49 protein-coding genes and 1 tRNA gene (1 of these 50 running past the window's edge) are annotated in these 57,671 nt (G+C 45.6%); 10 read left to right on the top strand and 40 right to left on the bottom strand.

All coding sequences use genetic code 11. The features are described 5' to 3' along the window. The 5 genes in view from DWX00_RS17505 to DWX00_RS17485 are tightly spaced (at most 2 nt apart) and all read left to right on the top strand, a layout consistent with a single transcriptional unit that may run on beyond the window. On the top strand, window positions 1-1,738 hold the 3' portion of the coding sequence (locus DWX00_RS17505) for a recombinase family protein (protein WP_117942813.1). 116 nt of this gene lie to the left of the window's left edge; the window shows 1,738 of its 1,854 coding nt (coding positions 117-1,854); its start codon lies off the left edge, out of view; the stop codon is at window positions 1,736-1,738. Continuing rightward, the gene (locus tag DWX00_RS17500) at window positions 1,735-2,523 is read left to right on the top strand and encodes an integrase (RefSeq protein ID WP_117942812.1); all 789 of its coding nucleotides are present in this window, start codon (window positions 1,735-1,737) and stop codon (window positions 2,521-2,523) included. The genes DWX00_RS17505 and DWX00_RS17500 overlap by 4 nt, the downstream gene beginning before the upstream one ends. Further along, on the top strand, window positions 2,483-2,899 hold the full coding sequence (locus tag DWX00_RS17495; protein WP_044999283.1) for a hypothetical protein: 417 nt from the start codon (window positions 2,483-2,485) through the stop codon (window positions 2,897-2,899). The genes DWX00_RS17500 and DWX00_RS17495 overlap by 41 nt, the downstream gene beginning before the upstream one ends. Further along, window positions 2,886-3,806 (top strand): hypothetical protein, encoded by a 921-nt coding sequence (locus DWX00_RS17490; RefSeq protein WP_117942811.1) that lies wholly within the window; start codon window positions 2,886-2,888, stop codon window positions 3,804-3,806. Before DWX00_RS17495 ends, DWX00_RS17490 begins: the two co-directional genes overlap by 14 nt. Before the next feature lie 2 nt (window positions 3,807-3,808). Continuing rightward, window positions 3,809-4,723, top strand: a complete 915-nt coding sequence (locus DWX00_RS17485) for a DUF6551 family protein (protein WP_117592861.1) — start codon at window positions 3,809-3,811, stop codon at window positions 4,721-4,723. A 459-nt stretch (window positions 4,724-5,182) separates the two neighbouring features. On the opposite strand, the gene DWX00_RS17475 is transcribed toward DWX00_RS17485, so the two are convergent. The 7 genes from DWX00_RS17475 to DWX00_RS17445 form a co-directional block, all read right to left on the bottom strand. Further along, entirely contained in the window at window positions 5,183-6,052 is an 870-nt protein-coding gene (locus DWX00_RS17475) for a CpaF family protein (protein WP_055265529.1), read from the bottom strand. Continuing rightward, window positions 6,049-7,086: a hypothetical protein gene (locus DWX00_RS17470; RefSeq protein WP_226906364.1), complete on the bottom strand. Its 1,038-nt coding sequence runs from the start codon at window positions 7,084-7,086 to the stop codon at window positions 6,049-6,051. Before DWX00_RS17470 ends, DWX00_RS17475 begins: the two co-directional genes overlap by 4 nt. Beyond that, entirely contained in the window at window positions 7,083-7,610 is a 528-nt protein-coding gene (locus DWX00_RS17465) for an A24 family peptidase (RefSeq protein WP_022461951.1), read from the bottom strand. The genes DWX00_RS17470 and DWX00_RS17465 overlap by 4 nt, the downstream gene beginning before the upstream one ends. Before the next feature lie 339 nt (window positions 7,611-7,949). Beyond that, entirely contained in the window at window positions 7,950-8,432 is a 483-nt protein-coding gene (gene ybaK, locus DWX00_RS17460; protein WP_022461952.1) for a Cys-tRNA(Pro) deacylase, read from the bottom strand. Beyond that, a complete protein-coding gene (locus DWX00_RS17455; RefSeq protein ID WP_118595892.1) occupies window positions 8,432-9,304 on the bottom strand; it encodes an alanyl-tRNA editing protein in 873 nt (290 codons plus the stop codon). The genes ybaK and DWX00_RS17455 overlap by 1 nt, the downstream gene beginning before the upstream one ends. Window positions 9,305-9,323: 19 nt before the next feature. After that, a complete protein-coding gene (locus DWX00_RS17450) occupies window positions 9,324-9,851 on the bottom strand; it encodes a cysteine hydrolase family protein (RefSeq protein WP_117813468.1) in 528 nt (175 codons plus the stop codon). A gap of 27 nt (window positions 9,852-9,878) precedes the next feature. Beyond that, window positions 9,879-10,700: an alpha/beta hydrolase gene (locus DWX00_RS17445; RefSeq protein WP_022461955.1), complete on the bottom strand. Its 822-nt coding sequence runs from the start codon at window positions 10,698-10,700 to the stop codon at window positions 9,879-9,881. Between the two features lie 207 nt (window positions 10,701-10,907). Between DWX00_RS17445 and DWX00_RS17440 the strand changes: the two genes are divergently transcribed. Further along, a complete protein-coding gene (locus tag DWX00_RS17440; RefSeq protein WP_022461956.1) occupies window positions 10,908-11,168 on the top strand; it encodes a DUF1292 domain-containing protein in 261 nt (86 codons plus the stop codon). Window positions 11,169-11,310: 142 nt separating this feature from the next. Here the strand turns inward: DWX00_RS17440 and DWX00_RS17435 are convergent, their stop codons facing one another. Next, a complete protein-coding gene (locus tag DWX00_RS17435; protein WP_117509966.1) occupies window positions 11,311-11,763 on the bottom strand; it encodes a GNAT family N-acetyltransferase in 453 nt (150 codons plus the stop codon). Window positions 11,764-11,779: 16 nt separating this feature from the next. After that, window positions 11,780-13,114 carry a carboxylesterase/lipase family protein gene (locus DWX00_RS17430; RefSeq protein WP_118595891.1) on the bottom strand — a complete coding sequence of 445 codons (1,335 nt, stop codon included), beginning with the start codon at window positions 13,112-13,114 and terminating at the stop codon, window positions 11,780-11,782. 262 nt (window positions 13,115-13,376) lie between these two features. On the opposite strand from DWX00_RS17430, the gene DWX00_RS17425 reads away from it, so the two are divergent. Together DWX00_RS17425 and DWX00_RS17420 are read left to right on the top strand one after the other, a co-directional pair. Next, the gene (locus DWX00_RS17425) at window positions 13,377-13,928 is read left to right on the top strand and encodes an AzlC family ABC transporter permease (RefSeq protein WP_243038049.1); all 552 of its coding nucleotides are present in this window, start codon (window positions 13,377-13,379) and stop codon (window positions 13,926-13,928) included. After that, entirely contained in the window at window positions 13,925-14,248 is a 324-nt protein-coding gene (locus tag DWX00_RS17420; RefSeq protein ID WP_118595889.1) for a branched-chain amino acid transporter permease, read from the top strand. Before DWX00_RS17425 ends, DWX00_RS17420 begins: the two co-directional genes overlap by 4 nt. A 76-nt stretch (window positions 14,249-14,324) precedes the next feature. Here DWX00_RS17420 and DWX00_RS17415 read toward each other — a convergent pair whose 3' ends face one another. The 8 genes from DWX00_RS17415 to DWX00_RS17380 all read right to left on the bottom strand — a co-directional run bounded on the left by DWX00_RS17415 (window position 14,325) and on the right by DWX00_RS17380 (window position 25,668). Next, window positions 14,325-16,016 carry an AAA family ATPase gene (locus tag DWX00_RS17415; protein ID WP_118595888.1) on the bottom strand — a complete coding sequence of 564 codons (1,692 nt, stop codon included), beginning with the start codon at window positions 16,014-16,016 and terminating at the stop codon, window positions 14,325-14,327. 67 nt (window positions 16,017-16,083) lie between these two features. Then, window positions 16,084-16,602, bottom strand: coding sequence for a VanZ family protein (locus DWX00_RS17410; protein WP_118595887.1), 519 nt, complete (start codon window positions 16,600-16,602; stop codon window positions 16,084-16,086). A gap of 393 nt (window positions 16,603-16,995) precedes the next feature. Beyond that, window positions 16,996-18,285 (bottom strand): glycoside hydrolase family 125 protein, encoded by a 1,290-nt coding sequence (locus DWX00_RS17405; RefSeq protein ID WP_118595886.1) that lies wholly within the window; start codon window positions 18,283-18,285, stop codon window positions 16,996-16,998. 105 nt (window positions 18,286-18,390) lie between these two features. Further along, window positions 18,391-19,842, bottom strand: coding sequence for an ABC transporter substrate-binding protein (locus tag DWX00_RS17400; protein WP_117509974.1), 1,452 nt, complete (start codon window positions 19,840-19,842; stop codon window positions 18,391-18,393). A 95-nt stretch (window positions 19,843-19,937) separates the two neighbouring features. Continuing rightward, window positions 19,938-20,870, bottom strand: coding sequence for a carbohydrate ABC transporter permease (locus tag DWX00_RS17395; protein ID WP_055219078.1), 933 nt, complete (start codon window positions 20,868-20,870; stop codon window positions 19,938-19,940). Window positions 20,871-20,882: 12 nt separating this feature from the next. Further along, window positions 20,883-21,770, bottom strand: a complete 888-nt coding sequence (locus DWX00_RS17390) for an ABC transporter permease (protein ID WP_055265684.1) — start codon at window positions 21,768-21,770, stop codon at window positions 20,883-20,885. Window positions 21,771-21,873: 103 nt separating this feature from the next. Beyond that, window positions 21,874-22,881 carry a LacI family DNA-binding transcriptional regulator gene (locus DWX00_RS17385; RefSeq protein ID WP_118595885.1) on the bottom strand — a complete coding sequence of 336 codons (1,008 nt, stop codon included), beginning with the start codon at window positions 22,879-22,881 and terminating at the stop codon, window positions 21,874-21,876. Window positions 22,882-23,271: 390 nt separating this feature from the next. Continuing rightward, on the bottom strand, window positions 23,272-25,668 hold the full coding sequence (locus DWX00_RS17380; RefSeq protein ID WP_118595884.1) for a hypothetical protein: 2,397 nt from the start codon (window positions 25,666-25,668) through the stop codon (window positions 23,272-23,274). Window positions 25,669-25,798: 130 nt separating this feature from the next. On the opposite strand from DWX00_RS17380, the gene DWX00_RS17375 reads away from it, so the two are divergent. Further along, the gene (locus DWX00_RS17375; protein ID WP_158578901.1) at window positions 25,799-26,641 is read left to right on the top strand and encodes an AraC family transcriptional regulator; all 843 of its coding nucleotides are present in this window, start codon (window positions 25,799-25,801) and stop codon (window positions 26,639-26,641) included. 137 nt (window positions 26,642-26,778) lie between these two features. On the opposite strand, the gene DWX00_RS17370 is transcribed toward DWX00_RS17375, so the two are convergent. The 19 genes from DWX00_RS17370 to DWX00_RS17285 all read right to left on the bottom strand — a co-directional run bounded on the left by DWX00_RS17370 (window position 26,779) and on the right by DWX00_RS17285 (window position 52,753). Continuing rightward, entirely contained in the window at window positions 26,779-28,560 is a 1,782-nt protein-coding gene (locus DWX00_RS17370; protein WP_118595900.1) for a class I mannose-6-phosphate isomerase, read from the bottom strand. Between the two features lie 145 nt (window positions 28,561-28,705). After that, window positions 28,706-29,422 (bottom strand): GntR family transcriptional regulator, encoded by a 717-nt coding sequence (locus DWX00_RS17365; protein ID WP_118595899.1) that lies wholly within the window; start codon window positions 29,420-29,422, stop codon window positions 28,706-28,708. 68 nt (window positions 29,423-29,490) lie between these two features. Next, on the bottom strand, window positions 29,491-30,378 hold the full coding sequence (locus DWX00_RS17360) for an ROK family protein (protein ID WP_118595898.1): 888 nt from the start codon (window positions 30,376-30,378) through the stop codon (window positions 29,491-29,493). 275 nt (window positions 30,379-30,653) lie between these two features. Further along, window positions 30,654-31,220 carry a hypothetical protein gene (locus tag DWX00_RS17355; RefSeq protein WP_118595882.1) on the bottom strand — a complete coding sequence of 189 codons (567 nt, stop codon included), beginning with the start codon at window positions 31,218-31,220 and terminating at the stop codon, window positions 30,654-30,656. A 118-nt stretch (window positions 31,221-31,338) separates the two neighbouring features. Then, window positions 31,339-32,040 (bottom strand): ATP-binding protein, encoded by a 702-nt coding sequence (locus DWX00_RS17350; protein ID WP_118595881.1) that lies wholly within the window; start codon window positions 32,038-32,040, stop codon window positions 31,339-31,341. Window positions 32,041-32,147: 107 nt separating this feature from the next. Continuing rightward, complete coding sequence (gene addA, locus DWX00_RS17345) at window positions 32,148-35,834, bottom strand: helicase-exonuclease AddAB subunit AddA (protein WP_118595880.1); 3,687 nt, start codon at window positions 35,832-35,834, stop codon at window positions 32,148-32,150. Between the two features lie 79 nt (window positions 35,835-35,913). Beyond that, window positions 35,914-39,417, bottom strand: a complete 3,504-nt coding sequence (locus tag DWX00_RS17340; protein WP_118595879.1) for a PD-(D/E)XK nuclease family protein — start codon at window positions 39,415-39,417, stop codon at window positions 35,914-35,916. A gap of 274 nt (window positions 39,418-39,691) precedes the next feature. After that, on the bottom strand, window positions 39,692-41,074 hold the full coding sequence (gene citG / locus DWX00_RS17335; RefSeq protein ID WP_118595878.1) for a triphosphoribosyl-dephospho-CoA synthase CitG: 1,383 nt from the start codon (window positions 41,072-41,074) through the stop codon (window positions 39,692-39,694). Next, window positions 41,058-42,095 carry a [citrate (pro-3S)-lyase] ligase gene (gene citC, locus DWX00_RS17330; protein ID WP_117804855.1) on the bottom strand — a complete coding sequence of 346 codons (1,038 nt, stop codon included), beginning with the start codon at window positions 42,093-42,095 and terminating at the stop codon, window positions 41,058-41,060. Before citC ends, citG begins: the two co-directional genes overlap by 17 nt. 18 nt (window positions 42,096-42,113) lie before the next feature. Then, on the bottom strand, window positions 42,114-43,706 hold the full coding sequence (gene citF, locus DWX00_RS17325) for a citrate lyase subunit alpha (RefSeq protein WP_117804856.1): 1,593 nt from the start codon (window positions 43,704-43,706) through the stop codon (window positions 42,114-42,116). Window position 43,707: 1 nt separating this feature from the next. Then, complete coding sequence (locus DWX00_RS17320) at window positions 43,708-44,607, bottom strand: aldolase/citrate lyase family protein (RefSeq protein ID WP_117804857.1); 900 nt, start codon at window positions 44,605-44,607, stop codon at window positions 43,708-43,710. Beyond that, window positions 44,604-44,903 carry a citrate lyase acyl carrier protein gene (gene citD / locus DWX00_RS17315; protein ID WP_118595877.1) on the bottom strand — a complete coding sequence of 100 codons (300 nt, stop codon included), beginning with the start codon at window positions 44,901-44,903 and terminating at the stop codon, window positions 44,604-44,606. The genes DWX00_RS17320 and citD overlap by 4 nt, the downstream gene beginning before the upstream one ends. Window positions 44,904-44,988: 85 nt before the next feature. Continuing rightward, entirely contained in the window at window positions 44,989-45,048 is a 60-nt protein-coding gene (locus tag DWX00_RS20755; protein WP_431834939.1) for a hypothetical protein, read from the bottom strand. A gap of 20 nt (window positions 45,049-45,068) precedes the next feature. Continuing rightward, window positions 45,069-45,884 (bottom strand): alpha/beta hydrolase, encoded by an 816-nt coding sequence (locus DWX00_RS17310; RefSeq protein WP_117804859.1) that lies wholly within the window; start codon window positions 45,882-45,884, stop codon window positions 45,069-45,071. A 16-nt stretch (window positions 45,885-45,900) separates the two neighbouring features. Further along, window positions 45,901-46,797: a carbohydrate ABC transporter permease gene (locus tag DWX00_RS17305; protein ID WP_022462680.1), complete on the bottom strand. Its 897-nt coding sequence runs from the start codon at window positions 46,795-46,797 to the stop codon at window positions 45,901-45,903. A gap of 10 nt (window positions 46,798-46,807) precedes the next feature. After that, a complete protein-coding gene (locus DWX00_RS17300) occupies window positions 46,808-47,731 on the bottom strand; it encodes an ABC transporter permease (RefSeq protein ID WP_118595876.1) in 924 nt (307 codons plus the stop codon). Window positions 47,732-47,805: 74 nt separating this feature from the next. Continuing rightward, the gene (locus DWX00_RS17295; RefSeq protein ID WP_118595875.1) at window positions 47,806-49,350 is read right to left on the bottom strand and encodes an ABC transporter substrate-binding protein; all 1,545 of its coding nucleotides are present in this window, start codon (window positions 49,348-49,350) and stop codon (window positions 47,806-47,808) included. Window positions 49,351-49,457: 107 nt separating this feature from the next. Then, on the bottom strand, window positions 49,458-51,041 hold the full coding sequence (locus DWX00_RS17290; RefSeq protein ID WP_118595874.1) for a response regulator transcription factor: 1,584 nt from the start codon (window positions 51,039-51,041) through the stop codon (window positions 49,458-49,460). Further along, a complete protein-coding gene (locus tag DWX00_RS17285; RefSeq protein ID WP_118595873.1) occupies window positions 51,038-52,753 on the bottom strand; it encodes a sensor histidine kinase in 1,716 nt (571 codons plus the stop codon). The genes DWX00_RS17290 and DWX00_RS17285 overlap by 4 nt, the downstream gene beginning before the upstream one ends. 227 nt (window positions 52,754-52,980) lie before the next feature. Here DWX00_RS17285 and DWX00_RS17280 point away from each other — a divergent pair, with 227 nt between their 5' ends. Beyond that, window positions 52,981-53,454 carry a hypothetical protein gene (locus tag DWX00_RS17280; RefSeq protein WP_118595872.1) on the top strand — a complete coding sequence of 158 codons (474 nt, stop codon included), beginning with the start codon at window positions 52,981-52,983 and terminating at the stop codon, window positions 53,452-53,454. 131 nt (window positions 53,455-53,585) lie between these two features. On the opposite strand, the gene DWX00_RS17275 is transcribed toward DWX00_RS17280, so the two are convergent. The 4 genes from DWX00_RS17275 to DWX00_RS17260 form a co-directional block, all read right to left on the bottom strand. Then, window positions 53,586-55,496: an NAD(+) synthase gene (locus DWX00_RS17275; protein WP_118595871.1), complete on the bottom strand. Its 1,911-nt coding sequence runs from the start codon at window positions 55,494-55,496 to the stop codon at window positions 53,586-53,588. A gap of 89 nt (window positions 55,497-55,585) precedes the next feature. Then, on the bottom strand, window positions 55,586-56,461 hold the full coding sequence (gene hslO / locus DWX00_RS17270) for an Hsp33 family molecular chaperone HslO (protein ID WP_118595870.1): 876 nt from the start codon (window positions 56,459-56,461) through the stop codon (window positions 55,586-55,588). Between the two features lie 55 nt (window positions 56,462-56,516). After that, window positions 56,517-57,305 (bottom strand): class I SAM-dependent DNA methyltransferase, encoded by a 789-nt coding sequence (locus DWX00_RS17265; RefSeq protein WP_118595869.1) that lies wholly within the window; start codon window positions 57,303-57,305, stop codon window positions 56,517-56,519. A 158-nt stretch (window positions 57,306-57,463) separates the two neighbouring features. Further along, window positions 57,464-57,535 (bottom strand) — tRNA-Asn (locus DWX00_RS17260). Window positions 57,536-57,671 lie beyond the last annotated feature (136 nt).

The following is a 57,671-nucleotide window of genomic DNA, read 5'->3' as shown; positions in this document are numbered from 1 at the left end:
GGATATTTTTAAAACAGAAAAAAAACTACGAGTAGCTGTATATGCAAGGGTATCTACGGATGATCCACGCCAAACATCCTCATATGAATTACAGAAAAATCATTATCAGGATGTAGTAAATAAAAATCCGAATTGGATGCTTGTAGAAATATATGCCGACGAAGGCATTTCCGGCACTTCGCTTCAACATAGAGATGCATTCAAAAAAATGATTAAAGATTGTGAAGGCGGAAAAATTGATTTAATCATAACAAAAAGTGTATCCCGATTTGCAAGAAACGTTGTTGACTGTATCCGATATGTACGAGAGCTTTCTTCACTCCGTCCACCCGTCGGTGTATTTTTTGAAACAGAGCATTTAAATACTCTTGATCCCAAAAGCGAAATGATTCTGTCATTCATGTCAACACTTGCGCAGGAAGAAAGTCATACCAAAAGTGAAATTATGAATTCTTCCATTGAAATGCGTTTTCGTCGGGGAATATTCCTTACACCTCCTCTGCTCGGATATGACCAAGACGAAAATGGAGATCTTGTAATCAATCCACATGAAGCTAAAATTGTGCAGCTTATTTTTTATATGTATCTTAATGGAAGCAGTACTCAACAAATTGCTGATTCTTTGACAGAACTCGGTTGTAAAACAAAAAAGAATAATGATGTCTGGTCATCCAGTACCATACTACAAATCCTTCAAAATGAACGCCATTGTGGGGATGTTCTGGCGAGAAAAACATGGACTCCGAATTATCTTGACCATAAATCAAGGAAAAACAATCAAGACCGTAATCAATACAGAAAAGTCGGACATCATGAAGCTATTATCTCCCGAGATGATTTCATAGCTGTTCAAAAATTAATTACAAATGCGAAATATGGAAATAAAGAGATTTTACCAGAATTACATGTGATACAAGAAGGCTCTCTAAGTGGATTTATAAGCATTAATCCAAGATGGTCTGGATTTAAATCCAGAGACTACTTTGAAGCATCTCAAAGCGTCCTTAAACCGGCAAATATGAATGCACCTGATACAATTACTGCTTCCGCCGGTTCCTTCGATTTAAGAGACTATGAAGTTGCTAGAGGACAATTTTTCTCCTCGGTTGGTCGGATTTCTGTTTCTTTTTCATATAAACAGATCTCTTTTAACAAAGATGCTATACGGAAATTTCCAAACATAAAATTTGTCGAAATGCTAATACACCCGAGCTCAAAACTACTTGCTATTCGACCATGTTCCTCTGAAACAAAAAATAAAGTGCAGTGGTCACGTCTCAAAGATGGTCAACTTATTCCAAAACCAATTTCCGGTGCTGCATTTTTGCCAACATTATACGAGATATTTAAGTGGGACAAAAAATGCAAATATAGAATATTAGGAGTTGCTCACCAAAAAGACAATGAAAATGTCCTTATTTTCAACATGGACGATACAGAAATACGAATCCCGACAAGTACCAACGACGTATCCGCCCCCAATAACAACACGCCTGATACAATATCTGATTCTAAGAGTGTGTTAGCTTATCCTGCCGACTGGATGAATAGCTTCGGTAATAATTACTATACTCAGTCTCAAGCGCCAGAATTAACAGAATTTACAGTGGACAAAAACTGGCAAACTGCTTCAGAAAGTAAACCTTATAAAGAACCCGAGCTACAAACCACTCCTAAAGAAACCATTATACAAAATATAAAGAATATTATTACAGAAATTAAAGGAGACACCCAATGAGCGAGCAACCTATAAATCAATGGAATATGACTACAGAACCTTCTGATATGATGAAAATCAACACACCTATGCCAATAACAGTCGCACCCAGCCCCTCAAATCAAATGGAAGTCATTGACGATGATTCTTTCAGCTATGACGGTTATCAAGTTGTACGTGGCGAATTCTTCGCTCATATTTACGAACCTTCGTTTACGTTTAATAACTACAAGGTATCTGTAAATACCGCCTGCATAAAAAAGCTACCCGATGTCGAATATGTGCAAATATTAGTCAATCCCATTGAAAAAAAACTGGCTGTCCGTCCCTGTCGAGAAGAAGAAAAAGACTCTTTTCGTTGGTGTTCCTCTGGAAAAAAGCGTTCGCCAAAACAAATCACCTGTCGAATTTTCTTTGCTAAAGTGATATCTCTCATGGATTGGAATCCTAATTATCGGTACAAGATTCTCGGCAAATTAATTCGTTCTGGCAATGAAATACTGTTCATTTTCGATTTAACTTCACCTGAAATATTTCCTCGTACACTAAAAGACAATGGAACTGTAACCACTGCTAGGACACCTTCTTATCCTGAAGAATGGAAGAATCAATTCGGTATTCCAGTGGAAGAACATCAGAAATCAATGCAAGTCAATATATTTGAAGGCTACGCAGTATTTGACATACAAAAAAAGAAGAAGGCAACTGATAAATCCATAGAAAAAGCAAAAGAACCATCAACAGCAGAAAGTGAGGAAAAATCCTATGAACAACAAACACTCTTCCCATCCACTAATATGTATTGACTTTAAAAAGAATCGTATACGAATCCACCGCAATACACTCCGTCAAATTGGTAACCCAGAATATATTCAACTTCTTGTTAATCCTGATCAAAAAATGATAGGTATAAAGGCTAGTTGTGCAGAGGATAAATTGGCACATAAAGTTAAGGATTATTTTGTCATCAATGGTAACAGTTATGAATTGTACAGCCGAGAATTACTATATTCACTTTCCCAGCTTAACCTTTCTTGGGAGAAATTTAACATTTTTCGTTTAGAAGGCAATATTTACCCAGATAAGAAAATAGCTCTATTTTCCATGGATAACATCATCACAAAACTGCCACAAACAGAATTCAAATCAGAAATAATGGGAGATGAGTATGCGCAATTATAGTATATATACATTAAAAACAAAACTAGAATTCACCAATTTGTATCAATATCTCAGTGAAAAAGATTATAAACAACTTGAGCAACAGATATTATGTCATTCCTATCACACCCCCATCTGCACATGGAATGGTATTGTCATTAATGGTATAGAAGCATATGAATTATTTCGTAAACACAGTATTCCTTTCCGAATAAAAAGACTCCATTTTTCCAGTAAAGAAGATGTAATTTCATGGATATGTGCTGACCAACTTAAACGAGAGGATTTAACCAATATCAATAAAAAATACCTGATTGGGAAAAAATATGATGCTGAAAAAATTTTAGTTTCAAGACAACTTTCATCTACGAATATATCTCATATTTCCGGTGCAAGCATCGCAGCAAAAAAAATATCCGAAGAATGTAATGTAGCAATGGCTACCGTTTACAAATATTCTGCTTACAGTAGTGCACTAGATATAATTGATGAAAAAGTTCCGGATCTTGTCAAACGAGTTCGTTCTGGTCAGCTTTGGATTTCCCAAGCTAATATTATTGAACTTTCAGGATTATCAAAAGAGCAGCTTTTAAGTCTAAATAACTACCTTCTTGCCGAAAAGATAGAACATCTCAGTTATCATGATATGAAAAGGGAATTACTGTGGAATAATTACGCCAAACCAATATTAAAGAAAGAATCTTCCGTTTCTATTCCATCTATACGCAATCTGCCACAATTTGATCCAGATGCGGAAATTGCAAGTCTTACGTTGACGATTCCCTCATGGAACAGTTCTATCGAAAGAGTATTAAAAGTTTCAGATTTTAAAATTGCATCTGATACAGCAAAATATAAGCTTAAATATCAGCTTATGTGCCTAATATCAACCACAAATAATATTTTGAAAAAATTGGAGGAAATATAATTATGGATGGAAATACCGAAGATTTACAAAAGTTTGTTCCCCAAGTGCATTTTGAGCAAATACCTATTAAAAATTTATGTTCAAATCAAGATTACCAACGTAATCTTTCTATCAAACACGTTCAGCGTGCTGCAGCTAATTTTGACCTTTATCAGATAAACCCTGTAAAAGTAAGTAGACGTGATGGGATAAATTATGTGTTCAACGGACAACACACTATAGAAATTGTCGCTCTCGTCTCTGGATCAAGAGAAACTCCTGTCTGGTGCATGGTTTATGATGATCTTGTTTACACTCAAGAAGCAGATATTTTTGCAAATCAGATGAAATATGTCAAATCGTTACTACCTTATGAAATATTCATGGCTAATATTGAAGCTGGTAATGATAGAGAACTTATTATTCGTGACCTTGTTGAATCATATGATCTCTCTATTACTTCTTCCTCTCGCCCCGGAGGTATATGTGCTGTATCCACTTTAATTAATATCTATGAAAAATATGGTTTTCACACTCTTGATCGTGTTTTACGCCTTTGCGTTGCCACATGGGAAGGCGCGCCTATGTCCTTTAGCTCCAATATGCTTAATGCTATTGCCCGTCTGGATAATGCTTATGGAGAAACAATGAAAGATGACACATTTAAAGAAAAAGTAGGACGTGTCTCTGTCAGAGAAATCAGTCGTACTGCCAGAGAACGTCGTGCCGGTTCATTAGGGTTTGCAGAAGCTCTTTTACTAGAATACAATAAAAAATCCAAGTATTCACTTCCTTTTGAGAAATTATACACTCATAAAACACCCAAAAAAAGAGAACAATCAACTGAAGATGAATCCGGTCAAAGTTCCACTCCAGAAGGTCAGTTAGATTTATTTTCTACGGATCAGGACAACACTCAGGCTCTGCCAAACGAATAGCGCAGAGCCTTCAGCCTTCGTTCTATCCATACTTTCAAAAGAATACCCTACTCTAAGACTCCCTTTCATGCAAGCACTATTTTATCTTATTCCAAATTCATCATCCGCTCCATCCGCCACCTTATATATGAATATCCATTCCAAATATTTGCTTTTACCGGATACTCTTTCCTGTAAACAAATACAGTGTGATATTTAACAAAATGCATTCTACACCAGTTATGTATATCCTTCATACATATGTTATTTATACCGTTCACCCACTGTTCTAAAAACCATATGTCTTTATCTGACAATAACTCCATTATGAACAGTACATTATAATATTGAATGACACCTACTCTCTTCCTTTCCTCTATTAACCTTTTACACAATAACCTATACTTAATGTTCATATCGTTCCTATGCCTTCCCTCTAATCTATATTTTCCATCCTTATATACGTTATATATATAATTGTTATATAGTACATATAAGTGCGGATAATAATTCAAACGTTTCCGCTCCGCGCACTTCGCCGATAATTACGCGGTTCGGCCGCATACGCAAAGCTGCGCGGATCAGATCGCGGATCGTAATTTCTGTTCCTGATTCCAGATTTGCCTCTTTTGCTTCCAGCCGCACCAGATTCTCCACACCCTGGATCTGCAGCTCTGCATTGTCTTCGATGGTTATGATGCGCTCGCCCTTTGGAATGTAAGCGGAAAGCGCATTCAGAAATGTCGTTTTGCCAGATCCGGTCGCGCCGCCGATCATCATGCTGTAGCGGGTCCGGACGAGGGCCTGCAGAAACTCTGCCGCCTCTTTTGTAATACTCCCGATGGAGACCAGAAATTCCATCGTCACCGCCTGCTCCGGAAAGCGGCGGATGGTCAGAATCGGTCCGTTTAATGCGACCGGTTTCATGACAACGTTGACGCGGTCTCCATTTTCCAGCCGTGCATCCACAATCGGATTCTGTTCATTCACCACGCGGTTGCACCGGCCTACAATCTGCTGAATCACATCCTCCAGCTTTTCCGCGGAGGTAAAGCTTTTGCCGTATCTCTCGATTCTGCCGTTCCGTTCCACGAAGATATGCTGATAACCGTTTACCATAATTTCGGTAATTCCCGCATCTTCCAGCAGCTCCTGCAGGACATCGAGCCTCCGCACACTGTAGAACAGCTGTCTGCGCAGCTCCGCCTTCTGTGCCACCGGAAGATACCGTGTTTCTTCTTCCCCTAAAATCAGACGGTCAATCTCTTCGAGAACCTCTCCGTCATCCGGTTCGGATGCGATATCGATCCGCTCCATCAGTTTTCTCCGCAGAATTTCCGGCATTGTCATGTTTCTTCTCCTCTTCTGCCGTCCCGCAGAATCTGACGCACATAGTCGCCCAGCTCGCTCCAGACAAGCTCCTCAAAGTAGGCTTTTCCCGTCCGGTTTGCCGTGTGGAACGGAACGTGGATTTTCCGCATCTTGTCCAGCACTGACTGGCAGTCCCACCGGCGCAGCAAATTTTCAAACTGCTCCATTTTTGCCGCAGAAATCACATCATTCCTTATCGGAACGTAAATTTCATTGCAAAAATCCAGGATCTGATACAGGTCCGCCACGCCATCCCCGAGGTCGAGAATCAGCACTTCATAACTGCTGTTCTTCTCAATCTCCTGAAACAGCCATTTCCATTCTTCATATTTTGCAGTCTGAATGTCCATCGGCGATGCGGCGGGCGGCAGATAATCCAGGTTCTGCATCGACTGGACCATTCCGCCCAGTTTGTAGATGATGCCCTGATTTTCCTGTCTCGCATAATACAGAATATCGCTCATCCCCCTGTCGTAACTGCATTCCAGCAGCCGTTCAAATCCGGAATAGCTTTCCATATTGAGATACAGAACTGCCCGCTCCTTCGCCAGAATCTGCCCCATCGTCAGGGCAAACGAGGTCTTCTGCGTCCGTCCGACCGGCGAATAAATGCCGATAATACGCATTTCCTTTTTCGGCAGCAGTGCAGGCGATGTATCGACACCATTTTCTACGCCGTAGCACGCCATGACCTCGCGGATCACCTTTTCCGACGACTGGTATTTGTAGACCGCCGGATACTGATCCAGCACCGGACTGTGTACGCCCTCAGACAGAATGATAATCTGACGGATCGGATACCGGCGGATCTCTTCTTTCATCGCTTTATCCGAAATCAGAAGAATCTCTGTTTCGTTATTCTTTGCGAACTCCAGGAACATCTCCGCACTGGAAAACGCATGCACTTCGAACGGAATATTTCTCTTCTGGTTCAGATATTCCATAAAATTGCGTGCATATTCCATTTCCGTGTCACAGACTGCAAAAACACTCTTTTTCTTTGCAGTATTCAATAAAATCCCCCAATCCAGAGCAGCACTCCCATCAGCACGGGAACGGAAAAATGGATGCACTCCATGCCCCACTTCCCATCGTAATAGGGAACCGGCTCTGTTTTTTTCTGGTATTTTCTTTTGGTAAAATAAGTTTGGAAATAATTGAAAAATTTGGTAAGACGCTGCGGTAAATTTCCGCAGACGAGAATAATTCCGATAGATAAGACCGCTCCAGACAGGAACGACACAATCATACATTTCAGGATCGCTGGCACACCGAGAAAGCCTCCAACAGCGGATAGGAGTTTGATATCTCCCGCGCCCAGCATATGAAAATAGAACAGAATGTAAAGTGCGAGTATCGGGAAAAGCATCCCAAAAAGAAAAATACCCGCTCCCGCGGCGCCATAGCGGATGAGCTGTGTAACCAGCCCGGCGATCCATGCGGTGATAATCCATTCATTTGCAATTCTGCGTGTTCTTAAATCCATCCATACCGCCCCTGTCGCAACTGTCAGTACCAGACAGTGCTGCAAAGACATTTTGTCTCTCACCTCCCGTTTCGTTTGGGTCAACTTGATTGTGAGGTCATTATAGTTGCCTCTTTTCGATTTGTCCAGCGGTTTTCAGCAACTTTTTCCGGTTTGTGAATTGCCTCCAAAAACGGGATGAAAATTTCTCACACCAAAAAGAAAAATCGTGTGAAAGGTTTTCCGTTTTTCGCGGATTCGTAGAATCGTATCGCAATTTCACCGCTGCTTTTTGGCTATTATTTTATGATCCTTTTTTGAAAGAAATTTTCCAGCCGCATCACAGCAAAAAGAAACAGACCAGAACTTTTTTCTTCGTTCTGGTCTGCTTCCATACAGTTTTTTCTGTTTTTACTGAATAAAATCCGCATACTCCGCTCTGCTGACCTTCTTCAGATCCTCCGGCGCCATGCACAGCGTGGTTCCGATTCTTCCCCCGCTCACGTAAACCTTGTCAAAATTCGCCGCACATTCCTGAATCACGGTCGGATACTGTTTTTTCATTCCGATCGGGCTGCATCCGCCGCGGACGTATCCGCTGACTGCAGTGATATCTTTGACATGGATCATCTCGATGGATTTCTCCCCCACCGCTTTTGCGGCTTTTTTCAGGTCTACTTCCTCTGCAATCGGAAGCACCAGCACATAATACTGCTTGCTTTTTCCCTGTGCCACAAGCGTTTTAAACGACTGCTCGACCGGCGCGCCGGTTTTCTCTGCTGTGTGAAGCCCGTCGATAAATTCATCGCATTCATATTGAAGAACTTCGTATTTGATTTTCTGGCGGTCCAGAATCCGCATTGCATTTGTTTTGATTTCTTTTTCTTTTGCCATTATTTTCTCTCCGGTGCTCCCTGCAGTGCATACAGTTCTTTTTTGAGCTGTTTGATTTCTTTTTTCATCTCAATATTTTTCTGTTTCAGCCGTACGACAGCATCCCCGGCTTCTTCCGGTTTTACAGAAAGTAAACGTGCAATGCCGAGGGTATTGATGTGTTTTAAGCAGTAATCCGCATACGCTTTTTCACCGGAAAGCATGGTCACGCGGACGCCGCCTTTGTATTTCTGGGCACTTAAGATTTTGATCAGACGGATTTCCCCTGTTTTTGCAACGTGGGTTCCGCAGCACGCACAGCTGTCGCAGCCTTCGATCGTCACAATCCGCACCTGGCCCTCAATCTCTTTTTTGCTCCGGTAATCCATGGTTTCCAGCTCTTCCTTTGACGGATAACTGATCGTAACCGGAACATTTCGAAGCACGGCTTCGTTTGCCTCCTGCTCCACATCGTAGAGCTGCTCCTCGGTCAGAACGCCGTCAAAATCAACGGTAATGACATCACTTCCCATATGGAATCCAACGTTGTTGAAACCGTAAATCCGATGCACGATACCTGACACGATATGCTCTCCGCAGTGATTCTGCATATTGGAAAAACGTTTTTCAAAGTCAAGTTTTCCAACTACCGTTTTGCCCGGCTCGAGCGGTGCTTCCACGGTATGCCAAATTTCGCCGTCGATTTCCTGTACATCCGTTACAAAAATTCCATCCAGCGTTCCCTCATCTGATGGCTGACCGCCGCCCTCCGGGAAAAATGCGGTCTGATCCAGCAGCACGCGGTACATGCCGCCCTCGCAGACGCTCCGTCCTACGGTTGCCTCAAATTCACCCAGGTACGCATCCTGATCAAATAATCTTGTTGTGCTCATAATTTTTCCTCTTTTCCGTCTATTCGTTTACAATGTCAATCTGGCACATTTTCATAGCTTCCAATGCATTTTTATGACTCTGCGGCGTTACGCCCGCGCACGCGGATGCATCGACAGAAATCGGCACTTCCGGATAAAATGCTTTCAGCAGCATGGCATTGGAAATCACGCAGATGTCGGTGCAGAGTCCCACGAGTTCAATGAATTCCAGCACGCCGCCTGCCAGTTTTTCGATCTCCTCCGGCAGATTTTTTGCACCGAAGGTGATTTTATTCATCACCACGGCCTGTTTTTTCTCCGCCATTTTCTGAATTGTATCCTGCAGTGCATGACCCTTCGTTCCTTCGATACAATGCTCTACCGGAAGTTTTCTGCCCTCGGACGTTTCCAGATAATCCGCAAAATGGGTATCTCTGGTGCAGATAACAGCTCCGTCAAACGAATCCATCACCTCTGCAACGCGGTCAACAATCCCGACCGCCTCTTTCGTGCCGAGACTTCCGTCGATAAAATCATTCTGCATATCTACTACAATTAATACTTTCATCTTTGTTCTCCCTTCTGGGACATTTTTTTATAAATGCTGCATCCAGCTCAGTGCCAGTGAAATCCAGCTCTGGCACTCTTCGCGTACTGCGTTCTGGTATTCATAGCTCTGTGTCTCCTCGCTTGCAAGGCCAAGGCCGTGGCCGCCGACCGGATAAATATGCATTTCTACCGGAATCTCCAGTGCATGCAGTGCTGTAAAGAACAGAATGGAGTTTTCTACCGGCACGCAGTCGTCCGGCGCGGTATGCCACAGGAAGGTCTTCGGCGTATCGAGGCTGACCTGATTCTCGAGAGACATCTCGTCTACCAGCTCATCGTACCGGTCTCCCAGCAGATTGGTGAAGGATCCGCGGTGCGCTTTCGGACCGGATGTGATAACCGGGTAGGATAACAGCAGACCGTTCGGACGAAGCTGCTCTGCGTCTACGCCAAGTTCTTCTGCAAGGAATGTTTTCTTTTTCCAGAACACACCGTACGATGCTGCCAGATGGCCGCCTGCGGAAAATCCCGCTACTACTACTTTGTTCGGATCAATATGATATTCTGCCGCATGCTCCCGCAGATGTGCAACGGTCCAGGCAAGCTGGCGGAGTGCCGTCGGATAGTGAGCTGCCGGAGCAACACTGTAATGCAGAACAACAGCGTGGTAACCGGCTCCGACAAACTTCAGCGCAATCGGCTCTGCCTCACGCTCGGACACCCATTCATAACCGCCGCCCGGGCAGATCACGATGACCGGACGCACGCGTTCCGGAGCAATCTCACGCGAGTTGTCCAGAAAATACGTATATAATTTTGCAGTTTCTTCTGTATCTTTTACTTTGACATCTAATACCTGATAATTCATAAGTTCTTCCTTTCACCCAATTTTTCCGGGTACGGCCACAGCCGCCAGTTTTTACTCTGTTGTCATTATACCGTATCGGCGCAAAATATCAAGCGTATCGCACCAGACACTTTTTTCTTTTCAAATCCAATTGCTCATAGTATAATAAATTTATATTTGCATGTTTTTGAGCGGCAAAAATAACACATAAAGGAGTATATTGCAATTATGGATTCCAATCTTATTGTCCTTACCGATCAGGACGGAAATTCTGTCCGTTTTGAGCTTCTGGATATCGTAGAATACAAGGAGGATGAGTACGCAGTTCTCTATCCGGCCGACGGCGGCGATGACGAACCGGTACACATTCTGCGCATCATTTCCGAGAATCTCGATGTCAACGAAGCCGAGTTCGAAGGCCTCGATGACGATGAACTGATCGACACCATTTATCAGATCTTCCGCGAGCGCAACGATCTGGACGACTGATTCTGCCACGCAAAAAGAGCAGCATTTTTACCTTTCACACGCCGGTAAAATGCTGCTCTTTCTTTATTCTAATTTTCCCTCTTTCTTTGAATATTTTTCCAGTATCACAGCCAGTGGAGAGAATATCTCTTTCTGAGGGACATTACAATTTATACTGCATAAAATTCCCATTGTGCACAAATCCAAAATCTGTATACAACTTAACGCCCATATCCGATGCCGTAATCTGTATTGTTCCGCATCCATATTCTTTTGCATCTTCTATCACACGGGACAGCAATTCTTTTGCAATACCTCTTCTTCGATACGCCGGATCTGTAAACATACTGGACAGTAATCCAATTCTGCCGCTCGGGCATCCAAAGTATGGAGGTTTTTCTACGAATGACATTCCACTTGTTGCGATGATGCTCTCTCCGTCAACAGCAATCCAAGATACAAAAGTACCATCCGCCATATGACGTTCATAGTAATCTTTTAACGCAGGTGCTAAATCAATTTCTTCTTTTGCCCCCTCTTCGCGAAGCTGATGGATTCTCATCTGAATGAAAAGATCCAGTTCCTTTTGGGTAAGTCTTTTATATTCGATTGCCATTTTTATTTCCTTCTGCTTATTCTCTCACATCCAGCACCTGCACATACGGATCATCCTTTGTGCATGGTTTCCAGTCGTCTTTTCCCTCTGCATTCGGGTTTCCGGTTTTCATGAAATTAGTCCAGTCGTCCATCATTTCTTTGCTGAGGGCATAGTCGCCTTCAGTTTTCGGGCGCCAGCTTCGGCCCAGGGTTCCGAACATGTACCAGAGTTCGGAGGAATGGAACGCTCCGGCGTCGTCACCTAACAGGGCACGGGTGAAGTAGTAAACGTAAGCCGGTTTTCTTCCGAGTTTTTCCAGCGCAAGGCTCCAGTTGATGCATCCCTTATAGATGCCGCCGTGCTCGCCTTTTTCTTTCATCTCCGGGAACACGCCGATGTCGTCTGCGGTTGATCCGAGCATGTATGGGATGTCCTTGATTTTTCCTTCGGTTACTGCCTCGTTATAGCCGCAGGTCAGCAGGTGATTGTCGATGTTCGGCACGAAACTCAGCATTCTCGATGGATTTACGCGGCCAAACTCCTCCTGCAGCTCCACAATTTTCTCAGCCGGAATCGCACGCAGTTCTTCCAGCGATTTTGCTCCGCTAAGCTCTACAAATTCCTGGCCGATGGTTTCTGCCTCGGAAAGCGGCATATCGCGGTTCAGTCCGGTGTCGTAGCCGCCGGCGCTCTGGAAAATGGCTTTGCTGATCCAGTTTTCAGTCAGCGGAGAACTGACGAGTGTCTGTACGCTCATGCATCCCGCGGACTGGCCGAATACGGTGATATTTTCCGGGTCGCCGCCGAATGCTGCGATATTTTCTTTTACCCATTTCAGTGCTGCGATCTGGTCGAGAATCGCGTAGTTTCCGCTTCTTCCGACACCGCTCTCCTCGGACAGCCACGGATGTGCCAAAAATCCGAAAGCACCGAGACGGTAATTGATCGTAACGAGAATCACTCCGCGTTCGCAGTAAGCAGCTCCATCAAATTCGGATTCGTGGCTGAATCCATGCATGAATGCACCACCGTGAATCCAGAAGGCAACCGGCAGTTTTTCATCCGCTGCATTTGCCGGTGTCCAGATGTTTAAGTACAGACAATCCTCACTCTGGTTCATACCAAATTCCGGATCGAGATAAAATTCTTTTCCATAGAAGGAGTCCGGCTCATGCTCGGTCTGCGGGCAGACACATCCGAAATGATCCGCCTTATAAACGCCCTCCCAGCACGCCGGCTCTTCCGGCGGGCAGAATCGTTTTTCGCCTACCGGCGGCTTTGCGTACGGAACGCCGCGGAATACCGTGTAGCCGTCTTTTTGCACACCATGAACCTGTCCATATTTTGTTTTTGTCTCTGTAATTGCCATAATTAAAAATCCCCTTTCCATTTCTTATAACTGTGCTAAAAACCCTCATACAGATTTAGTATAGCAAATCTTTTTCTCCCCTTCCATATGCACAATTCCGAAGAATACCGCCTGATTTTGTGACTATTGTTTACCCTTCACCCCTCAAGAAAACATCTGCTGCTTCGCCACGCTGGAAAACGATTTTTCTTCGGAAGTTTAGATTTTATTTTTCTATATTCCTATTGACTCACTATGTTTTGAATAGTATAATTCGCTGCTGGTGAGTCTGACAGTCTACACGGGTGCATTCCAGTTCGTCCTGATTACATTTCTTTCCAGCGGCGCATCTCTCATCACGATTGCCCTCACCGCACTTCTGATGAACAGCCGCCAGAGCTTTTACAGCCTTACCTTCCTGAAAGAATTTAAACAGATGGGACGGCGGAAACTGTACATGATTCACACCATGACCGACGAAACATACGCCGTAAACTGTACCTTAGATCTCCCCCAAAAAGAAAAGGAGGACACCATGTTCCTCGTTGCACTGTTCAGCCGCTGTTATTGGATGGTTGGTTCGATTCTTGGCGGCATCCTCGGTCAGATCATTCCGTTCGACCTGACGGGCATTGATTTCTGTATGACAGCACTTTTTCTCATCATCTTCATTGACCAGTGGGAAAAAGCAAAGAAGCACACACCAGCACTCACCGGTCTTGGCATCGGCGTCATCTGCCTGCTGATCTTCGGTGAAAACCACTTCATGCTTCCGGCACTGCTGATCGTATCTGCCATTTTACTTCTGTTCCAGCGAAAGGAGAACCTCGCATGACAACTTCCTATTTTCTGACCGCCGTCGCCATTTCCGCTGTAATCACATTCGGACTCCGCGCACTTCCGTTTCTTGCATTTTCCGGCAGCCGAAAAATGCCCGCTTCACTGGAGCGCCTCGGTCAGGCACTGCCGTCAGCCATCATGGCAGTTCTGATTGTCTACTGTATGAAAGATATCCCATCCGGCGGTATCTCTGCCGCAGTGCCAAAATTACTCGCCGCAACAGTCGTCTTCATCACCTACAAATGGAAACACCAGACACTGATCTTCATCCTGCTCGGAACGATTTCTTATATGATGCTTCTGCATCTCTTTTAACCATACTTCTGTTCGCCAAAAAGGAACGCAGTCACAAACTCCTATCAAAATTCGTGACTGCGTTTTTCTTTTCCTGCTATGCTCCAATCAACACATTCTTCCCCGCAAATGCAAACCCATAATGCCGGATCCTTTCCTGCGGCACGCCGAGGGCCACCAGTTCTGCGTCGTATTTTTTATCCACGATCTGTTTTAAAGCCTCCTGCACCGCATCTTCCAGTGTCTCCTTTTTTACCCGGCTGCAGACTTTAAATTCAATAATAATCGCCGGATCTTTTTCTCTATTCTTCGGAATCATCATCACATCATACCGTCCAAATCCACTTTCCCGATTCGACCGGATCTGATAACACTCTGCGCGTTCTGCCATCAGTCCCAGGACGAAGCCATGATAGAATCGTTCCGGCTCCAGACTTTCACTGTTCTCTCCGCCAACGTCAAAATGGCTGAATGTTGCAAGTGACACTTTATTCATATAATAATTCATCGCTTCCAGATCGCCCTGCATCAGTGCTTTCACAAAGCTGCTGTACCCAGCTTCCGATGCTTCAAACCATCCGCGGAACATATCATCAAACATGCTCACCGTTTCCAGATTGGTGATACGGAGCTGATACCACGGCTTCAAAGTAATTCCGCGATACTCCACCTCTTCCGCTTTCAGATAACCGCTCGCGAGCAGCAGACTCCAGATTGCATTTTCATTGTAATCCGGCTGTTCAAACACCATCTGCTCATCAAAGTTCACCGTGACTGCCTGTCCGTTCAGTAGATCTTCCATATACTCTTTGATTTCCGGCGAGGCGGTGCGGATCAGCTTTCCCACCAGACCGTTCGAACTCGTATCTGCCCAGTACGGGCGCAATTTCTTTTCTTTTAAATAATTGGTAATCGACCATGGATTGTAGATATCGCGGTGTCCGCCAAAGATAAATCCATCATACCACTGCTTCACAACGTCCTTTTTGTCTCCCATTCCGAACTCGTCCAGAGATGCAAAAACTTCCTTTTCGGTAAATCCAAAACAGTCCGCATACAGATCCGATGTCGTCGTCACCACACGCAGATTATTTAAGTCAGAAAAAATACTTTCTTTCGAAACCCTCGTGATTCCGGTCATCATCGCACGTTCCAGATAAGGATTCGTTTTAAACGTCGCATTAAACAGACTCCGCACAAACGTTGTAAATTCCGCCCAGTAGCCATGGACATACGCTTCCTGCATCGGCGTGTCGTACTCATCCAGCAGAATAATCACTCTTCTGCCGTAATACCGCGCCAGATACATACTCATATTATTGAGTGCCGCTGCGGCCTCCGCATCACCCATATGCAGATTGACCTCGTTGTATGCTTTCTTCTCATTTCCGCTCAGCAGATCCCCATCCAGAAGATAACGGTTTTCTTCATACACTCTCGCAATCTGCTGTTTGATCTGGATTTTTGCTTCCGAAAGCTGATCTGCTTTCACGGCTGCAAAACTCAAAAAGATCACCGGATACTTTCCCTGCAGTTCCCGATATTTTTCTTCTTTCCAAACGCCAAGTCCTTCAAACAGATCGCCCCGGGCGGCATATTTATTAGAGAAAAAGCAGTCCAGCATGCTCATATTCAGTGTCTTGCCAAAGCGGCGGGGGCGGGTGATCAAGGTGATTTCATCCCCGTTTTCCCACCAGTCCTTGATGAAGTGAGATTTATCCACAAAGAAATAATGGTTTTCCCTTAAGGATGCAAAATTCTGTTTTCCTATACTGATTACTTTTTCCATCCATCACACCTGCTTTCGGAATTTGTCCTTTTCTCGATTATACACTATCCTTTCCTGAATTCCAATCTTAAAACATCCTATTCGCCGCAAACGTAAAAAACAATAACGCCAGAAACAGCACTTCCAGCACCGCTCCCAGAATGGTAATGATCTTTCCCGTCTTCTCTTTCCAGATTTTTTTCATCCCCAGATACAATAGAATTCCGATCACCGCGCCAAGCGTATTATCGATCACATCCGTAATATCACTCGCGCCGATCGCAAAAATATACTGTGTCACCTCAAAAAACAGGCTTAGTCCCGATGCAAGGAGAATGCGGTTCTGAATTTCGCTGTCCGGGTAGATGGCTGAGATGCAGAGGCCGAACGGCAGAAAGACCAGCATATTTTCGATAATTTCACTAATCTGCACTTTCCCGTTCACCACAACCGACGCCGCATACGGAACCAGATTAATCCCCCGCAGGTGCGGAATTTCTTCCGGGCGCAGAGCGAATTTGAATAAAATGCACCAGACAAGCAGCGCCAGGTAAATGCCGAATACCACAAGTAATGCTTTTGATTTTTTCTCGTTTTTCCAGGTCATGTTCTTTCCTCTCTCATCTTCACTTGATAAGAGGATTCTACCAAAACATTCTTAGGATTCCGCTTCTTCTTTTCCAAAGAAATCCCAATAAATTTCCTAAGATTTTCTGATGCTCAGATTCTTTTACATTTCTTCGTCATGCCAATTTATTATATCTTTCATATCAATTATATCTTTTACATATCACAAAAAAACTGTGTATAATACCCCGTGTGCAGAGAAATGAATCAAAATGAAAATCCCATGTTCCCCTGGGACAGCAGTATTCTCCCCACTGCTGTCCCTCCTTTCAGGGAAACTGTTACTGACAGTTTTCTTTGGTGTAGACGAAAAGAGGAGGCTGTGCAGCGACCACAGCCTCCTCTTTTCTATCTTTTTCGTTTTTCTTTTTGTTTATTTCTTAATCTCATATCCGCAATACTGCATGACCAGCTCACAGAACATTGCGTTTGCCCAGGAGAACCACTCTCTGGTGTAAACGGTCGGATCATCTACGAAAACACCCTCGTGCATCAGTCCTGTACCGCCGTCGGTTGCCATCAGTTCGTGGATCATCTGATGTTTCTCCTCTTTTGTCGGTGCGGTCAGTCCCTCGATGGCTTTGGAGATGTGCCATACGTAGCGGACCGGTGTGTGCGGACTTCCGATTCCGGAAAGCTTTGTTCCGGAATAGTAGAACGGGTTTGCCTCGCTTAAGATCAGCTTTCTTGTGTTGTCAGCCACTTCCTGGCTTTCCGGCTCGTAGCCGAGATAGCTCATAGCCAGAAGACTCGGTACATTGGCATCGTCCATCAGATTATACTGGCCAAAGCCGTCTACCTCGTAAGCATAAACATCGCCAAGTCCCCAGATATGGGTGGTACCGTAAGTCTCAATGGCCTGTTTTACGGTCTTTGCCATCTCTTCTGCTTTCTTCGCAATCTCCTCTTTTCCGCCGACGAAATCTGCGATCTCCTTCAGATAATTCAGAACGACAACCGCAAACATGTTGGACGGAATCAGATAACCGTAACGGCAGGAATCATCGCTTGGACGGAAGCCGGACCAGATCAGGCCGATGCCGGATTTTACCTGCGCACCTTTTCCGTCGCGGGAAAGCGTATCGGTGTAGGAGCAGTTTTTACGGATGAAGCTGTACGGGGATTTCTCCTCGTGATTCATTTCGGTCTCAAATACAGTCAGGATTTTGTCAACACCCTCCCAGAAAACCTCGTCAAACTGATCCGTTCTTCCTGTATTCTTCCAGAACAGATAGGAGAACTGCAGTGGATAGCAGAGAGAATCGATCTCATACTTTCTCTCCCAGATCCACGGTCCCATATCGGTCTCGTCCTTCTCCCAGCAGTTGCCGTTCGGTCCTTCGTTAAATGCGTTTGCGTATGGATCGATGTTGATGCACATAAACTGGCGGCGGATCAGGCCCGCGATCAGGTCAGCCAGCTCCGGGTCGTTCTGCGCCGGAACAAGGTACGGGCGCAGCTGTGCTACCGAGTCACGCAGCCACATGGCCGGGATATCTCCGGTGATGACGTAGGTGCTGCCGTCCTCCATTTTCTTTACGGTTGTGTCGAGGGTATTGGAGTAGCATCGCTCAAACATATCAACGATTTCCGGCTCGTCTTTCAGTTTTTCTCTCAGGCTTAAAATCAGCTCCTGAACGGACTTTGGTAAGGTCTCTTTCATTCGTTTTACATCCTTTCTTTGATCAAGTACGGTATATCCTGCAACAGGGCATCTCCGTAATCGAAAATGCCCTGTTGTAGTTCTTATAAAGTTAATGTATCAAACTTATTTCTGTGCGTCAATCTGTTTCTGAGCTTCCTCGCGGATGGTCTCCCAGCCTGCTGTCTCAAGCTCAGCATCGATGGTTTTTACAAGCTCTCTTGGATCCTGTGCGCCGGTGAATAACTCAGAATAGTATTTTTCATATACGGCACGGCAGTTTGCAAGCTCTGTTTCGATGTTGGAGGTATCCAGGTTGAATCCAAGCATCTCAGACGGAGTTGCTTTCTCGTTCAGCTCTTCTACTTCATCCCACTGGTTGAAGTCAACATCGTCTGTCTGAGTTACGTTGAAGAAAGTACCCTGGGTATATCCGGCCATACCCCAGTCAGTGGTCAGGCGGTGTACCTTATTGTCATCGGTGTACTCGAAGTCTTTTCCTTCTGCTCCATAGTAGAACCAGTCACGTACTTTGGAATCCGTATTTACCAGGTTCAGAAGCTGAAGTGCTTTGTCCGGGTGCTTGCATCCGGAGTAAATACCATTGATGGAACCACGTACAGTTGTGTTGGAAACGACTGTGTTGCCATACTGTACTGCTGAACAATTGGCGATACCATTGTTCGGACCCCATGTTGTTTTTGCAGCGCCGCTCCATCCCTGTGCAACAAAGAACATTGCGTATTTGCTGGAATCATCTGCTGTCGGAGCGTCGCCGTTGATGATGCCCTCCTGATACATTTTACGAACGATATCCAGGTTGGAAAGGATTTCTTCGTCATCCAGCGGATTGACAACGGTCTTGCTGTCATCGCCGTATTTAACGCCGATTGCCGGAAGTCCGGAGCTTAAATCATCGTAGTTCAGGTTCAGCAGGAAGTTTGCACCATTTTTGGACATGAAGTACGGAGATCCGCCTTCGCCCTCTTTTACTGTCTTCAGAGCATCGTACAGAGTATTGAAATCTGTTACAGAATTTACATCAATGTTATATTTGTCTGCAATATCCTGATCCCATACAAAGTACTCGGAAAGGGAGCTGTCTTTGTAGGTCGGTACGCCGTAGATTTTTCCATTTACTTCTACTGCTTTCCAGTAATCTTCCGGAATCATGTCATACAGCTCGGAAGCGTTGTCTTTGAGCAGATCTGTAATGTCCATCAGTGCGCCGGTGTTCACCTCAGAAGAGTAACGGTTCTGGTCGGTGAACAGGATATCGAAATACTCGCCGGAGTTTGTGATAACGCTTCTTCTGTTATCCCAGTCACCCCACGGAACGATTTCCATGTCTACATTAACGCCGATTTTCTCCTCCAGATATGGGTTGATCTGTGCAAGCCACTCATCATAATCCTTCGGCATTCCGTTACCAACCTGAATCCATTTCAGTGTAACAACTTCATCTTTTGCATCACTCTTTGAAGAGCTGCTGCTTCCGTTGCTGCTTCCGCAGCCTGCCAGCATGCCACCGGCCATAACAGCAGAAAGTGCAAGAGCTAAAAACTGTTTCTTTTTCATTGTAGCATCCTCCTGATATAAAATATAGAATGTTGAAATTATCCTTAACCGAAGCCTTTTGCTTCAGTATGAGATCCATAAAGGTAAATGGTCGATCAGCCTTTTACCGCACCGACCGTCAGACCGGAAATGAAGTATTTCTGGAAGAACGGATAGCAGCATGCGATCGGGATGATGATGATGATTGCCATCGCCATACGGGCGCCCTCTTTTGGCATCGAGTTCATGTACTGTGCCGTGGTAACGCCAAGAGACGGGTTGTTTGCCATCATCTCAATATTTCTCTGTACGTGATCCAGCAGAGCCTGCAGGGAATACAGCTTGGTATCGCTGATGTACAGGGAAGACTGGAACCAGTCGTTCCAGTAACCGAAGGTGAGGAACAGGGCGATCGTTGCCATCAGCGGTTTCGACAGCGGCAGGGCGATCTTTCCGAAAATCTGGAACTGGGTTGCTCCGTCGATCTGTGCCGACTCAATGATGGATTCCGGAATGTTGGTCTTGAAGAACGTTTTACAGATAACAACGTTGAACGAAGAAACACAAAGCGGAAGGATCAGCGCCCAGATACTGTTTTTCAGATTCAGAAACTGTGTGTTGACTACATAAGAAGAAATCATACCACCGTTAAAGATCATTGGAATGAAAACGACCATGGTAAAGAATCCGTTCAGTTTGTAGGTGCTTCTGGAAAGAACGTAACCCATCAGCATCGTAAGGGCAACTCCGATTACCGTACCGATAACCGTTACCGCAACGGAAACGCCAAGTGCTGTCAGGATCATCTGTCCTTCCCGAAGAAGGAATTTGTAAGAATCCAGCGAGTATGCACTCGGAATAAACTGGTAGCCGTTCATCTTGATCGAATGCTCGGAAGAAATCGAGATCATAAAGATGAATACTACCGGGATAATACAGGCCAGGGCGAGGATCACAAAAATAACATTGAAAATTGCATTTGTAGATCCCTGGATCTGATTTAAATGTGAAGAGGAAGCCAGATCAAGATCTTTTTTCTTTTTTGCCATTTTCGTACCTCCTTAAATAATCGCGCTGTCTTCATCAATCTTCTTCACAATGGCATTGGCAAGAAGGATGGTGATGCAGCATGCAACAGACTGGAAGAATGTTGCCGCAGAAGTCATTCCGATCGGAGTGGAAGACTGCAGTGCGTTGTATACATATGTGTCGATAGTTGCTGTCGTTTTGAAGATCGAACCGCTTGCTCCCTGAGAAAGCTGGAAGAACAGTCCGAAGTCGGAGTAGAAGACCTTTCCGACATTCAGGATGAACATCATGATGATGACACTCTTTAAGCAAGGCAGGGTAATGTGCCATACCTGCTGTCTCTTGTTGGCGCCGTCCATAACGGCTGCCTCGTACAGTGTGGTATCAATACCGGAAATGCTGGACAGGTAGATAACCATGTTGTATCCGGTAGATTTCCACAGATACATGAAGATCAGGATAAATGGCCATACACCGGCACTCATGTACCACTGAATCGGTTCCTTGCCTGCATTTCTCATTATACTGTTGATCAGACCGTTGTCCTGGTTCAGGAATGCATCCAGGAAGTAGGAAGCTACAACCCATGACATGAAATATGGGAAGAACATCATCGTCTGATATACCTTCGACGCTCTTTTGTTGTGCAGCAGGCTGATCATGATAGCCAGTCCTACGGAAAATACCATACCAAGAACGATAAATGCAAGGTTATACAGGATTGTGTTTCTCAGGATGACGAACAGGTCGTTGGATCTGATCAGGAACGAAAAGTTTTTGAAGCCGGCCCAGTCACTGTGGAGCAGGTTATAAATGAAACTCTTTCCGCCGGTGATTTTGTAATTCTTGAACGCAATGATCAGACCGAACATAGGCAGGAAGCAGAACAGAATATACCAGATGGTGGTCGGCAGCGCCATGACGGTCAGCTCCGTGTCATTCTTGGTCCAGCGTCCTTTTTTCTTTTTGCTTGGTTTACTCAAGATTTTTTCCTCCTTCTCCCGATTGCTCGGGCTTATCACTTTATCCGTTTATCTTACAAACGGAATCCCGGTAAATAATCTTTCCGGGAATGCGGTATACCTCGCCGCTCTTTTTCTGCGGTTCATTCATATGTTTGATCATACGTTTTGCCGCAAGACGTGCAATCGCGTCGGTGTCAACCGCAACCGTGGTGAGCGACGGACTGCACAGTTGTGCATAAATGGAATCATCAAAACCGGTCACGGAAACATCCTCCGGTACGCAGATTCCACGCTCTTTTAATGCCTGCACTAATTTGAATGCGGTGGCATCGCAGTTACAGACAAATGCGGTGGGCAGCTTCTCCGGTAGCAAAAGCGGAATGGCAATGCCTTCCTCGCTTCGGTCCGGGATTCTCCACTCATTTTTCGGGGAAATTCCCTCCTCCAGCATTCTCCGCAGATATCCGAGATATCGGTCGGAAATACTGGTTGTACTTCCTACGGTTCCGACAAATCCGATGTCTGTGTGGCCCTGCTGGATCAGGTAATTGGTCAGCTCATAGGAGCTGTAAATATTCTCGGTGATGACGGAATCGGATTTGTGGGTTCGATCGTAGATGTCCACATACACCTTCGGGAGATCAATCTGTGCAATCTGCTCCCGGACACCCTTATCGAGAATACCAAGAAAGATCAGGCCGTCGAACAGCCCTCTGGTCTGTATCGTGTTCATGTCCGACGGGAGTGTTGCTGTTGTCGGAGAAATCATGATACTCGAACAGGATGCTCTCTGCAGCTCGTAGATGATCCGCTCGTACATTGCCATATAAAATTTTCCTTCGTCTCCGGAGCTGAACCGCGGACTCATGATGATACCGACTTTTTTGCTCTTCCGTTTTCCGTAGTCCGGAAGGACATAACCGGATTCTCTCGCAAGCGCAAAAATCTTTTCTTTCAGTTCTTCTCCCACGCCGTCTTTTCCGTTCAGCGCCTTGGAAACTGTTACTTTACTGATGCCCAGCTTATCTGCCAGGTCCTGCATGGATACTGATTTTCTCTCTGCCATGTTACCAACAGCCCCTCTATTTGTTTCTTAACTTGTGTTTAGATGTTAACATCTTTTAGAAAGATTGTCAATAGCCTTTTCGTTATTTTGTATATTAAAATTCTTATTTTCCAGTCCTAATTTGTATAGATCGAGGAGTATTCTTCTGTTTCTTTTGATTTTTTAGACAGAAAATCTGTGTTCTTGTGTTAAGTCACATAACATCTTAATATTAACGCAGTACTTTTTCGCCTGTTTTCATTTTTAACGAAAAAGCAGCGGAAAGTCTGACTTTTTCGTCTAATTGTCATACTCCCCGCTGTCTTTTTTCATCTTCTGCTGTTTTTCATACTACCGCCAGACAGCCATGGCCTCATTGCCTGACACCGCCGTAAAACCGCGGAACAATGATTACCCGCAAATAAAGGTAACCACACCCTTGTCATTATCTGACAGGCTTTCCATATCTTTCTCTGCGGTTCCCTGCTCCACAATCTCCACTCCATAACGGAACTCACTGAATCCGGACAGGTCCATCTTGAAGTTTGTTTCCCATGTGTTATTCATAATCCAGCTGTAAACCGGCCGTTTATTATTCTCCTCTTTGTTATCGCACAGAAGGATTGGGTGGGATTCCATCTCCCCCATGTAAAGTAACGGTGTGTCAAAAGTATTAACCAGAATCGTCTGATCTTTTGTCCGGTAAACGAGCCCTTCATCCGCAATATAGTATTCCATATTGGTGCCAGGAAGCTGATCAATACCAGGGCGCATGGTAACACCTCCGTTCTGGATCATCACTTCCGCATCCGGAAGATTTAACGATAACGGAAGGTACAGGCTTTCGATATCCTCGCTTAATGTTTTGGCTACCCGGTAAGAAAACTCAATTTTCGGAAGATGACGGTACATTTTGATCACAACACTGCTGTGATACGTTCCCTCCAGGGTAAAGATCAGTTCTACTTTGGTAAACACCGGTCCGTGATCCAGAATTTTCACATCCGTAAGGTCACCCTGATACTGCTCTGCGTGAAGTCCGCGGATATTTCTTCCGATCAGACTGCGTTCCGCATAAACACCCTTCCGTATTTCGGTGCGTTCATAAACCGGCGTGAAGAACGTTTCCAGACCGGATTTGCACATTTCAACCTCTGCTTTTTTATTGTAGAAGGAGGTAATGCCCTCTCCGACTTTCCATTTGATCTGAAAGAAATCGTTTTCCAGACCGTAAGGCAGTTTGTAACTTTCCGGATCGTACGTGTTCACAATATCGCGCACCCGCTCTGCGCCTACCCAGGCAGTTCTGGTGAACAGGGTCTGGGACAGAGCCGGCTGCTCTTCGTACGTGAACGTTTTCTCTTCCATCGGCTCAAATTCTGCCAGAAAACTTATCAGGACTCCGCGCGGATGAGCAGACAGCTGCACCTCCATCTCCTGTTTTGTTTTGTCATCGGTTACTTTAACTGCAAAAAGACTTAAAGTTTCTACGTAAAATTCTACCGGAAATACTCTCTTTTGATGGCTTGTGGAGACCGCTTTCACTTTGCCGGACAGATTGTAATACCGCAGGATATCACCCAGTTTATGGCACTGTTCATTTTTACGCATTGCCGCGGCCTCATGTGCCTTGGAAGCATAGCTGCTTTTTCGCATATCCAGATTTGTTACCATGGTATCATACGGATTGGTTACCGTAGCAGAATGACCCCAGGTGTGCTCTGCATACAAAAGAGAATTGTCGCCATATGCCTGAATCATTTCTTTGTTATGTACCCCTGTTTTTTCTTCCAGTCGGTCGCAGATATGGTTCAGTCGTACGGCTTCTTTGTAATGTTTTACCGCATATGGTGTACTTCCAACGCCATTGCCCCACCAGTCATTGAGGGCACCCCGATACACTGGTGCATCCTGCACTTTATCCCGGATCTTGTCATACAATTCCTGAAGCGTCACCATATGCATGGTGACTTCTTCGCCATATTTTTCATTAAACAGCGCAACCGTATCTGCAATGGCCGGGTTGATCGGCGCATTATCCGAAAAAACGCCGGAAACACTGGTGATATAGAAATCGTACGGATAACCGTTTTCTTCATATTCCTTTATGCTCGCAGCCAGATTCGTGTGCAGATTTTCCAGAAGTCCTGCCACATCGCCATTCTTTTTGCCGAAGTAATTTTCTGTCATAAAGTTAACATTTTTATTCAGGACGATGCCGAGGGCATTTCCCAGGTTATAATGCTCACCATTCCATACCAGCAGACGCTGTCCGTTCTCATTTTCCCAGAAATACGGTTTCTGGTTCTGATACAGCGGATACATGCCGTGATGGGTATGGATATTGGTATACAAAAATTCTACTCCGTTTTCGATCAGGGCATCGCGCTGTCCCATGGAGATACCATTAATATCTGCAATCATGGCTGTTTTGATCTGGATTCCTTTTTCGCCGCAGATTTCCTGCATCGTATGGATTTTTTCTTTCAGATATTTGCAGTCGGCAAGATCATTAAAGTTCAGATAATTGGCAGACAGACCGATGTTTCCTTTTTTTACCAGATCGAAAAACTTTTCTTTTTCTTCCTCCGTTGCCATTTTGAAAAACTGCTCCACGCAGTACCATGTCTCACAGTTCCATTTCAGATCTTTCTGGGTTGTGTTGTTTTTGATTCCATTTTCAATCAGTTCGACCGCCCTGCGGATGTTGTTTGCCTGATTGTAGATAACCTGCTCCTGCAGATCGGTGTAACCCACGTCAGTGTGGGAATGATGTACGATGTAGACTTCTCTGATTTTGTGTGTCATTTGCTATTTTCTCCTTTTTATGCTAGAATGCTAACAATTGTTCTTGCAGTAATGCCATATCATTCATTTATCAATGATTTATTTTTAAAATTATTATATTCACAGAAGAATGTATAGGTGGAAACGACTTATGAATGAAAACGAATTACTTATTAAAAATCGCCTCCGGGAGGCAACTGTCATTCTCGAACGTGCTAATCTGATTATTTGCGATGAATCCTGGAAATGCGATTCCTCTCGTCCTCCTTTTTCCAGCTTTCAGCTGGTAATACAGGGGGAAGGCACAGTTCAGGTCGACCAGACAGTATTGCATCCTCACGCAGGTCAGTTATATCTGCTCCCAGCCTGTACGCATCAATCTTTTTTTACAGATGTTCAAAATCCCTATCGCACCTATTTTTGCCATTTTCAGATTACCTGTCAGCAAACGGACCTCTTTCAGCTGGTTCAGTTTCCTCTTTGTGTTGATGCTAAAGACCCGCAAAAAGCACAGCGAATTTTTCAGGACATTATTCAATCCTGTAAACAGACGGATATTTCTTCCGCTTTGAAGGCCAAACAGGCTGTCTTTCATCTGCTCTGCTATTATTTTGAATGCTGCCCGCCTGGAAGTGTCTCTTTCATTCCACAATCCTTTGATTCTCCACTTTCCAGTGCAATTGCCTATGTTGAAACACATCTGCATGAGCAGATTACCGTACAACAGATGGCAGAAGTGGCCGGCTACCATTCCAGTTACTTTACAAAACTATTTCAGACCCACATGGGAATTTCTCCTGGACAGTTTATTCTGCAGAAAAAAGTGGAAACTGCAACGCTGCTTTTAACTTCTACAGATCTGCCCATTTCCAAGATTGCAGATACACTCGGTTTTGATAACCAGTTTTATTTTTCAAATTTTTTCAAAAAGCAAACCGGCATGGCGCCATCTTCCTACCGCCGTTTATATCTGTGCTCTTGTTTGGATTCTTAAAATATTCTTCTGTTCTCCTGTGCAAAAAGAGTTTAGCACAGGAGAATCTCCAATAACATACATTATTCTTCCTGAAATATATAAAATTCTACGTTCTTTTTTCCATGCAGCTACCATAAGTTTTTATCACTTTTCCCTTATCGCACTGATGCTACCAGCATTTTAATCGTCTCGCCTTTTTTCGGTACAATCCGATACGTTCCGACCGCTGCCGGAACAATGGCGGTTTCTGCGTAATGTACCGTAAACGGTGCAAAGCTTCCATCCACGCTCTCAATCGTAGCACTGCGTCCATCCACCAGGTTCATGACGTGAACGGTGTCATCCATGGAAACGGTGTACACTTCCGAAAGTGTGTAGCGCATCGTGTCGATAAATTCGCGGCTGTGCAGTCCGGTGCGCTCCACTTCACAGTTTTCTGTTTTTTCCAGTGTTTTCTGCTGGCCGACGATATTGTCGTACACCCATTTGGTATCGCGGTTCCACTGGATATTTTTCATACCGTGGTCGAGGTGGATCGGACGCGGCAGTCCATCCATGCCAAGGCGGCCCCAGTCCCAGAGTTTGAAGGTAAAGATATACGGTGTCGCACTGATCTCCAGCACCATCGTGTTTTTTCCTGAGCAGTGCACCGTTCCTGCCGGAATCAGCACATGATCGTGTTTTTTGACCGGGATTTTGTTGACATATTTTTCTGCAGGGAAAAGTTCTTCTCCTTTTTCTGCTGCACGGAGTTCCCGCTCCATCTCTTTTTTATCCACGCCTTCTTTGAGGCCGAGGTATACATACGTTTCCTCGTCTTCATCGGCATCCAGAAGATAGTAGCTCTCATCCTGCGTATATGGCATGCCAAATTTTTCATAGATATATTCGGTCAGCGGATGTACCTGCAGGGAAAGATTCTGACCGCCCATCGTATCCAGCAGGTCAAAACGGATCGGGAATTCTGCGCCGAACCGGCCGTGGACTCTTTCACCCAGCAGTTCATGCGGCGCATAGAAGACAAGATCCTGTGCCGGTACTTTTAAGACTTTTCCGCCGATTTCCAGATTCAGGCTGTTTTCCTCCGGAACTCCGTCAAAGCTCCACGCGAAATTTTCCTTCAATGCATCCAGACCAAAGTTTTCCTTCATCCACTGACCGCCCCATACGCCAGGGTCGAAATACGGCTCCATACGAAATGGCTGTCTGGCAAGCTGCTGCAGTGCGCCTCGGAAGGCATTTCCCGTTGTAAGAACCGGTGCATTTTCTTTCTCCGTATCCAGAAGATACGTGAATTTTTCATACCGCTCTTTTTTATAGCGGTCCGCCAGACGCCATTCAATGAAAAATCCCCGTTTATATTTCGTCAGGATCGGATCATTATAATTGGTACTGTGCCAGTTTGGCATTCCGCTCCGGTAGCGGAGCTGAACTTCCCAGCGGGTCAGATCACAGTAAACAAGAACATCTGCTTCGGCCAGAAGCTCTGTCGCTGTACCAACGATCACGATCAGACCACCGTTTGTATCTTTTTCTTCCGCACATTCTGTCTCAATTGCTTTTTTCATGGTTTCCAGCTTTTCGCTCTCAAACCAGGTGTCTATGGTTTTATGACACATAATGCCGAAAACACGGTCATCGGTGATGTAATCGTTAAATTCTCTTAACAGCGTTTCTTCGTCTTTGGCACAGTCTTCGATATCAAAAATCCGGTCCGGCTGCAGTGCATTGGCCAGTTCCATTATTTCTTCTTTTCGTACACCCGGGTACAGATCAAAGGAAAGAATACAGGTTTTCTTTTCTTTCTGTTTTTCCTGAACCGCCCGTTTTAATTCTTCGATGATCTTCTTTTTTTCATCCCAGATTTCATTTTCGTATCCTGTGATCTTCATTTGCGGATGTAATTCGTAGTTTCCATATTTCTTTTTTAAATTCATTTGGATTCTTTTCCTTTTCTTAATTTTTCTTCCATCCATTGGGTTGTTTCCTGCGCCGATCAGACCTATCATCTTTGTTTCAACGCTTTTGCATCTGGCGGATTTCGCACTTCTATCCGGTTTCGTTTTTTTACATGTCATATGTTTACAGTTCCACCGTGTACTTATAACGATTTCCCGGATAATAGCAGATCGAATATTCAAAAACCTCGCCGCCCTTCCGAAATGTCTGCCGTGTCCGGATAAAAATAGGCATCTGCGCATCAATTTTCAGTGCTTTCTGCACCTCTTCCGATGGAAGTGCCGCCTCAAGCGTATCCCGGCCGGATTCAATATAGATTCCATGCTCCTCCCACAGATACTGATACAGCGATTCCATGTATGGCTCCGGCTCTGTTGGCAGTTCGCAGATTTTTTTCAGATACGTAATGGTATAGACCATGGGTTTTCCCACAGCATTCCTCACACGTTTCAGGCAATAACATGGCTCCGTCAATGGAATCTGCAGACTTCTTGCTACCGTTTCCCCGGGACTGATCAGTTCCATCTTGCAGTATATTGTCTGCATTTCGATATGATGCTTTTTCATTTCTTCCGTGAAGCTGATGACACCTTCCATCTGCTCTTCGACTTTCTCGTAGACAACATCTGTTCCGATGCCGCGCCGTGCACGGGCGTAACCGCTCTGTATCAGATTCGTCATCGCCTGGCGTACTGTCACACGCGAAAGCTCGTACTTTTCCATCAGCTCTTTTTCTGTTGGCAGAAAATCTCCTTTTTTGTACGTGCCGCATTCGATCTGCTGTTTCAGAATCTGTTCCAGCTGCGCATACAGCGGCGGTGCTCCCGGATTTCTATCCATTTTTGCAGTTTCTCCTTCTTCTTTTCTCTCCATAGCATTGTATTTTTGTTTCTGAAAATATTTTTGCTCTATTGTGTTTTTTCAGGAAACTGTGACAACAGGCCTTCCATGGCACGGCCGGATGTTTCCGTTTCTATCTGAATCCGAATCTTTCTTTTCTCGCACTCTCTTTCCAGTTCTTTTCCAAACCAGGAAAAACTTTTTGCAATCTGTCCGCCCAGAAGCAGCAGATCCGGCTGATATTCCTCCAGCACAGGAAGAAGGCCAGCCGCCACATCTGCTCCAAATCTTCTCCAGACTTCTTCTGCCTCCATGTTTCCCGCTTTTACCAGACCATACAATTCTTTTCCACTCCACACTTTTCCTGTCACAGCCAGGCTAATCTGCTCCAGCCCGCGCACAGAAAGATAATCGTCCAAAATGGAATCTCCAAACGGCTGTTGATAAATCCATCCATTTTCCGGCACACCTTTTCCCGTTTTCACTGTTTTGCCGTTTTCTACAAAAGCAGATCCGGCGCCGGTTCCGATGCAGACGCACAGAATTTTATCTACATCACGACAGTTTCCGTACCAGCTTTCTCCCAGTGCAAATGCTTCAATGTCATGTAAAAACAAAAATCGTGCTGATCCAAGTTCCGGCACGCGCGCCTTGATTTCGCTTTCCAGTGGAATCCCGTAAATGGCATCGTACTTATTCAGTCCCTGCATCCGGCTGATTCCATTTTCATAATCAAACGGACCCGGAATCGCCATCCCAACTCCGACAACACTTCCGTCTGCTTCTATCATCAGTTCCCGGCAGATCTTTGCAAAATTGTCCAGAATCTTCTCTGTGCTCTTCTGCGCCCGTGCTGGAAATTTCCGGATTTTCGTTCTTACTCCATTTCTGTCCGACACACTTCCTTTGATTTCCGTTCCGCCAACATCCAGAAGGATATACTTTTTCTTCTCCATCCCGCTTCCGTCCCTTTTCATCTTTTCCCTGTATTCTTTCTGTTTATATGCCACTAGAATCTCATTTCTTTGTATTGGTTCTCCTGCCGCCTTGTTATAATGTTATAACCTATTCATTTTTCTGTTGCAAGCGCCTGTCTGCAATTTTGTCTGCTTTTGCAAAACTTTGTGAAAACGCGATAATACGTTTTATGCACTTGGCGCAGAACGCAAAAAATCCCCTGTTTCCGGGGTTTTTTATACACTCCGGACAGAGGATTTTTCTTATTTTCTACTTATTTTAATACATTTTCCAATTTAACAAAAAGGTTATTCATCTCCTGCACCACACTCTGCAGACTCTTTTCCCCGACATAGTTTCCAATCGCAAACAATGCCTTATACAAAAAATTAACCGCCCCCTGCAATTCTTCGTTTTGCTCTTTTGTTTCTTTCCGAAGCTGCTGCAGTTTTTCTGCCATCGGAAACAATTCCGCAAGAATCTGCTCTTTTCGTGCCCGGTCCGACGGTTCATCTGTCTCCATTTCTTCGAGATCATAGTTATCTGTTCTGCCGCATTTTCCCTTGCACACTGCGCAATCCGGATTCAGACGGTTCTTTTCTGCCTCCACGCGTACAATCCAGGATTTCCCCTCTTCTTCCCTCAGCTCTTTTTCCGGATTTGCCGCACAAATTCCGCCAAGCAGAATCTCATGCGTGGCTTTGTCCGGGCGGTGACCATTGCTGTCACCGCTGGAAAACTCCTGCGATTCACCTTTTGCTGCTTCTCCTCTTCCATCTACCGACCGGGCCAGACCGATCAGCGCACCAAGAAGCTCCTCTTGTATCTTCGTCATACTCATTTTTCTAATACCTCTTACCGAGCTTTTCATTTTTTTCGTCTTACATATTCCACAAAGCAGAATGTACCAATTGTAAAATAACTTTTAAGGGCACACGCTAATTACTATATCTGATTTTCTACAAAATTTCCCCCTCCGTAGAAATCACCACGGTTTTCACCGGAATCTTCTTTCCACTCTCTTTCAGCGCCATCTTCACGGCACGCTCCATTCCTGCGCAGCACGGAACCTCCATGCGTGCAACCGTGATACTCTTAATATCATTGCACATAAAAATCCGCGCAAGTTTCTCGGAATAATCGATATCGTCAAGTTTTGTACAGCCTACGAGAACGACATGATCCCGAATAAAATCCTGGTGGAAGTTTCCATACGTATACGCTGTACAATCCGCCGCAACGAGAAGGTCTGCTCCTGCAAACATCGAAGCCCGCTCCTGCACCAGCTTGATCTGCACCGGCCACTGGCGGAGCCGGGACGGAACTGCTGCAGAATTTTCCTGCGCATCTGCACGGTCAATCGCCCAGCTGTTTTCACCTGCTTTTCCTGCTCCGGTATTCTCCTGTCCGGCCGCCTCTTTTGCCTTCCGCTGGTTCTCTTTTACCGCCTCCTCATCGTACGGCAGCGCCTCCCGCTCCACAAACGAAATCGCATCTGCCGGACAGACCGGCAGGCAGTCACCGAATCCGTCGCAGTAGTCATCCCGGATCAGCTTTGCCTTCCCGTCAACCATCGCAATCGCACTTTCATGACAGGCATGCGCACAAAGCCCGCATCCTGTACATCTGTCTTCCTCTATCTGAACAATTTTTCGAATCATCACTGAATCTCCTTTTTTCTCTTTGTTTCTCAATACCTATTTGTTTCTCAACTATGATATCATACTTTATCCCTGTTTTGACAGTTGTTTTTTCTAGTAGTTTTTTCCTACAATACCAACTCTTCATCCAGTGCCAGCGAATAAATAATTTTCTCTTTCACTTTCTTCCCTGTCGTCCGCTCCAGTGCCTGCTGGTAATAGGCGAGCTGTTTTTCATACCTCTTTTTCAGCTCCCCGGCTTCTTTCACACGATCCGTTTTGTAGTCCACAAGAACAATCTCGTCCCCCTCCGGGAACCATGCGTCAATGATTCCCTGCACGAGAATGGTTTCGTCTTCCGGATAGGACGGATCTGCCTCGCTTGCCGGAACGGACATTACAAACGGCTGCTCTCGTCTCAGCGTTCCCTTCAGAAATGCATTCCGCATCCGCATTCCCACCGGACTTTTTGCAAAGGTGAGAATGGATTTGAAATAAATGCACTCCGCCTCCTCTTTCGTCATTTTTCCGTCCGCAATCAGTTCTTCCGTCTGTGTCATCAGTTCTTTGATGCTGTACGATCTGCGATAATCGAGACATTCCAGCAGGCGATGATATGCAGTTCCGCGATCGGCTCCGGCCAGAACTTTCGCGTGATCCTTTTTTAGAAAGCCCGGTACAATCGGCACAGGTTCTTCCGGAACGAACAGCTCTTTTCCGATCTCGGATTCCTCCATCCCGGCCTTCTTCAGCTGCGAAACGGTAACTTTTACCGGAATCTGTTTTTCCTTCTCGTACGGATACTGGTAGGCAAACCGCTCCTCCACAAGTTCCTTCAGCGCTGCTTCTCTCGGCGGCTGCTTCGGAATTTCCATGATTTTCTGCTCATTCACCGCGCGCTCCATCTGATGCAGCACTTCTCCCTCAACAAGTCCTGCCGGTGATACAAGGCGGATCGTTACCGGAATTTTCTCTGCATACAGCGGATTGTCCGCATTCCCTGCCAGACCGAATTGTTCATACAGCCCATCGAAACACCGGTTTCTCGAAAATGCCGGCAAAATCCAGTCGAGATACCCGGATGCACTGCTCAATGTCTGATACGACAGCAGCTCCTCCTGCCGCCCCGCATGCGCCGCGCACTGCTTCACGCGGCTCTCCAGCTTCGACGCCATGCCCGTCATAATCAGCTTCTCCTTCGGTCGCGTCATGGCAACGTAAAGCACCCGCAGCTCCTCCGCCAGATTTTCCAGCTTCATGCTCTGCCGGATGATCTGCCGCGGAAGTGTCGCCTGACGGACGCGGTGCTCCGGATCGATCGCATCCGCGCCGATGCCCATGCGGGAATGGAGTACAAGCGCCGCACGGCTGTCCATCTGGTTAAACGATTTGCCCATGCCCGAGAGGAACACAACCGGGAATTCCAGTCCTTTACTCTTGTGAATACTCATGATACGCACCGTGTCTGCGCTCTCCCCGTAAATATTCACCTCGCCGAAATCGACTTCATACTTCTGAAGCTGCTCGATATAACGGATAAAGTTGAACAGTCCACGGTAACTCGTCGCCTCAAATTCCACCGCCTTTTCCACCAGCATCTCCAGATTTGCCCGCCGCTGCACACCACCCGGCATTGCAGATGCATAGCCGCCGTAGCCCGTCTCCTCGAGAATCTGTGTGATCAGCTCATGGATCGGCGTATACGGCACGCGGCTTCGCAGCATTTCCAGCTGCTCCAGAAAACTTCCAAGCTTCTTCCGAAGCGCCTCATCTTCCCCTTCTGCCGCATATTTTCCACACGCCTCATAAATTTTTACGTCTTTATCCACACAACGCACCGCAGCAAGCTCTGCATCAGTGCATCCGCAGATCGGCGAGCGTAAGATTGCCGTAAATGGAATCTCCTGGCATGGATTGTCACACAGATGCAGGTAATTCAGCACCGTCACGATTTCCTGCGTGGAAAAGTATCCCGTTTTTGATGTGCTGTACGCCGGAATTCCCGCCGCCTGCAGTACGCGCGAAAACGTCTCCGCCCATCCGCTGACCGCACGGAGTAAAATGACGATATCCCGGTACTGGATTTTCCGGTATTCCCCGGTCTCCTTATCCACAACTTCCTCATTTCCAACCATTTCCCGGATGCGCGCCGCAACGGCAGCCGCCTCCGTTTCCATCTTCGTCTCGCGGGATTTATCATCTTCCAGCTCCGGCGCCTGGTCGTCCAGCAGCAGAAGCTCCGTTTCGTATGCCCTCTGCCACGGATCCGTATTTCCCTCTTCTTTCTTCGGGAACGCCGCACCCGCATGGAGGCTCGCCGCCTCATCATACGCAATGCCGCCAAGCTCCGGACTCATGAGCTTACGGAACACATAGTTCGCCCCTGCAAGCACCTCCGGCCGGCTTCGAAAGTTTTTATCGAGATCAATCCTCTGCTGGCTTTCTCCGTCTTTTTGATACGTGCGATATTTTTCCAGAAACAGCTCCGGCCGCGCCAGACGAAATCCGTAGATACTCTGCTTGATATCGCCGACCATAAACCGGTTCCACCTGCCGTCCTCCTCACCGGACACCGCAGAGAGCAGTGCCTCCTGGATAAAGTTGCTGTCCTGGTACTCATCGATCATAATTTCCCGGAATTGCTCCGACAGCTCCCGCGCCGCATCGGTCCGCACCAGGCAGCCGTCTTTTTGCTGCACGAGAATTTCAAGCGCAAAGTGTTCCAGATCGGCATAATCGAGAATATTTTTGCTCCGTTTTTTCTCCGCAAACGCTTTTGCAAACTGCTCCGTCAGATCAATCAGCACCCCGATGGGCTCCCGGCAGTCGGCAATCTCCTCCGCAATCGCAGCGCTGTCCTTCTCAAAGAACTGCTCTTTTAACTTCTGCAGCTCCTTTTTGCATGCATCGCGCTCCGCCTTTACCTGATCTTTCAGCGTTTCACTCACATCGTCTGCCTTTTTCCGCGAAAGTGCTTTAAACTTCATTCCGGCCATCGCGCGCACCAGTTCATCAAACGATTCTGTTTCCAGCAGTTCTTCCACCATCTGCTGGTCAGAAGCCAGCGCCTCATCATATAAATACGGTCCTCCAGAGCTTACTGCTGTTTTCCGGTTTTCCTGAATCCCTTCCAGAATACTCGAGAGCCGCTTTTTCGCCTCGCTCATCAGCTCCTGTACCCAGATACTCTCCTGCACTGCTTCCGGTGAATCCATCTGGTACGCCGCCCGGCACTCTTCGAGCCACTGCTCCGGCCACGGATAGCTCATGGAAAACTCATACAGTTTCAGCACAAGTGCATCGAGCCCGTCATCCTGCTTTCCCGCCGCGTAGCTCTCCACAAACCGTGTAAATGCAGACTCCTTTTCCGTAAAGCGTTCTTCCATGACCTTCTGGATCACATCGCTTTTCATCAGACGGATCTCCCCTTCATCCGCCATGCGGTACACCGGATCAAGATCGATCATCTGAAAATAATTTTTGATAACGTACGAACAGAATCCGTGAATCGTGCTGATCTGCGCATGGTGAAGCAGGGTCTGCTGCCTCTGCAGATGCTCATCCTCAGGATCTTCCTCGAGACTCTGCTGCAGCGCACGGCCGATTCGCTCTTTCATCTCACCTGCCGCTGCCCGCGTAAAAGTCACAACGAGCAGCTGGTCAACATCGATCGGACGCACAGGATCCTTTACCATCGCAAGGATCCGCTCTACCAGAACCGCCGTCTTTCCGGAACCTGCCGCCGCGCTGACCAGAAGATTCCGGTCTCTCGTATCAATGACTTTCTGCTGTTCCGCTGTCCATTTTACTGCCATTTATCTCTCCCTCTTCTTTCTGGCTGATTACTTTCTCATACATGGAAAACTGCATTTCTCTTTCCTTTCCGGAAGGCAGTCACTCCTTTTGATCACTTTGTGTTATCTCCTGCATCGCCTTCATCAGCAGTTCCGTGTCCATGCCCTTCAGTTTGCGGTACTCGTATCCCTGAATTTTCTGGTCAAAACCGCAGATTCCCTGATATTCACAGTACGCACACGCCGTCGCACCGTCCCGCTGATACGGGGAAATTTTTACATTGCCCGAAAAAATGCCCTCGCCGATCTCACGCACCTTCTTTCTGGTGTACGTACGGATCACATCAAACTGCTCCGGCGATGCTACTTTCGAATAGCTCGTATAACTTCCATCCTTCTTCTTTCCAACCGGAATCACATCGGATGTCGTTCCGTCCTCAAGCACGCGGTCGAGAAGCTCCACAACTTTCCGGTCCGCATTCACAAGACCGTCCATCCGCAGCGCTTTCAGCATCCGCCGGCCCCACGCCTCGTCGGTCTCATCCTCCTCCTGATCGAGCATCGGATCATCAATATGATAATAGAACACGCCCGCCGGCTCCACCTGCTTGCCGGGATGCTTTTTCTGCTCCAGTTCCACCGCCGCATCGAGATAAACAGCAAGCTGCAGCTGCAGTCCATAATAGAGCGCCACCAGGTCGAGCGACGTATTTCCCGTCTTGTAATCGATAATTTTCACATAGACCTTATCGTCCGTCTCGCAGAGATCCACGCGGTCAATCCGTCCGCGCAGACGCATTTTCTCATGCTCCGACAGATCGATGTTGATCGCCGACAGCGAGTCCTCCATCGAGAACGAAACCTCGAATTCCCCTGGCTCAAATTCTCCCTGCCGGATCTGCTGCTGCAGTGCCCAGACAGTTCGTTTCAGGATCCGCTTCACGCGGATAATGCGGTACTGATTCCGGCTTGAACTCTGAAAAATTGTGTTTCCATAGTCCGCCATCGTCTCCTCGACACACTCCTCAATCAGACGGTCACGCGTGTCATCGGTCACCGTCTTCCAGGTCTCACCGTTCTCCTGCAGTTTTTTCGAAAACTTCTCAAGCGCCTCATGCATGACCGTTCCCATATCCGCCGCTTTCAGCTCATACTGATCCCGCTCGCGGATCTGAAGGCCGAACTCCATAAAGTGGGCAAACGCACACGCCGCATACTTTTCCAGCCGCGTTGCACTGTTTTTTAACGTATCTCCGTACAGTGCCGATGCCGCACTCTTTCCGATTACACCGTCCGCACAGCGCAGAAACGCCGCTTTTCGATACGTCTCCGCCGGAATTCCCGCCTCCGGATGTGCTGCATACCAGCGGTAAAGCTCCTCAAACAGCGGATCGATCTCTCCCTCCGCCGCTCTGCCAAGCTCCTCCAGAAACAGTGCCTCGCCGGAACGCGGCATTTCCAGTTTTTCCTCCGGTTTTTCCTCTTTTTCAATATCCCGCACCGGAATCTCCGGGAAGAGTTTTCGTATTTCGTTGATCAAATACGACGGATTCTGCGCCTCGCCGGACGCGCCCGCTTTCGCAAAGGAAAGGTACAGCCGCTCCGACGGTTTTGTCAGATTTCGGTAGAGATGGAATTTCTGCTGATACATCGTCTCCCGCGCCGTCGGGGACAGCTTCGCATCCGCCCGTTCCAGCTCCTCGCGGTCATATTCCGAGAGAATGCCGCCGCCCGCGTCGTGGCGCGGAATCAGCCCGTCATTCACGCCGACGAAAAACAGCACGCGGATGTCCTTCAGACGCGACCGTTCATTATCACCGATCAGTACCTGGTCCGCCGTCGGCGGAATAATACCGACAGATGCCTCCGCAAAGCCCGCCTCCAGAATTTCCTGATACTCTGCCAGCGTCATCTTCTCATCGCCCAGCACCTCGACAATTTTGTCCAGCAGCTCCATGACAATGCCGTAAATCTGGCTGTATTCTTTTGCGAACGCCTCCTGTCCCTGCTGCTCAAACTGCTGCCGCCGCTCCTCGAGCTTTTGCTGCATCTGATTCTGCACTGCCAGTGCATACAGCGCCTCGGTCCGCTCCCGCACAGTGGCATCTTTCTTTTTCATCTGCTCCGCAAACGGCTGCACTTCGGCATAGAACTTCTCCCGCAGAAGATTGCGCTGCGGCACTTCATCCGGCTTGATGCCGCGGTAACCCCTCGTCCACGTCTCCCCATACGCTTTCAGCCCACGGATGCCAAGTGCCAGGACATAGTTTTCCATCGCATCTGTCTCCTCACGGTTCAGACTCGAAAGACCGCAGCGCAGATAGCGGAAGACACTCTCGTAGGAAAAGCTCTGCACGACCATCTCAATCGCCGCGCGCAGAAATTCGACGAACGGGTTCATCAGGACGGAATGTTTTTCATCAACGAAGTACGGAACACCGCATTTTTCAAAGATTTCCCGCGCATACGTACCGTAAACGGAGAGATCTCCGGTCAGAACGGCGAAATCCTGGTAGCGCATGCCCTCCTCGCGCACCATGCGGCGGATCAGACGCACCGTCTCTTCCAGCTCGGCACGCGGATTCGGCGCTACGCTGATATAGATTCCCTGCTGGTTCGCCTCGTGTCCTGCTGCCGGATTTCCCGTCTTTGCTTCCGTTCCTGATTCCGGTCTTTTTTCTATTCCATTTCCGGAAAATCCTCTCTTCCCATACCGGAACAGTCTCTGCTCCAGCTGATCCATCGTGCTTCCCGGCTGAAAACGGCCATGTCCCGAGCGTCTGACCCAGATTTCCGGCTCCACCGGGCACCCTGCTTCATCTGCCGCTTTCATGAGCTGCTGGACAAGCTGGCGGCTCATCGCAAAAAGCTGATGCGGAATCGCCTTTTTATACGGGTCCTCCCGCTCATCCATAATAATCGTCACATAAACCTTCGCACAGAGCCGGAACAGCTTTCCAAGCACACCGATCTGCACCGGCGTAAATCCGGTAAACCCATCCACCAGTACCTCACTGTTTTTAATCAGCTCCGATTCTTCCAGCTTTCCCGCCAGAACTTCCAGCACATCCTCCGCCGTCACGTAACGGTTTTCCAGATATTCCTCAAACGCACGGTAGATCACACCGGTGTCCTTCAGCTTTGCCGCCAGCAGCTTTTTCTCTCCCGTCTCTTCCGCCCACGTATCAAGCTCGGACGGCGCAATCTGATACTGCTTCAGCTCGGAAATCAGCGATTTCATCTGCGAAACCGCACCGGTTCTTTTTAACGTGCTGCCAAGAATTGTCAGCTCCTTTTTCTTTTCCTGCGCAACGCGCTTCACCACGAGGCTTTTTCCCGTCTCTTCAAGCACCGGATACAGGCTTCCGCCGGTCTCCTCAAAAATACGGTAGGCCAGACGTTGAAAACTTAAAATATCAATATTTAAAATTCCGCCCGCCGGATGCAGAGACACGAGTTCTTTCTGTGTCTGCATTGTAAACTGCTCCGGCACGACAATCAGATAATTTTTCTCCGGGTGGCGCGCCGCTTCCGCCAGAATTTTTTCATACGCATACCTCGATTTCCCAGCCCCCGAATTTCCCATAATAAACTGCAGACTCATGCTTTTTTCCTCCTGTTCTGCCCCGTTTCCGTTCCTAAAATAGACATAGCTAAGTATAACAGACTCTTTTTTTCGATGCAATCAAACGCCGGGCAAATTGTAACTCTTCCTTCCCTAAACATTACCGCACCAGAGTGTGTGTCAAGCGGATATTCGTAAGCTGTGAATTCCACTTTGTGGGAGATTTTGTCCGAGTGAAGGCTGTTATAGGAAAAGCCGCTCTCAATAACGAAATATTCCGTATTGAAAGCGGCCGTTTCTTTTTAATTTCTTTTTATTGTAAAATACCTTTCCGTCGTTCCATCAGTGTTTCCATGCGGCACAAAAAAATCGTTGCTGCAAGTAAATCCGCAGCTCCGCCCGGACTCATATTTTTCCGGATACAAATCTGATTCAGTTCCCGCACTTTTTGCAAACCATTCTCACTAAAAGCACCACCTGCCTTAAGAATTGCCTTTGCTTCCGTTTGCAGCCATCGCATTTCTTTCTCACTGGTTCTGCTGATGACATTTGTGTCTGTAAGCTCTGCTATAATTTCAAGAAGAATCTGTACATTGATCTGATTTTTGTCCCTGTTATTTGCTATATACTGCTTCATATGAGGAACCGTAAGTTCACACAGAATCGGATATCCGGTCATTGCCAGTCCCCGGACACCTTTTTCGCCCAGATGGCAGTAAATTTTTTCTCCATGCGTGATCCCCGAACTTTGTTTTAACTTTCTCAGATCTTGTTCCAGCTCTTTTTTTGTCATTTCCAGACTGATTCGGCAAACACTCTCTGACTCGATTTTTCCGTAATTTCTCAGGGAAATTCCGGCCGCAGCTGCTAGAATGCCAATCGTAAAAATGATTCCTTTATGCGTATTGACTCCTCCGGTTGCAGCAAACATTTTTTCTTCCGTCTTTTTTCCTCTTTCTCTGAGAAGCGGAAACAGCGTCTCCGGATCTGCCTCCCAGGAATACCCTGCTTCAAACATTGCCGCCAGATCTTCGGCGATCGCCTCTGTACTCTTTTGAAATGTCTGACAGTCCATATCTGTATGTGCACCGGTATCCTCCCGGTCTACTAAGCCTGGTTTTGGTGTCGTATACACTTCTTCCATCAGGGCCTGACTGATCTCAGCGGCTACGCCTCTTTGTAGCTGCTCTTCCCATATGATATCATAGATCTTTTTTCTCAATTCTTCGATCGAATGTTTTCTGCTTCTGCCACACTGACAGGCCGGGTTGTCGCATAACAGACATTTTCTTTCCGGAAATCCAAGATCATTTCTGCTGATTTTCGTATTTTCTTTTTCCAATACATCAATATCATACAGTCTCCCAATCTTCGTCTCTTCCAAAGCAATCATAAGCTTTTTCACCCGGCAGCCGTCTGCTTTCACAACCAAATATCCCTCATATCCGGTTATGTTTTCTTGTACCAGCCGGACTTCCGTCGAAATTTTTTCCGTTTCCAGCTTATTCTGTATCTTTTCCAGTCCTTCATAAAAGACCTTTTCGAAAAGTTTATTTACCTTTTCCGGACCCGGAATATTGAGCATAAAGCAGATTAACGTACCCGGATATTTTTCAAGAAGCTCTTTCTGCGTTGCCACCCTTTTTTCTCGGCTCCACAATACCTGCTCTAAGGAAACTTTATTTTCCGTTTTCATTCTTTTTCCTTTCCAGATAGCGCCAGGTACTTTCCGGAAGCATTCCGCAGACGCTTTTTAATTGATTTTCCGCATATTTTTTTCTGACCTCAGATGCACTGATGATCTGGTCTCCATATGTTTTTCTGGGAATTTCATGAAAGCGGATCTGATAGCACGGCAGCTGCTCCCGTAAGCACTGGTTATAGGTATGTGTCACATCGCAGACCGGTTCACTGCCCACATAGCGATCTGTAATTTTAAGCTCCGGTGCAATGCACTCTCCAAACAGCTGAATATCCAACTGGCAATTCATCTCATAGGCTTTCGCTTTTTCTTTGATAAAGTATGTCGGAAACACAGCCGGCGAAATCATGTATTCTGAGGTCTGGTGAAGAATCACATTTGGAATTTCCTGTATTCCTTCTTTTACCAACTGATACCGTTCTCTCGTTGTCAGAAAGCTCTGTTCTTCTGAGAGGATAAAAATGTGCAGCCATTTGTTTTTTTTTGCTGCCTCCCGGATCAGGTATTCATGTCCTCTGGTAAAGGGATTACAATTCATAACCACTGCACCGATACCGTTTTCATGTCTGTTTTCCACTTTGCATTTCTGCTGTTCCTGTGTTTCTTTTTTTAATCGTTTCAGGAATTTTTCAAGTCCGTTTTTGTCATTTTCCAGAAGAAGAATTTTTTCTGTCTGTGCCACCGGATACATTCCCATACTACAAAACAGTTCTTTGTTCTGAGGCTTGGTAAATCCGAAAAAATGAGAAATTCCCATTCCATAAAAATATTCAATCAGAGATGTCATAAGATGTGCCAGCAGATTCTGTCCTTGATACGCTTCTGATACCGCAACACATTTTATGATATTTTTCTGGCAGGAAGCAGTTGCTATGATTTCTTTCTCTTTTCGCAATACGATGGAATGTGTAATCTGCTCATCATAAGTAAGTCCCATGTATTCCAGAAATTTTTTGAGTTCCTCTTTCTTTTTCCCGGTAAAAGGATCCCCTGTTTCTTCCATATAGTCACTCACTGCCTGCCCTCCCTTCTCTTATTTATGTACTGGCTCCGGGAGTATATTCTTTTCCTCTTTAAATCGGAATGGTTTAATCTGACGAACTACATCCATGATGGTTCCATCTCTGCTTTCAATAATTCCTACAACACGTTCGCCAAATTCTACTTTCTCCGGTTCTCCTGCAATCCGGTAAGCCAAATCCCGAAGTTCTTCTATCGTTTTCAGCGGAAGTCCACTGTTTTTTACCGCTTCCAGCAGATCTTTTCGCAGTGGGTTAACTGCAACTCCATATTCCGTGATGACTACATCTACAGATTCTCCCGGTGTTGTCACTGTTGTTACTTCCGTACAGATTGCCGGAATTCTTCCCTGTAATAAAGGAGTCAGTACAATGGTGCATTTTGCACCTGCCGCCGTATCCGGATGACCTCCCTGCGCGCCTGTTATAACGCCATCGGAACCTACTACAACATTGCAATTGAAATTTACATCAACTTCCAGTGCTGCCAGAATCACAAAGTCCAGTTTGTTGACTACTGCGCCCTTGTTAAAAGGGTCTGCATATTCACCGGCACTGATTCTGAAATGCCTGATATCTTTTACTGATTCTACCGCATCCAGATCAAAATCCTGCGTATCCAGAAGTACATCAACCTGATTGTTATCCAGAAGATCACACATCGGTTTTGTCAGACCTCCGACACCGAAACGCATACGGATTCCACGTTCCTTCATGATTTTTGCCAGCGAAATGGTGGAAGCGATAGACGCGCCTCCCACACCTGTCTGATAGGAAAATCCATCTTTAAAGTACGGGGTAGACGTTACAAATCGTGTACAGTAATCCGCCATCATCAGTTTTCTCATATCTTTCGTCGGTTTTGCTGCACCTGTTGCAATTTTCTTAGGATCTCCAATTGCATCTACCACTACTACATAGTCTACTTTTGTCATGGAAATATGCGCCGGGAAATTAGGAAACGGAACCAGACAGTCCGTAATTGCTACGACTCTGTCTGCGTAATCAGCATCTACCATCGCATAGGACAACACTCCGCAGTCCGCCTTTCCACCGATACCACGACAGTTTCCATAATCATCACACGTCGGTGCTCCGATAAATGCAATATCCAGGTGTACTTCTCCTGTTTCGATTGCCCGAACTCTGCCGCCGTGAGAGCGCATCACTGCAAGCCCTTTCAGTTTTCCCTCAGAAATCGCCTTTCCAATCTCACCGCGCACACCGGAAGACTGGATTCCCGTAATCGTTCCATCTTCCATGTACGGCACCAGTCCTGCATGCGCTTTCCCAAGAGAGCTGGCACAAATGGTAATATTTTTAATACCCATTTTATGGATTTCTTCCATCACCATATTTACAACCAGATCACCATCCCGGAAATGATGATGAAATCCAATTGTCATGCCATCCCGGATTTCGCATTTCACCAGTGCCTCATGAATTGTTTTCACCAGTTTGCTGCCATCGGAATTCACCACGCAGCGGGTTTTCGGACCATCTTTCTGATATTCATAACCATCATAATAATGCACTCCGTGAAATACTTCTTTTCCTGTTATCTTCAATATTTCCTCGGGAATTTCTCTCCCTACTGCATTTTTCATTTTACAGTTCCCCCTCGTACACACCGGAAGCCTTGGCCAGTTCGATGATTCGCTTTGCACCATCATAAAACGCAATATCAATCATCTTTCCGTCTACAGTAAACACACCGATTCCCTGTGCCTTTTTGCTGTCAATCTCACGGACTACTTTTTCCGCAAAAATAATCTCTTTTTCTTTCGGCGTAAAAATTTCATGTACAATACGAATCTGTCTTGGATTGATAATCGATTTCCCATCAAAGCCCATCAGGTGAATCGTATTGACGTCTTCCCGAAAGCCCTCTTCGTTTTCCAAATCTGTATAGACGGTATCAAAACACTGTACACCTGCTGCCCGTGCAGCGATGACAAGCTGCTGTCTTGCTCCCATCAGTTCTATTCCGGTTCCCGTGATGTGGGTATGCAGATCTTTCGTGTAATCTCCACCGGACAGTGCGATACCAAACAACCTTTTCGAAGCCTCGCAAATTTCTAACGCCTTCACCACACCTCTTGCCGATTCTATCGCTGCCATAATTAAGGTACTGTTCTCCGGTCTGCCAAACTCATTCTCTGCCTTTAAAATTTGCTGCTCCACTATCTTTACATCTTGTGCTGTCTCTGTCTTCGGAATCCGGATGCCATCACATCCACCGGCTACTGCGCAACGGATATCTTCCTTCCAGAAAGGTGTGTCCAGGCCATTGATACGTACAATCCGTTCCGCTCCATGATAATCAATCGTGCGAAGTGCATGAAACAGGGAAAATCTGGCCGCGTCCTTCTGATTTTCTGCCACTGCATCTTCCAGATCCAACATCAGAGAATCTGCTCCATAAATATAGGGATCTTTAATCAGTCCCGGCTTCTGTGCGTTTAAAAACATCATGGTACGACGTAATCGTTTTTTTGCGTCTCTCATCGGATCGCACCTCCCCATGGCAGCTGCTCCGACTGCCCGGCGGAACGGTATACCGCAGCTTCCACCCTTGCACGGATGGTGCAGTCCAGAGCTCCTTTATCTACAATCTTAATTTTTACGTTCTGAACTCCCAGATTTTCCAGAGTATCCAGAACCACATGACGGATCTGATTTCCATACTGATGAATCACTGTACTTTCCAGTACCAGATCTATATTGCCATCCCCATCTTCTACCGTAACCATACAATCGCTGGATTCCAGTGTTCCGGCTACAGCTGCTTTTTCTATCTGCATTTTCCTCTTCTCCCTGTATTTCCCGTGGGGGCTGCCGCACTAAGAAAAATTTCTACAAATATGGGTCTTTATCTGCTAAATAGTTCTATATTCTGTAGTGTTTTCGCTTAGCGCGTGTCTGAAAAATCATTTCCGCAATCTGCAAGCCCCACTTTGCGGTATATTTTATTCTTCTACTGATTTCCCTGCAAAGTTCATCCAGTCCAGAATCTTCTGAATATACTCATCAAAGAAAATATCATCATGTCTTCCCGGTCCCTCTTCAAACAGCAGCGGAACGCCCAGCTGATCCGCAAACTCCTTCAGATCGACCGAATCCTGGTGACGTCTGTCCTCTGTACCGCAGCAGGTATACAGTCTCGGAATATCTCTTCCTTCTTCTTTCCGGTTTTTCAACAGTGTAAAAACATCATGAACCTCCGGTGTAATCGCAGGCGGATCACCATATAACGCTTCACAAAGGGTGGATACCGTGTTAACCTTTCCCTGATAACGATATTCCGCATGATAAGATCCCGCAACGCCTCCGATTGCCGCAAATTTTTCCGGACAGGTAAGTCCCCATTTATAGGCACCGTAACCTCCCATCGACATTCCTGCAATAAAACGGTTTTCCCGCTTTGTTGCTGCCGGGAAATTTCTCTCCACAAAATCTGTCAGTTCTTCTGTCAGATAAGAAAAATAATCCAGTCCGTATTTCATATCCGTATAGGCGCTGTTATATACGCTTGGCATAACCACCATAATCTGATGCTCATCTGCATAACGCTCAATCTTGGAGGTCCTCAGATACGAAAGATGGTCTCCTGTAAATCCATGCAGCAGATACAGGGTCTGATATTTTTTGTTTTTCCCGAAAGTCTCTCCCTTTTTTCCCTGCTCTACATCTTCCATTCGCTCTTTTTCCGGAAGCAGAATCGAAACATCTACCTGCATCCGCAGGATACAGGAGTGAAAATTGCAATGTACATATGCTGCCATCTGTTTCTCCTTTCTGTCAGCCTTTTACAGCGCCGACAACCACACCTTTGATAAAATATTTCTGAAGCATCGGGTAAATAATAATGATTGGTAAAATTCCGACAAATGCCAGTGCCATTCGGATGGAGTTTCCCGGAAGCGAAACTGCCTGTCCTTCGGCCGCCAGCTCTGATGCTCCGCTTCGCAGATATTCAATGTTTTTCATGATACGCATCAGAAGATTCTGAATACCAAAATATTTTGGATCCTGTACGTAATATAAAGCATTGGTCCAGCTGTTCCAGTAGGAAAGACCTGTAAACAGTCCAATGGTGGCAACTACCGGCTTCGACAACGGAAATACAATTTTGGTGAAAATTCCAAGCTCTGACGCTCCGTCCAGCTGTGCAGCTTCATATAATGCTTCCGGCAGGCTGTTGCTGTAATAGTTTCTTACCAGGAAAATATTGAATGCTGTCATCAGAAGATTCGGAAAAATCAGTGCTGCATACGTATCTTTAATATGGAAAAATGTTGTCCACATAATATACTGTGGCACCAGTCCTCCATTAAACAGCATGGTAAAATATACAAAAAAGGATAATGCGTTTCTATATTTGAATGTTTTTCGTGCCATCGGATATGCGATCGAAGTCGTCAGTAATACGCTTAATCCGGTTCCGACAACGGTTGTTCCAATCGTAACAAGATACGATCTTACGATTGTTGCTGCCTGTTTTACCATGTAGGTATATGCTTCCAGGCTGAGTTTCTTCGGCAAAATCTGATATCCGTTTGTAATCAGTTCATTTTCATCGGTAAAGGACGCAACCACCAGAAGAATCATCGGAAACAACGCCACAATACTGATTACCACTAAAATAACTGTTGCTATTGCAATAAATCGTTTTTCATCGCTGACTGTCTTTTTCATATCCTGCCTCCTAGAACAATGCGTTTTCCGGATCTTTTTTCCGTACAATAAAGTTTGCAATCATGACCAGTGCAAAACCAACCAATGACTGATATACACCTGCTGCCGAAGACATTCCTACATTACCCTGTTCCATCAAACCACGATATACATACGTGTCAATCGTCTGCGTCGTAGAAAACAGGGTTCCTGCATTCATTGGTACCTGATAGAACAAACCAAAGTCAGAATAGAATACACGACCGATCGCCATCAATGTCATAATAATAATGGTTGGTCTCAGAAGCGGAAGCGTAATAGCAGTAATCTGTTTCAGTTTAGAGGCACCGTCAATCTTTGCTGCTTCATAAATTTCCTTATCAATGCCTGCAATACCTGCCATATAAACGATCGCATTATATCCTGCATTCTTCCAAAGATATACAATAACCAGGATAAACGGCCATGCAGCTTTTGCAGTATACCAGTCTACGCCGTTTTTCCCCAACGCATCTAAAATTGTATTGTTCACAAAACCGGTTGTACTTCCCAATAACGCGTATACCAGATACGCCGTTACAACCCAGGACAGTAAGTGTGGAAACAACAGCACGGACTGGAAAAGCTTTCCGCGTAACAGTTCTCCCAGCTCATGCAGCAGGATTGCAAAAATCACAGAAACTACGGTTCCGATCACGATAAAAGCCAGATTATATAACAATGTATTTCTCGTAATAACCCATGCATCATCTGTCAGAAACAAAAATTTAAAGTTATCCAGTCCACACCATGGACTGCCCCAGATTCCTTTCGCATAGCTGAACTTTTTAAACGCAATAAAGGTTCCCACAATCGGGATATAGTTATTAATAATCAGATATGTAATACCCGGCAATGCAATTAAGAGCAATGCTAATGTATTTTTGCTGGCATATTTCTTCTTACTCTTCGGCATATAATTCGAGCTCCCTTTTTATAAATAAGGCTGCGGTGATATTCCGCAGCCCTTTCCTTTTTTCAAAGTCTTTCCTATTTACTACTCATCCATGCATCCAGCTGCTCCTGTTTTCCTTGAATCAGGTCATCCATGCCGGCTGCTTTCAGTCGTTTTGTCATCTCGGCAAGTGTTGCATCTACATCCGCAGCACCAACCCACAGAGATTTTTTATATTCTTCTACAATGTTCAGGCATGCGGTATATTCTGCTTCTTTATCACTGTAGTCGTAAAGGAAACCATAATAGTTTGAATGATCTCCATCATAATTCTGCTGTTTATTTGTCTCTTTTTCTTCTCCATACAGACCGCCTGCAACCGGATAGGTCAACCATTTATTTCCCCAGAAATAGTAGTTCATATTATCGGTATAGGCTACACTATTCAGATCCGTATATCCATCCGGTGCTACTGCACAACCATTTTCATCCAATTTATAATCCACGCCTTCTTCTCCATAGACCAGAAGGTTATCTACATATTCATCTGTGTACAGCAGATTCATAAATTTGCAGGCTGCTGAAGGATTTTTACAGCCGGAATTTACCATCCACGCCCCGGAGTTTCCAGACCAGATCATCGAATCACTGATCTGTACATTTTCAAATGGATGACCATAGTTGTTTGTATACTGCTGCGCAATCTTTGGATTACCAAGACCACAGAATGTGCCAAAGCAGTTGCCGGACATCAGTAATTCTGCGGTAGTTGCTGTTGTGGTAGCTGCATCACTTGCATAATAACCAGCTTCAAACCAGCTTCTGGTCAGTTCGCACAGTTCTTTAAAGTCTGTCGTTTCATATATATCCACTACAGTTGCATTATCCTGATAAGCCACACCGGAAACGGATGAAGCGATATTGTCGCCTAATGGATCAATTTTATCAATCTTGCCAAGATAACTTTCAAATAATGCATTCGCTCTGTTCGGATCAATGATTGTCATATCTGGATAAGCTTCTTTTACCTTTGCAAACACTGCTGTCAAGTCTTCCGGTTTGGTAACCTGACTCATATCGATTCCAAGTTCCTCAGTAATATCTTCACGATAGGTAAATCCACCCGGTACATAGTTAGAACCCATATTCAGAATTCCATATGTTTTTCCCTCTACCGTTGTCGGTGCCAGAAAACCATCGTAAAGAGTTTCTGTTGTTTCTTTCAGATCATTGTCCAGATACTCTGTAATATCCAGCGCTGTTCCATCCTGAATATATTTCAGATGCGACGTATTATAGGCCTGAAATAAATCCAGCTGTTCTCCGGATGCCAGCATCAGATTCACCTGATTCATATAATCAGAATTGGAAAACAGTACCAGTTTGACCTTCGTATTGATCTTATCTACCGTATAATCGTTGATCAGGTTCTGAATTCTTTCCAGTTCTGATGACTCTGGGATATTGTTCTGTGTCATATACGCAAATACAATTTCTGCCGGTTCTTCGCTGTCGCTGCTCTCCTGTTTACTGCTTTCCTGTTTTCCGGTTGCATCACCGCTCTGTGCTCCACCACACCCGCTCAGCAGAGATCCCACTGTCAGGGTGGCCATCAAAATCGCCAAAATCTTTTTCTTCATTTCTTTCTCCTTTCTTCTTTCCGGTTCCTTTTGATAGACTTATCATAGCGCAAAAAAAACGAAAGTTCTTACACAAAAAAGTACAAAAACTTTCGTTTTTAAGCTATCTATTCTTTTTTCCGAAACTCTACCGGTGAAACTCCCGTATATTTTTTAAATACAGATGAGAAATACGGGAGCGTATCAAATCCGACTTCCAGCGCAGTATCAATCACCTTTGTATTGGTGTTTTCCAGCAAATGTTTCGCTTTTTCCACGCGCAGAGAATTAATATAATCATTCAACGACGTTCCGATATCCTTCCGGAACATTTTTCCAATGTATTCCGGTGAAAAATGAAACCTCTCCGAAAGCGTATTTCTGTTAATATCTTCCGTATAATGTTCTCTGATATAATCAATTACCTGATCTGTGATCCTTTTTTCTGTTTTTTCTTTCCGTTCCTCCTGTGTCAGATCAAATACCTTATTCATCAGCCATGTCATCCACTGCACCATAGAAAATTCCGATTTAACCGCATTCATATCCAGTTTCAGATAGATCGGGTCACGAATCACGCTGTTCATATTTTCCTTTTTATCATGGAGATATTTGCTTACAAGCTGTGTCAGTTCCACCTGAAAATTGCGAAATCCTTCTACGGAATGCATCGTTTGCTTTACATGCTGCAGCGTTTTTTGTAAATATTCCATTGTACTTACCCTGGAACCCTTGTTCAGACACTGCAGAATATAATCTTCGTCCAGAATATGTCCGGAAGCCTCCTTTTCTCGGAGCAATGCCATAAATTCCTTTATTTCCCCTTCGTCATAAATATGCGTTTTGTCATATTCCATTATTTTCTCTTTTTCCAAACCTGCTTCATAAAAAGAAACGCTTGGGGATATGTATCCGATCTGCAATACATCCGGAAAATATTTTTCAAATATGTTTCTGACCTGTGCCGCTCTCTCCTTCGTCTCCCTTTCCGAAAATTCCGACAGAATTCCAAGATAGGTTCCCTTATTTTCTTCCCAGCAGATCACATTTTCCATTCTAATTTTTTCTGTGAATGCTTCTGCCAGAATATTTTCCATTGCAAATTTATAAATGGATTCCTGTTCCTTTTCTTTACCGAAGTCCATTTTGCCACTGGCAAAATGAAGAATCACAACACAATATTTTTCCTGAATCTCTTCCTCTATCCCCTGTTGCTTGATTTCCTCCTCGAGTCCCTGTTTCTGCACACCGGGTTCCAGCAATACTCTTGTCCAGAAATATCGCACCATCTTTCTTTTTCCGATCTTCCAATATTCCCGGATTTCCTCCGTTTTTTGTTTCCAGGCTATTTTTTCTGTCACACGAAGCAAGGCCTGATTGATTTTATTCATATCAATTGGCTTCAGCAGATAGTTTGCCGCACCATTCTGCACAGCTCCATAGGCATATTCAAATTTTTCATGGCTGGTCAGAAAGATAACCTCTGTCTGGATTTTCTGTTCTCGTACCCATTCCAGAAAATGAATTCCATTCTCCTTTGGCATTTCAATATCACATAAAATCAGTTCCACTTTATTTTTTTGCAAAATATCTCTGGCCATAGAAGTATTGTAGGCCACATAGATCTGGTCAATAGAAAGTAACGCGCGATCCAGCTGTTCTTCCAATACCTGCGTTGTCACAATTTCATCATCTACAATCAGCAAATTCATCTCTCTTCGTCTTTCTCCTCATCTGTACATTTCAGTGTTTTCGGAATCCATATGGTTATTTTGGTTCCTTCCGGTTCCAGATTCTCCAAATACAGAAGATGATCCTGCTGGTACATCATCTTCAGAACCTCTTTTACATTTTTTATTCCAATTCCACTTCCATCTTTTTTTTCTGTTATTTCCATATCTTTATTCACAAAGTCCAGTATTTCCTGTGAAAATTGACCCTGCGATATATATAGTTCCAGTTTTAAGTAAACTTCCTTCCCCGAGAAGCTCCACAATGCCTGAATCAGAACCGTAGTGAACGAATCAATACTGATCACGTGCTTAAATATATTTTCCAAAAATGTATGCAGGATCATCTGCGGCACTGGATACTGCAGCAGTTCTTCCGGTATATCCATATAGACATAAAAGCAATCCCGGTACATGAGTCGCTGCATTTCCAGATATCCCTTGGCATTCTTTATTTCATCCTGCAGCGGAACAGTATGCAGACCGGTTCGAAACATATAACGAATGTTCTGTGAAAATGCCTGAATAAAGGCATGGACATTCTCTTCCTCGTGCTGATAAACCATGCTGTTAATGGTTGATAAAGCATTCAGGAAATAATGTGGTTTTAATTGCATATGAATATACTTCAGCTGCACATCCTTCATTCGAAGTTCCTGTTCGTACTTTTGCACCCTCATTTCAAGAATCGTCTGTACCATATCATTATATGCCTGTTTTACTTCTTCCATTTCGTAGCTGTTTGTATTATATTCCGCTCTTGCCCTGAAATCTCCACTGTGAATTTTTCTGGACACCCAGAACAGGTCTGCAATCGGCCGGAAGATTTCTTTTTGCATATACCAGACAATTGTTCCAAAGGAAAGCAAAGACAGTACTAAAAATCCAAAAATAACGATACCGGAGGTAGAATATGCGGCATACTCGGATGATTTTACACTGTAATACATCTGATATGCATCTTCCAGAACAGATCCCTGATAGATACTGATGGATGGATCCTGTTTCTGCAGATTCTCTATCGCTTCTCCATATGTCCAATCCTCTCCTGAACCGCACAGAATTTTCCCTTTTTTGTCTGTAAGATAGAACGCTGCCTCTTTGATGGACATATCATTATAGTTTAACAAAGAGTCCAGTCTTTTTTCTGATACCAATACAGCGATCGTATTTGCACCATAATTATAATATTTTACCAGATACACCTGCTTCCCCATGACAGTGGAAGTCCAGCCGGATGTAGGAGTTTTATCAAACGTATTACGCTTTTGAAGATATTTTTTGATATCTTTTATTGTATCATATGTTATATTTCCATTTCTCTGAATCAAAATACTGTTGTCTTTACAATTAACAATCACATAGGCATCCGCTTCTTTGGTATCCTGGCATTTTTCCTTAAGAATTTGCAACATTTGATACTGCGCTTTCACTTTTTCCAGATTATTTTCTCCGTTCAGCTGTGTCAAAAGCAGGCGATACCCCAGAAGAAGATCCAGGTTATCATCCAAACGTTCCAATACACTTTCCATCGTATTATGATAAATCTGCAGTGTATTTTCCACCAGGTTTTCCTCATTTTTTTTAGCAATATCAACAATAAACGCTTTGTACAGAAACAGTAAAATAATCTGCAGAAGCAAAAAAGTAGTAAAAAAAACGCCCATGGTACTTCTGATTTTTCTTTTTTTCATCTTTTCCCGACTCTCCCTGAAGTTTGTTATCGTGACCGATTACATTATATACTAATTTTCGGACAGAAGAAAGACTGTCCAAAGATTACTTGCAGCTTGCGGAAATGATTTTTCAGACACTTTTTTTCATAAACGATTTTTCTTTTACATACATTATAGTAAAAACGCCCGTCCGTTCGCCTCTCGTCCGCTCACAGACGGCTTTTCAAAAAGGAGTGTGCCCGCCCATGAGTTCCAAAACGAAAATCATTGTACTACATATGAAAGAAGTGGTTTACACCGCTGTTTTTCTTGCTCTCGCGCTGATTCTTCTCGTGGTGTTTCTGATCATGTTCTCCGGGAAGAAGGATTCTGCGAAAAAACCTTCTGTCACCACTGCTGCTTCCGCCGAAAATGCACGCTACATTCCCGGCATCTACACCTCCACGATCTCCCTCGGCGACCAAACCTTCGATGTGCAGGTCAATGTTGAGCAGGACCGCATCACCGCGATTTCACTGAATAACTTAAGTGAAACCACCGCCGCCATGTATCCGCTCATGGAGCCCGCGCTCGATTCCATCGCAAGCCAGATCTATGTGAATCAGACGACGGAAGGCCTCATCTACGGAGAGGACGACCGCTACACCTCCGAACTGCTCGTCTCCGCGATCAATCAGGCGCTCGAACAGGCTCAAAATCCTTCCTCCTCAGAATCCTGATCTTTCCATGCAAAAAGGCCTCGAAGCATTCTTCTGCTCCGAAGCCTTTTTTCTGTCGTGCATCTCAAAATTTGATTGTCTGCACCAATTTGGATTATCTTTGTTTCTTTCCGTATTTCCTGTTTTGTTTTTTACAGCTGGTCGAGTTCCTCTCTCCAGAGCTTCACGCACGCATCACTCGGCATACGCAGGTCGCCGCGCGGGGATACCGCAACGCTTCCGACCTTCGGGCCATCCGGCAGGCAGGAGCGTTTGAACTGCTGCGCGAAAAATCTCCAGTAGAACGTTTTCAGCCATTTTAAGATCGTCGCATCATCGTAGACACCGGCAAATGCAAGTTTTGCCACACGGTAAATCTTGAGCGGTTCGTACGTCACACGCAGCATATAGTATAAGAAGAAATCATGAAGCTCGTACGGTCCGACGAGATCTTCTGTTTTCTGAGAAATGACACCATCTTTCGGCGGCAGCAGTTCCGGGCTGACCGGCGTGTCGAGCACATCCAGAAGGATATCGGAAAGTGCTTTTTCCCCGCAGGTGTCCGCATAATACTGCACCAGATGGCGCACCAGGGTTTTCGGTACGGACGCATTGACGGCATACATCGACATATGGTCGCCATTGTACGTTGCCCAGCCAAGTGCCAGCTCGGAAAGATCACCCGTTCCGATAACCATACCGCCGGACTGGTTGGCAAGATCCATCAGAATCTGCGTTCTCTCACGCGCCTGTCCGTTTTCATACGTCACATCGTGTTTCTCCGGATTCTGTCCGATATCACGGAAATGAAGATTGACAGCCTCCTTGATATCGATCTCTTTTAAGGTTGCGCCAAGGCATCTCGTCAGCTCACATGCATTCTGATACGTACGGTCTGTCGTTCCAAAACACGGCATCGTTACAGACAGGATCTGCTTTCTCGGAATCCCGAGCAGATCAAATGCTCTTGCCGTTACAAGCAATGCCAGCGTCGAGTCAAGTCCACCGGAAATACCGATAACTGCGCTCTGGCAATGGGTATGCGCCAGACGTTTTTTCAGTCCCATAGCCTGAATATTTAAAATTTCGTCGCATCGCTGATCGCGGTTATGCTTATCCGACGGTACGAATGGTCGCGGATCGAAGTAACGGGTCAGCTTTGTCTCTTCTATTGCCAAGGAGAATCGAACGACCTGATACCCATCGGTTCTCTGCTCCGGATACGTGGTCATCCTTCTGCGCTCACTTGTCAGACGATCCACATCAAGATCTGCGCAAATGATCTGATTCTCAAATCGTTTTGCCTCGGCAAGAATGGTTCCGTTTTCAGCAATCAGATGCTGTCCTCCAAAGACAAGATCTGTCGTCGACTCGCCCTCGCCTGCTGTCGCGTATATATAGCCGCAGATCAGACGCGCCGACTGTGCGCTCACAAGGCTTCTCCGATAACTGTCTTTTCCAACCATTTCATCACTGGCAGAAAGATTTACGACCACTGTCGCACCTGCCAGCGCATGCGCCACACTCGGCGGATTTGGAGTCCAGAGATCCTCACAGAGCTCTGCCGCAACTTTAAGACGCGGCATTTTTTCACACTGGAAGAGCAGATTCATGCCAAACGGAACCTCTTTTCCAAAAAATTCCGTTGTTGTCACCGCTTCTTTTCCCGGCGTAAAATGACGCAGCTCATAAAATTCATTATAGTTCGGCAGATACTTTTTCGGTACAACACCGAGAAGCTCTCCGTGACAAAGCACAGCGGCTACATTGAACAGCTTTCCACCCTGTTCCCACGGCAGTCCGACAAAAATCAGCGCATCGGTCTCTTTCGTGCCATCGGCAATTTCTTTTAATCCTTCTTTCGCCGCATCAATCATCTGACTCTGCCAGAATAAGTCACTACAGGTGTAGCCGGTGAGAGCCAGCTCCGGGAGTACCATCACTTTCGCGCCCGCAGCCTCCATCTTATGAATGGTTTCCAGAATGACTCTCGTATTTTCTCTGACATCTGCTACCACTACCGCACAGGAAGCGGCGGCAACTTTTACGAATCCCTGTTTCATCTCTTTCTTCCTCCACTATCTGGTTCCTTTTTACGGATTTTCTGCGAACAGAAACTCTCCCAGTCTCTGTTTCGCCTGAAACAGTACTGTTATTTGCTCTTACGCAATAATTCCTTCAGATCCTCTGTGGAAAATTCATAAGCGCTGTTGCAGAAATGGCATTTCAGCTCCACCGGTTTTCCTTCCTGAATCATCTCGTTCAGTTCCTTTCTTCCAACCGCGATCAGTGCTTTCGATACCCGCTCCCGGCTGCAGTTGCAGTAGAACTGGGTTGGCACGGTATCGTTGATTACAAGATCCATATCTCCAAGCAGCTTTTCAAGAATCTGCTCTGGCGTCAGCCCTTCATCAAGAAACGCGGTGACAGAATTAACTTCTGCCAGACGCTGTTCCAGCTTTTCAATCACTTTCTCATCGCAGAACGGCATCAGCTGAATGATAAAACCACCTGCCTGGCGAACGGTGTTGTCTTTGTTCATCAGCACGCCGAGTCCAACGCTGGACGGAACCTGCTCGCTCGTTGCAAAGTAATACGTCAGATCCTCTGCGATTTCACTGGTCTGCAGAGCGCACTGGCCGACATACGGCTCTTTTAACCCAAGATCCTTGATGACATCCATAAAGCCGACACCGACAGCGCCTGCCACATCCAGTTTTCCTTTTTTATTAGCCGGAATCACGACATCCGGGTTTCCAACATAGCCTTTTACGTTTCCTTTGGAATCTGCCGTCACAGTAATTCCATTCAATGGTCCCCCTGCGTGAATGCGGAGAGTCAAAAGATCCTTGTCTCCCTTCATCATGACGCCCATCATTGCACCTGCAGTCAGAAGGCGGCCAAGTGCTGCAGTTGCCACCGGGCTGGTGTTGTGGTCTGCGCGTGCAGTTTCTACTGTTTCCCTCGTTGTCGCCGCAAACGCGCGAATCTGTCCGTCTGCCGCTGTTGCTCTTACAATATAATCCATCTGTTTTTCTCCTGTTTTTTCATTTTTCTTCTTTTATCGTCACTGCAGGGCAGGATCATTTTTCCGCTGATTTTCCCTTTTCTCTTGCTACTACATAGATGCGCTCGCTTTCCGGTTTTGGCACATCCTTTGTGAAAGCATCATAGGCCGTCACAAATTCCATACCTGCTTCTTCCAGTAACCGGCGAACCATCGCAAGATCGTAAGCTCTCTGGTAGTGTACCTCCTCAAATTTGCGGTACAGATCGGAATCTCCTCCCGCAGGAATGAAAATGGCGAGCTCATATTCGTTGATTTCTTCCTCCGGGTCATAGTAATTATCCCAGATGAAGCTTGCCTCTTCGCGGTTTTCCGCAATCGTAGTCTCACCCATCTGTTCATATTTATACCTTGTATTCAAGTCAAAGATAAACATGCCCTTCGGATCCAGATAATTATTGACGAGTGAAAATACTTCCCGCAGATCGTCTTCCTCCAGAATATAGTTGATAGAATCGCAGATGCTCACGACCGCTTTCACGGTTCCGTAAAGCTCGAATTCCCGCATATCCTGAAGCAGATATAAAATGTTTAATCCGGACTTTTCGCGTTTTTCACTGGCGATCTCGAGCATGTCCTCGGAATTGTCCACGCCGATCATATCGTAGCCCTCTTTTGCAAGCAGCTCGGTCATGTTTCCCGTTCCGCAGCCAAGATCGAGCACCAGTCCGTCTTCCACCTGATATTCTTTTAAAAGCTGAATCAGATATTTGCTCCAGGACGGGTAATCCACGTTGTCCATGAACATGTCGTAAACCTGAGCAAAACTGGTATAACTTTCATTCATCCTCTTTGTCTCCTTCATTTGTTTCGGATAGCCCTATTGTAACACATCAGAAAGGGCAACTCAATTCTCTTTTGTCTCTGTCACCCCTAGGATGACACATCTTACAGTAAACCCTTTTTCATCACGCCTGCAAGAAACGAAAAGACCTGCAAGAAAATTCTTACAGGTCTCATTCACTCCCCGAGTTGGGCTCGAACCAACAACCCCTCGGTTAACAGCCGAGTGCTCTACCATTGAGCTATCGAGGATTATTCAGTTGAAGATATTTGATATACCTTCAAAACCGCATACACTACACATCTATCATTCCATTTTGTGAACACAACCAATTAGGTCAAGCCCTCGACCGATTAGTAACAGTCAGCTCCATGCCTTACGGCACTT

The sequence above is a fragment of the Blautia sp. AF17-9LB genome (genome assembly GCF_003479185.1).
Classification (GTDB): domain Bacteria; phylum Bacillota; class Clostridia; order Lachnospirales; family Lachnospiraceae; genus Fusicatenibacter; species Fusicatenibacter saccharivorans.
This window is presented reverse-complemented; position numbering and strand designations above follow the sequence as displayed.

Bases quoted from the DNA above. Each gene is read 5' to 3' on its own strand.
- DWX00_RS17500 (WP_117942812.1), top strand. From the start codon at position 1,735: ATGAGCGAGCAACCTATAAATCAATGGAATATGACTACAGAACCTTCT.
- DWX00_RS17495 (WP_044999283.1), top strand. From the start codon at position 2,483: ATGAACAACAAACACTCTTCCCATCCACTAATATGTATTGACTTTAAA.
- DWX00_RS17490 (WP_117942811.1), top strand. From the start codon at position 2,886: ATGCGCAATTATAGTATATATACATTAAAAACAAAACTAGAATTCACC.
- DWX00_RS17485 (WP_117592861.1), top strand. From the start codon at position 3,809: ATGGATGGAAATACCGAAGATTTACAAAAGTTTGTTCCCCAAGTGCAT.
- DWX00_RS17475 (WP_055265529.1), bottom strand. From the start codon at position 6,052: ATGACAATGCCGGAAATTCTGCGGAGAAAACTGATGGAGCGGATCGAT.
- DWX00_RS17465 (WP_022461951.1), bottom strand. From the start codon at position 7,610: ATGTCTTTGCAGCACTGTCTGGTACTGACAGTTGCGACAGGGGCGGTA.
- ybaK (WP_022461952.1), bottom strand. From the start codon at position 8,432: ATGGCAAAAGAAAAAGAAATCAAAACAAATGCAATGCGGATTCTGGAC.
- DWX00_RS17455 (WP_118595892.1), bottom strand. From the start codon at position 9,304: ATGAGCACAACAAGATTATTTGATCAGGATGCGTACCTGGGTGAATTT.
- DWX00_RS17450 (WP_117813468.1), bottom strand. From the start codon at position 9,851: ATGAAAGTATTAATTGTAGTAGATATGCAGAATGATTTTATCGACGGA.
- DWX00_RS17445 (WP_022461955.1), bottom strand. From the start codon at position 10,700: ATGAATTATCAGGTATTAGATGTCAAAGTAAAAGATACAGAAGAAACT.
- DWX00_RS17440 (WP_022461956.1), top strand. From the start codon at position 10,908: ATGGATTCCAATCTTATTGTCCTTACCGATCAGGACGGAAATTCTGTC.
- DWX00_RS17435 (WP_117509966.1), bottom strand. From the start codon at position 11,763: ATGGCAATCGAATATAAAAGACTTACCCAAAAGGAACTGGATCTTTTC.
- DWX00_RS17430 (WP_118595891.1), bottom strand. From the start codon at position 13,114: ATGGCAATTACAGAGACAAAAACAAAATATGGACAGGTTCATGGTGTG.
- DWX00_RS17420 (WP_118595889.1), top strand. From the start codon at position 13,925: ATGACAACTTCCTATTTTCTGACCGCCGTCGCCATTTCCGCTGTAATC.
- DWX00_RS17415 (WP_118595888.1), bottom strand. From the start codon at position 16,016: ATGGAAAAAGTAATCAGTATAGGAAAACAGAATTTTGCATCCTTAAGG.
- DWX00_RS17410 (WP_118595887.1), bottom strand. From the start codon at position 16,602: ATGACCTGGAAAAACGAGAAAAAATCAAAAGCATTACTTGTGGTATTC.
- DWX00_RS17405 (WP_118595886.1), bottom strand. From the start codon at position 18,285: ATGAAAGAGACCTTACCAAAGTCCGTTCAGGAGCTGATTTTAAGCCTG.
- DWX00_RS17400 (WP_117509974.1), bottom strand. From the start codon at position 19,842: ATGAAAAAGAAACAGTTTTTAGCTCTTGCACTTTCTGCTGTTATGGCC.
- DWX00_RS17395 (WP_055219078.1), bottom strand. From the start codon at position 20,870: ATGGCAAAAAAGAAAAAAGATCTTGATCTGGCTTCCTCTTCACATTTA.
- DWX00_RS17390 (WP_055265684.1), bottom strand. From the start codon at position 21,770: ATGGCGCTGCCGACCACCATCTGGTATATTCTGTTCTGCTTCCTGCCT.
- DWX00_RS17385 (WP_118595885.1), bottom strand. From the start codon at position 22,881: ATGGCAGAGAGAAAATCAGTATCCATGCAGGACCTGGCAGATAAGCTG.
- DWX00_RS17380 (WP_118595884.1), bottom strand. From the start codon at position 25,668: ATGACACACAAAATCAGAGAAGTCTACATCGTACATCATTCCCACACT.
- DWX00_RS17375 (WP_158578901.1), top strand. From the start codon at position 25,799: ATGAATGAAAACGAATTACTTATTAAAAATCGCCTCCGGGAGGCAACT.
- DWX00_RS17370 (WP_118595900.1), bottom strand. From the start codon at position 28,560: ATGAATTTAAAAAAGAAATATGGAAACTACGAATTACATCCGCAAATG.
- DWX00_RS17365 (WP_118595899.1), bottom strand. From the start codon at position 29,422: ATGGATAGAAATCCGGGAGCACCGCCGCTGTATGCGCAGCTGGAACAG.
- DWX00_RS17360 (WP_118595898.1), bottom strand. From the start codon at position 30,378: ATGGAGAAGAAAAAGTATATCCTTCTGGATGTTGGCGGAACGGAAATC.
- DWX00_RS17355 (WP_118595882.1), bottom strand. From the start codon at position 31,220: ATGAGTATGACGAAGATACAAGAGGAGCTTCTTGGTGCGCTGATCGGT.
- DWX00_RS17350 (WP_118595881.1), bottom strand. From the start codon at position 32,040: ATGATTCGAAAAATTGTTCAGATAGAGGAAGACAGATGTACAGGATGC.
- addA (WP_118595880.1), bottom strand. From the start codon at position 35,834: ATGGCAGTAAAATGGACAGCGGAACAGCAGAAAGTCATTGATACGAGA.
- DWX00_RS17340 (WP_118595879.1), bottom strand. From the start codon at position 39,417: ATGAGTCTGCAGTTTATTATGGGAAATTCGGGGGCTGGGAAATCGAGG.
- citG (WP_118595878.1), bottom strand. From the start codon at position 41,074: ATGAAAACGGAAAATAAAGTTTCCTTAGAGCAGGTATTGTGGAGCCGA.
- citF (WP_117804856.1), bottom strand. From the start codon at position 43,706: ATGAAAAATGCAGTAGGGAGAGAAATTCCCGAGGAAATATTGAAGATA.
- DWX00_RS17320 (WP_117804857.1), bottom strand. From the start codon at position 44,607: ATGAGAGACGCAAAAAAACGATTACGTCGTACCATGATGTTTTTAAAC.
- citD (WP_118595877.1), bottom strand. From the start codon at position 44,903: ATGCAGATAGAAAAAGCAGCTGTAGCCGGAACACTGGAATCCAGCGAT.
- DWX00_RS17310 (WP_117804859.1), bottom strand. From the start codon at position 45,884: ATGGCAGCATATGTACATTGCAATTTTCACTCCTGTATCCTGCGGATG.
- DWX00_RS17305 (WP_022462680.1), bottom strand. From the start codon at position 46,797: ATGAAAAAGACAGTCAGCGATGAAAAACGATTTATTGCAATAGCAACA.
- DWX00_RS17300 (WP_118595876.1), bottom strand. From the start codon at position 47,731: ATGCCGAAGAGTAAGAAGAAATATGCCAGCAAAAATACATTAGCATTG.
- DWX00_RS17295 (WP_118595875.1), bottom strand. From the start codon at position 49,350: ATGAAGAAAAAGATTTTGGCGATTTTGATGGCCACCCTGACAGTGGGA.
- DWX00_RS17290 (WP_118595874.1), bottom strand. From the start codon at position 51,041: ATGAATTTGCTGATTGTAGATGATGAAATTGTGACAACGCAGGTATTG.
- DWX00_RS17285 (WP_118595873.1), bottom strand. From the start codon at position 52,753: ATGAAAAAAAGAAAAATCAGAAGTACCATGGGCGTTTTTTTTACTACT.
- DWX00_RS17280 (WP_118595872.1), top strand. From the start codon at position 52,981: ATGAGTTCCAAAACGAAAATCATTGTACTACATATGAAAGAAGTGGTT.
- DWX00_RS17275 (WP_118595871.1), bottom strand. From the start codon at position 55,496: ATGAAACAGGGATTCGTAAAAGTTGCCGCCGCTTCCTGTGCGGTAGTG.
- hslO (WP_118595870.1), bottom strand. From the start codon at position 56,461: ATGGATTATATTGTAAGAGCAACAGCGGCAGACGGACAGATTCGCGCG.
- DWX00_RS17265 (WP_118595869.1), bottom strand. From the start codon at position 57,305: ATGAAGGAGACAAAGAGGATGAATGAAAGTTATACCAGTTTTGCTCAG.